This window comes from Chitinophaga sp. GbtcB8 (genome assembly GCF_019091455.1).
Taxonomy (GTDB): Bacteria; Bacteroidota; Bacteroidia; order Chitinophagales; family Chitinophagaceae; genus Chitinophaga.
This window is the reverse complement of the sequence record NZ_JAGXJN010000020.1, coordinates 75,294-129,869: the sequence shown is the minus strand read 5'-3', so window position 1 is coordinate 129,869 and position 54,576 is coordinate 75,294. Positions and strand designations below refer to the sequence as shown.

The following is a 54,576-nucleotide window of genomic DNA, read 5'->3' as shown; positions in this document are numbered from 1 at the left end:
CTGCCCTCGCTGCCAGAGGAATTCGGGGGTTCGGAGGGACAGGAGGGTCCCCATTTCCCCGCGCACTCCGTTGGCCCACTGCGTTATGAGCAGCGGCAGATCGCGGTAAGAGCGGATCCAGTCTTTATAAGTGTTCCAGATGATAGTTTCGGAGGTGGGGCGTATGATGAGCTCTTCTTCCAGCTTTGCTTCGGGATCTACTATTACGCCGCCGCCATTGGGATCATTCTTTAAACGGTAGTGTGTTACTACGGCACATTCCTTGGCAAACCCTTCTACGTGGTCTGCTTCGCGGCTTAAAAAGCTCTTGGGAATGAATAAGGGGAAATAAGCATTCTGGTGGCCGGTATCCTTGAATTTTTTGTCCAGCACATCACGCATGCCTTCCCATAAGGCAAAACCATATGGTTTTATCACCATACAGCCTCTTACGGGTGAATAATCTGCTAAACCGCCTTTTAAAACCAGGTCATTATACCATTGGGAATAATCTGCTGAACGGGACGTAATTTCTTTACTCATAAAACGTTAGATACGCTGATGGGCCGCTGATCACCGGCTATTGCAACCACAGGCCTTTGGCTTAATTTTTGCTATAATATTAAAAGGAAAAATCTTACAAACCTACATGAAAATCAGAAAGCCGCAAACAGTTCGCTAAAATAAATGGATGTATGTAAGCGGGACACAGGATTGTAACATTTAACACCCGATTACCGTTTATACTTTAATATTGTTTTGTTTCCGTTAAAATAGAGTAAATTTACTATATAATTTGTTGATTAAATCACTTTCAAAATGAAATCCACACTATATGCAGCCGGAGCCGCTTTGCTTATATTGAGCAGCTGTTCTACCGCGTATAAGTCCGCCCGTACCCCGGATGATGTTTACTACTCACCCAAGTCCGAAAAGACCTATGCGTCCAACAGCAACAACAGGCAGAACCAGGGACAAACGAATGTAGCGGCAGCCGATGACCAGGACGGTACCTATGTTACCTACGATGACGAAGACCAGGGAGATTATGCACGCAGGTTAAACCGTTTCAACAACCCATCTTACAGTGGTTCCTACTATAATGATGGCACTCCCAATATTTACATGAACAATTACTACGGTGGTGGTATGGGTTATGGTTATGGCTATAGTCCTTACAGCTACTGGGGCGGTGGCTTTGGCTCCCCCTACTATGGCAGCTACTGGGGCCCTTCTCTCAGCATTGGCTTAGGCTTTGGCTGGGGTAGCGGTTTTGGTTACGGCTACAGCCCCTGGGCTTACAACCCATGGTATAGCCCCTGGTACACTCCGTACTACGGTGGTTATTATGGCGGCGGTTATGGCTACGGCCACTACCCGGGCGCTTACGGCTATGCAGCTCCCAGCCGCGGGTACCGTACCCGTAACGGTTTTGGCGGCAGCAGCTATAACAACGGCAACCGTGTAATAGGCAATAATGGCAGCACCAGCGGCGATTACCGTCCGCGCAGGATATTCTCCAACCCGAGCAATAACGGCGGCTTTAACAACGGTGGCAGAACCAGTGGTAATAACGGCAGCGGCTATCAGCCCCGCCGGATCTTCCGCTCCTCCCCCAGCGAAACCCCGACCGTAAACCCGGGCAACAATGGCGGTGGCGGCAGAAGGATCTTCTCTGCTCCTGAAAGAAGCAGCTCTCCTGCTCCGCAACGTACCTTCAGTGCACCCAGCCGTACCTTTAGCGCACCTTCAGCACCATCTGGTGGTGGCGGCGGAGGAGGCGGTGGCCGTACTTTCCGTACCAGAAACTAAATATTACCTTCTTTCCTATAGAGAAAACAAATACCCTGGCATCAAACACCAGGGTATTTTTTAATTCAGCTATACTATCTCAAAACGTTAAAAGAATGATTAAAAAAGTTGCGTTGACCTTTGCAATGACCGGGATCTGTTATGCCGTAAGCGCCCAAACCATTACCGATGCATTGCGTTACAGCACCACCAATCCAACCGGCTCATCCCGCATACTGGCTACCGGCGGCGCGGCCGGCTCACTGGGCGGCGACTATAGCTCCATGTTCATTAACCCCGCAGGTGTGGCTTTCTTTAAGACCAGCGAGGCTGGTTTTTCACTGGGTTTCCAGAACTCATCCAACACCGGCACTTACCTGGGTACCAAGGGAAGCGATAACCGGGGTAACCTGTATGTGAACAGTGCGGCGTTTATATTTGGCGGCAGTAAGAAGAACCCTAACAGCAAATGGGAGAACTTTTCCATTGGCCTGGGCATTACCCGTACCAATAACTATAACGACCAGGTATATTACCGGGGCGTTAACAAAGAATCGTCTTTCTCAGATAACTACCTGATACAGCTGCGTGGCGTTACGGACCCGAACCTGCTAAGCAGCGACGGGCAGTATGCGCATGGCGCCGACCTGGCCTATAAAACCGGCCTGATAGGCCCCCATACTACCAACGGGCAGCCGGATGGCGCCTGGGAAAGCATTGTACCGGTAACCACCGGCATTACCCAGGAAAACACTTTCCTTTCCAAGGGCAGCGCCAATGAGATAAACCTTTCTGTGGGCGGTAATTACAGCGACCAGTTCTATATTGGAGGTAGCTTAAACATTCCGCAGTACCATTACGAAAGCACCCGCACTTTCCGTGAAACGAACACTTCCAGCACACAGAGCCCGCTGAACTACTATGATGTAGTGGAAGACCTGACCACTGACGGGGTAGGCTTTAATACCAAGATCGGGCTTATTTACCGGCCGGTAGCGCCTTTACGGATAGGCCTTACCTATGTATCGCCTACCTGGGCATCTTTTACGGACAATTATATTACCAGCATGGTAACCGATACCAAGGATTTTGGCGTGCAGGTGGCCAACTCAACGGAAACCAATAATGGTTATTCCGATGAGTCCAAGTATAACATTACCACGCCTATGAAGGGTATTGCCAGCTTAAGCTATGTATTTCGCCCGGCAGGCGGGGATATGACCAAACCTTCCGGTTTTATTACGGCGGACTATGAGTATACGAACTTTTCCTCCATGAAAATGAAGATGAAGAATGGCGGCCCTAATGACCAGGCAGATTCTCAAACGCTGAACCAGGCTATTGATAATACTTACCAGGCGGCTTCCAACTTCCGGGTTGGTGGTGAGCTGAAGCTGAATATTTTCGCTATCCGCGCAGGTTTTGCCTATTATGGCAATCCTTATAAGATCAGCGGTATAGACGGCTCCCGTACCTACTATACCGGTGGCGTAGGTTACCGTAACCGTGGCCTGTACCTGGATCTGGCGCTGGTTTATGGCAGCAATACCCGCCAGGATCAGCCTTACACCGTACTGCCTAACCAGGAGAATGTACCTTCTCCGAAACCGGCTGATATTAAGAATAATATTGCGAATGTAACGGCTACTATAGGGTTTAAGTTTTAATTACGAATTGAGTACTTTATATAAGAAAGTCCTGCACTTTCATGCAGGACTTTTTTTATAAAGGTGATTGAGCTATGTGCTGGAGATGTTGCAGTACTGCGTGATGGTCGCGGGCATCGAACCAGGTGATCTCTGCATCTTTGCGGAACCAGGTGAGCTGGCGTCTGGCGTATTGGCGGGTATGCGTTTTAATGAGGTCTATGGTGGTATCCAGGGAAGTGGCGCCATCCAGGTGGTCGAATATTTCCTGGTAACCCACGGTCTGTAATGCGTTGTGAAAGCGGTAGGGCAATACCTGCTGCACTTCTGCTACCAGGCCGGCAGCTATCATATGATCTACCCGGGTATGAATGTTCTGATGCAGGAGCTCTTTGGGTAAGGTGATGCCTATTTTAATAATGCGGAAATCCCTTTGTACGCGGGGCGCTGTTCTGAAGGTGGTAATGGAGCGGCCTGTAGCCGTAAGCACTTCCAGGGCGCGCATTAAACGCATGGGGTTCCGGATCTCTGCACTGGCATAAAAACCGGGATCCTGCTCCTGTACCTGCTGCTGCAGCCAGGGAAGCCCTTCCTGCTCATATTGAGCCGTGATCTGCTGCCGGATGGCGGGGGGTATGGGCGGCATATCATCTATACCTTCGCAAAAGGCTTTTATGTACAGGCCTGTGCCGCCGCACATAACAGCTACCTCATTTTTTGCAAAGATCTGCCGGGTGTATTGCAGGGCCAGTTTTTCAAACAGGCCTGCGCTTACTTCTTCTTTTATGGAATGGGAATCAATGAAATAATGTGGAACGGTTTGTAACTCCTGCGGGGAGGGCTTGGCGGTGCCAATGCTTAACTCCCTGTAACACTGACGGCTATCCGCAGAAATGACAGCCGTTCCAAATGTTTGCGCCATCCGTATAGCCAGTGCCGTTTTGCCGGAAGCGGTAGGACCGCAAAGGATAATGACGGTGCGCATGGGAATTAAAACGCTTCTTCGTCTCCGGCTACTTCTTCTTCATCATCCTCCGCGTTTTCGTCGTCTTCACCTTCTTCGCCGAAACCATCTTCACTCATGCCTTCTTTATTGAGATCGTATTTTTCTTCCATTTCCACCAGCTTATCGCCTATGAGGCCTTTGGTGCCGTACTGGCTGGGGGCCAGGCCTTCTTTGCGTACGCAGAAGGGGTACATCATTTTGGCATTTTCCTCTTTGGAAATGCCGATCAGCTCAACCAGGAACGTCCAGTTCTTGGCAAAGTCATAGAGGTATATGAACTTCTGGTTAGGGGCCTTTACAGCTGCTGCAATAGGGGTATCCGACATCAGCAGGGGCTCTGCCTTGCGGGGAGCATTATCCGCTTCCAGTATGATCTCACGTCCGCGCTGCCAGTTATCGTTGCTACGGTAAAAGGTGGCTTTATGTTTAGTGTCAAACTCAAAAGATTGTAAAATGCTCTGATGAAATTGTAGAAAGGTTTGATTTGGCTTTATGGCTATATCCCTGTAAACGCTTTCATCTTCTTCCCAGTAAACTCTGAATTTCAAAACCGGCATGACAAATATATGTTATAGGTTTTAGTAATGTTTTAGTAACAAATGCTGGCATTTACCGCCGCAAAAATGATGCTTGATTCAAGATCTATCCTTTAACCACGTAAATTTACCATTTTTATTTAACCGGGTGCAAATCCATAGCGCCGGCTTTTTCCAGCATAAATGCATAAGCCGCTTCGTAGGTGTTGGGGATCTCCCCGTCCAGGATGGCTTCGCGGATAGCGTTTTTAAGGTCGCCTACCTGCTTACAGGGCTGCAGCCCGAATGTTTCCATAATTACCTCGCCGGTTACCGGTGGCTGCCAGTTGCGGATACGGTCACTTTCTTCCACTTCCTTTAGCCGTTGCCGTACCAGCTCAAAGTTCTCCAGGTAGCGCTTCACTTTTGCGCGGTTCTTTGAGGTGATGTCTGCTTCGCACAACATCATCAATGCATCAATATCGTCCCCGGCATCAAACAGCAAACGCCGTATAGCCGAATCCGTAATACTTTCCTTTGTGAGGCTGATGGGCCGTAAGTGCAGCTCTACCAGCTTTTTTACCAGGCGCATTTTTTCATGCTGCGGCAGCTTCAGGCGTGCAAAGATACGGGTCACCATCTTACCTCCTACCGCATCGTGCCCGTGAAAGGTCCAGCCATGGGCCGGCTCAAAGCGTTTGGTAGCGGGCTTGCCAATGTCGTGCAGGAGCGCGGCCCAGCGCAGCCACAGGTCTTTGGTATGGCGGGAGATATTATCTACCACCTGCAAAGTATGATAAAAATTATCTTTATGCCCTTTGCCTTCCACCATTTCCACGCCTACCAGGTCTATCATCTGCGGAAAAATGATCTTCATTAAACCGCCGCGGTATAACAGGTCCAGCCCTACGGAGGGTTTGGTGGATAACATGATCTTGTTAAACTCGTCGGTTATACGTTCCTGTGATACGATCCTGATCCGGTGTGCATTTTCCTGGATGGCTGTAAAGGCTTCAGGATGAATAGTGAATTGCAGCTGGGAGGCAAAGCGGATGGCCCGCATCATGCGCAGGGGATCATCGCTAAAGGTTTGCGAAGGTTCCAGCGGGGTGCGGATCAGCTTCTGATCCAGGTCTGCCAGGCCATTGAAGGGATCCAGCAGGCTGCCGTAATCATCTTCTTTGAGGCTTACGGCCATGGCGTTAATGGTGAAATCGCGGCGCAGCTGATCATCCTGCAGGGTACCGGCTTCTACTTCCGGGTTGCGGGAATGATCGCGGTAACTTTCTTTGCGGGCGCCTACAAACTCTATTTCCAGCTCATTCCATTTTATTTGTGCGGTGCCATAGGTTTTGAAGAAATTCACCGGCACATTTTCCCCTATGATGGACGCTACCTTATGGGCCAGGGCAATGCCATCGCCCACACATACCACGTCCATATCTTTGGTATTGCGGTTCAATAATTTATCACGCACAAAGCCGCCGATCAGGTAACAGGGCACACCCAGCTCCCGGGCAGCCACGGCTATCTGCTCTAACACTTTACGTTCCTGCAAGGTACAGGGAATGTCTATAGGCTTCCTGCTGATCATACTAGAAAAAGATATAAAAACCGCAAAAGTATTCCTTTAATTAATAATTCAGAATTAATAATGAACAATAACACGTAACCCTATTCAGAATGAGTTACTTGTAATTATTGCGCCTGCTTATTCGCGGATCACATCTATACTGCCGTTATTATGCAGGCGGATAATGCGGGAGGGCGGTTTTACTTCCATATCATCCTGCCGGTATTGCACCACATAATTTACGCCATCCTTTATAAGCGGGTCAATTGCTGCAAAAGTGGCCGGGGCGGGCTGTCCGCTGAGATTGGCGGAGGTAGATACCAGGGGCTTGCGCAGGCGTTTAATAAGATGATGACAAAATTCATCCTGTACAATACGTATAGCCACGCTGCCATCTTTATGCACCACATTCGGGGCCAGGCCCAGTGCGCCATCGTAGATAACGGTGGTGGGGCGGTCAAAACTTTCCAGGATGTTGGCAAGGTCCGGATGCGGGTGGGCAATGTATAACATGAGGTCGCGTACATCTGCCAGCAGTACGACCATGCTTTTAGCTTCATCCCGTTGTTTGAGGGTGAATATATCCTGCACGGCGGTTTCATTGGTGGCATCGCAGCCAATGCCCCATACGGTATCTGTTGGGTATAGAATAAGGCCGCCTTCGCGGAGTACGCGCAGGGAGGGTGTTATGTCGTTTTCGTAAGGCATGTTTCTATCTTTGAATTAATAATTAAGAATGAATAATTAATAGATGTGGTGCCTGCTTTTCAAGTGAACTATTAATTTTCATGATTATTAATTCTTAATTTTTAATTATTAATTAAACTTTTATAAACGTCCATCATGGCGGCGGCGCATTTATCTGCAGTAAAACGTTGTGCGTGGATCCGGCCTTTTTCACGCATGGCCTGCGCCAGCACGGTATCTTCCAGCACCTGCGTAATAGCATGGGCAATAGTTTGCGGCTGCAGCGGATCTACATACAAAGCTGCATCCCCGGCGGTTTCTGCAAAACAGGAGCCCTGCGATGTTATGACCGGTGTACGGCTCCACAACGCTTCCAGGATAGGAATACCAAACCCTTCAAAGATGGAGGGATACACCAGGGCCTGTGCGCCCTGGTATAACAGGGGCAGATCCGTGTACGCGGGGCGGCGCTGTTCATTCAACCATATAACCTGCTGCTGCAGGCCGTTTGCGGCTATAAAGCTTTTTACTTTCTTTTTATAGGAACCGCCATCGCCTAATACCACTAAAGGTATTTTTAATTGCTGCTGTTGTAATGCCTGTACTATGCCTAACAGGTTCTTACGCTCTATCACGGATCCTACATACAATAAATAAACCGGCGGCAGGCCGTACTGTTGCCGCATTTCCTGCAGCTCCTCCCCTGTGTGCGCTACGGCAAACATGGGATCACAGCTTTGATATACCACGGCTATTTTCCCCGGCGGTGTATGATAGTAAGTAATGAGGTCTGCTTTGGTTTGCTCACTGATGGCCACTACCCTATTGGCCTGCTCACAGGCATATTTTGCCTTACGGCGATAGGTTTGTACATCAATAGGATTATACTGGCCGGGATAACGTTCAAAGATCAGATCGTGCATAGTAACCACACTTTTTATGCCGCTGCGGTGAATGCCAAAAGGTATTTCATGGCTTAGACCATGGTAAAGATCTATATTGTGCGCCAACAGATCACTTACCACATACCTGCTGCGCCAGGCAGCACGGAACCAGCGGTGCAGGGGCTTTTGCGGGAGCACTGCCGGCAGCGTGGTGTTGAACATTCCTGTTTGCTTTGGCGCAAAAAGGTAGTAATGATGTTCCGGGAAATACGTGGCCAGGGCACTGATCAGGGACCGGCTGTAGTTGCCCAGTCCTGTGTTATTCTGAAAAGCCCGTTTGGCATCGAAGGCGATGTTCAACTTTAGTGGTTTTGGTTTGATGGGTACCTTTTTTAAAAAGGACCAGGGGCCAAAATAAGGAAAATTTTGTTAGGGGTGGGTGGGGAAGAGCGTTCAATTATGAACAACGGCTGTACGAAACCGGGCAATTAACCGGTATTTATGAATTCCAGCGCGTTGGTTATCAATGCGCCCGGAAGCTGGCACCTCCTTGGAGCCCTCTATTATATAAGCGGTATAACTATGATCAAAAGCTACTTAAAAATGGCCTGGCGAAACCTTTTCAAGAACAAGGTTTCCTCCTTCATTAATATCTGCGGGCTGTCTGTTGGACTTGCCACAGGCATTATCATCCTGCAGGTGGTAGTGGATGAATGCAGCTATGATAAATTCCATGCCCACCTGAAAGATACTTACCTGCTGATGCGGACCCAGTACCTGGGTGAAGAGATCAAAACAGGCAACGTAACGCCAGGTCCACTGGCAGCGAGCTTGCGCACTGAAATGCCGGAAGTAAAATATGCCGCCCGTATGCTTTATGCAGGCGATCAGCTGGTAAAAAATGGTGACAAAACCACCTATGAAAACAGCATTTACGCCGAACCGGATTTTTTTAACATCATGAGCTTTCCTGCGGTGCAGGGTAATCCCGCGGCGGTATTGAGCGAGCCGGGTACTGTAGTGATCACGGAACGTACGTCTAAAAAACTGTTTAACGGGGAAAATGCCATCGGCAAAATACTGGTGTTTAACAATATCCATACGTTAAAAGTAGCTGCTGTGATACGGGATGTACCACAGAACAGCAGCAACCGGTTTGATGTGGTGCTTCCTTTCCGGCTTTTGGAGCAGGAAAGCCCCTGGCTGCGCAAATGGGACGATAACCGCATCCAGACCTGGATACAGACACAGCCTGGTACCCGTTTGGCGGTGCTGAACACGAAGCTGAAAAACCTGTTCCTGCAAAAGCAGGATGAAAAGAATAACATCCTGTTTGCCTATCCTTTCGCTGATGTGCGCCTGTATGGGCAGTTCAAAAATGGCGTTCCCAGCGGCGGCATTATTGAAATTGTGATGCTGCTGGGCTGTATTGGCGCATTTGTTTTGCTGATAGCCTGCATCAATTTCATGATCCTTTCCACCGCCAGATCACAGCAGCGTGCGCGCGAAGTGGGCGTGCGGAAGGTGATGGGAGCTTCCCGCAAGCGGATCATGCTGCAATTTCTGAGCGAAGCCCTGTTACTTTCATTTCTGGCACTGGCCCTGGGCATTATACTGGCGCAACTGGCGCTGCCGGGTTTTATGCGTATTGCTGACAGGAACTTTACCCCTGATCTGCTGAACTGGCGTATATGGGGGCTATTACTGGGATTGGGGCTGGTTACCGGGCTGCTGGCAGGCAGCTACCCGGCATTTTACCTAAGCCGTTTTGAACCGGTAAAAGTTCTGAAAAAATTGCTGTCCGCAGAAAAAGGCGGCAACCTATTACGGAAAGGGCTGGTAACCTTCCAGTTCATCATCTCCATTTTCCTGGTCATTACTACTATTGTTATTTTCCGGCAGCTGCATTTCCTGGAGCACAGGCCCATAGGCTACAATCCTGAGAATTTGATCGAAATCCCCGCCAGGGGCGGCATAAAGAATAAGTTTGACCTGGTTAAGAATGAGCTGATGCAGATCCCGGGCGTCAGGAGCGTATCTGCCGGCAGCGACAACCTGGTGCGCTTCGGCGCTGGCATGAACGGAGTTGAATGGCCGGGTAAAACGGCGGACCAGGATTTTGCATTCACTATTGCCAATGTGCAATATGACTGGACTAAAACGGTTGGACTAAAAATGGCAGCGGGCCGTGATTTCAGCCCGGCATATGGAGCAGACAGCTTCACCTGCCTGGTCAATGAGGCAGCTGTAAAAAGCATGCATCTCAAAACACCTGTTATAGGGATGCAACTAAATAAAAATACTGTGATCGGCGTAGTACGGGATTTTGTATACAATGATCCTACCGGCTCTCCCAAACCTATGATCATTTATCTGAACACCGGTGGCCTGGACCATTTTTTTGTACGCATCACCAATAATGACAACTGGCAGGAATGCCTTTCAAAAATTGAGCGGGTTGTAAAAAAGCTCAATCCTGATTTCCCGTTTGAGTTTCACTTTACAAAGGAAGAATACCAGAAAAGGTTCAACAATATCCGCTCAATCGGGTACATGGCAAATATATTCGGGGGCATGGCCATTTTCATTTCCTGCATGGGGCTTTTCGGATTATCAGCTTTCCTGGCGGAACAGCGCAGCAAGGAGGTAAGCATCCGCAAAGTGTTAGGCGCTGGTATGGGCAGCCTTTGGTTCTCCCTTTCCAAAGATTTCCTGAAACCGGTGCTGATTGCCTTTATATTCACTGTGCCGCTTGCAGGCTGGGGCATGCAAAAGCTGCTGGACAGCATGGATTACCATATTGAGCTTTCGTGGTGGATGTTTGTGCTGGCAGGTGTGGCTACCATGCTGGTGGCTATTATAACTGTTAGTTTTCATGGCATTAAAACCGCCCTGGCCAATCCCGTTAAATTCCTGCAAACGGAATAAGCTGCATGTTATAAACGTCATGCCTGTTTTTTTGGAACCAACCGCATCCGGAACAAAGCCCTACCCTGTTAACCAAATGGCGTTTATATTTGTGGAAAATTTCAACAATGGAACTAAAAGAACAAATACTGACCGCCTGGAACGACCGTAACCTGCTGGAAGAAATGCAATATAAAGACGCCATCAGGGCGGTTATAGAGGCTGTAGATAAAGGCAAGTTACGTGTAGCAGAACCTACGGCAGACGGATGGCAGGTAAATGAATGGGTGAAACAGGCTATACTCCTGTACTTCTGCATTCAGCCAATGCAAACCATTAACCTGGCTCCTTTTGAGTTCTATGATAAAATGAAGCTGAAAAGTAATTTCAAAGATCTGGGCGTACGCGTGGTACCACATGCTATTGCCCGTTACGGCGCTTTTATAGCTAAAGGCGCTATCCTGATGCCTTCTTACGTGAACATTGGCGCGTATGTAGATGAAGGCACCATGGTGGATACCTGGGCTACTGTAGGCTCCTGCGCACAGATAGGCAAACATGTGCACCTGAGCGGCGGCGTAGGTATTGGTGGCGTACTGGAACCCTTACAGGCCAGCCCTGTGATCATTGAAGACGGCTGCTTTATAGGTTCCCGTTGTATTGTTGTGGAAGGCGTGCGTGTTGAAAAAGAAGCAGTATTAGGCGCTAACGTGGTGCTAACCCAATCTACCAAGATCATTGACGTAACCGGCAGCGAGCCTGTGGAGCTTAAAGGCCGTGTACCGGCACGCAGTGTAGTGATACCCGGTAGTTATACCAAGAAATTCCCTGCTGGTGAATACCAGGTGCCTTGTGCGCTGATCATTGGACAGCGTAAGGAATCAACAGATCTGAAGACAAGTTTGAATGATACGCTAAGGGCGTTTAATGTAGCGGTGTAGGAGAAGCGAATAAAATTTAAGCAGGGTGGGCATTTCAGTTTTTTGCAGATTTTTTGTTTCAAAAAATTTGGAAGTTTTAAAAAAGTGCCTACCTTTGCCATCCCTTAACACGGTTGCCCAGATGGCGAAATTGGTAGACGCACTGTGTTCAGGTCGCAGCGTTCGCAAGGACGTGCTGGTTCGAATCCAGTTCTGGGCACCAAATGGCGAAAAGCCGGAGATTGATCTCCGGCTTTTCTTGTTTTATGGTTGTAGGAATGCTTTGGGGGTAAGCTTATTTTAGATCAAATTGAAATCTTTTAGTCGCTATTTTACAAAACGGATACCAGCGGTTCGGCTTTTGTCTGCTGGTTTGTTTAAATCATTTTTTACAATCCACAGTACATGACCAGTCGTATCCTTGAAGTCTTTAAACCTTACTAAGTCAAATTGCTTGTTGTCCTCGTTGAATTTTGACGGCCGTATGACTGCAAATTTGTAAAAGGTATCTTCGTGCCCGCCAAATTCAACATTTTCAAAATAAATCGTGTCATGCACAATTTTGTAATTGCCCTTAATTTCTGTCACACCAAAGCAAACACGTTTCTCTCTGAATGTATGATTGTCTTTTAGCTTGAAAGTAGTCATACAATTTGCAACTCCTTCTCTTTGAGCAATTAATAAATCTTCACCACTAAGTTTATCAAAATCGATTATGCCAAAAGGGAAAATGAATGTTAAGCATAAAACAGTCGTCATTAAGCCAAGCGTTATTATACCAATCCTGTCAACAGACTTTTCTTTGACGGCGAAGTATAGTTTTCGTACAAAAGCTATTGCAAGTCCAAAGTAAACAAGTACTAAAATCAAGAAAGCCAGTATCGCAAAAAGACCGAGCTTACCTTCCCAAAAATACGCCGTGTTAACAATCAGGAAGAAAGCAATTGTTGTTATGATTAGTCCTTTATTTTTCATTTTTAGGTGTAGGTATAGGTTGACTGCTAACAATTAATATCCGTCTTGGGGGAATACTTTTTTGTTGGCTGCTGTTTACTTTTTGTCTTCTGTCTGCAATAGATCTGATACCCCAAATGCAATCCCATACGCATCTGTATTTCAGAATTAGTTAAAATAATTATTGCCGTTTTATCCTGAACATAACGAAAATAAACAGACTTAAAACCGGGCAATGACCCCCCGTGATGTATGAATTGTTTCCCATTTACTTTATTTGTCATCCAGCCATAACCATAATATATAACTTCATTGTCCATTGTAAGAGGAGTTTTGATTGTATCGCCCCACATCTGATCCCAACCTTTTTGTGTAAGCAATTTGTTATGCTGCATGTCCATTTCCCATTTCAATAAATCATTTATGTTTGAGAGGAAAGCCCCACTAGGCCGTAAAGCAATATAGTTTGGTGCATTTAAAATTGAATCGTTAGCATTCTTTATGTAACCTGCTGCTCTGTCAGGAACGATTGCTTCCAATGATGTTGTTCTGGTACTACTTAAACCGCCTTCATCAAAAACATATTTCTTCATATATTCAGGAAATGACAAGCGGGATGTAATTCTAATTATATCAGCTAATATAAAATAGCCAAAATTGCTGTACTCATATTTTGAACCTGTTGGGAACGCCAAACTATCAGCAAATGCGGTTTCAATATAAACAGAATCTGCCTGTTCTTTCATTCCATCAAATCCCGGAGGGTCTGCCGGCAGTCCTGAAGTATGGTTAAGTAAATGACGAATAGTAATAGCATTCCATTTTACAGGCGCGCCTCTTATAAATTTTGTTACCGGGTCAGACACTTTTAATTTGCCTTCCTGCACCAATTTCATGATACCAACCGCGATAAATTGTTTGCTAATAGAACCTATCTTATAAATAGTTTTTTCGGATGCAGGAACATTCAATTCAATATTAGCCCATCCACAACCCTTAGCCTTAATTACTTTTCCGTTTTTTATAATTCCGATTGATAGTCCAACAATGCCCTGCTGTTTCATTTGATTGGTTATAAAAACATCAATACTGTCTTGCTGTGCGATTAAAGCGGACGGTAAAAGGGAGAGTGTTATGAATAGCGTTAAAATAAACGGTCTCATAATGTGGGATTGCGTGTCCGGAATAGCAGCCATAGAACAAGCTTGGTGTCTAAAGAAAATAGCGATCAACAACTAATATACGCAATTCCTATATCTATGGTATCAACAGCATTCACTCACCGCATTAACTTGTTAACAATGAAATACTTAAAAATAAGCGGGCGGAGTATGCAAAACACATAATCATCGTAGGATTGATGGCCGACAGCTTCTATAATAAGGCCAAGCAAGCATAAGTGAAATCTACAGATTAATTTATCAAAACTAACCGCTCAAAAAAATTTGGTAAAGCAAGTTCTATTCTTATCTTTGCACCCCTGACACATTTTTAATTGCCCAGATGGCGAAATTGGTAGACGCACTGTGTTCAGGTCGCAGCGTTCGCAAGGATGTGCTGGTTCGAATCCAGTTCTGGGCACGAAATGGCGAAAAGCCGGAGATTGATCTCCGGCTTTTCTTGTTTTATGGTTGTACCAATGTTTTGCGGACAAGCTTATTTTGGGCAAAAAACAATGCTTAGTTGCCATGTATCAAACGTATATAATACACTGGCGATGTTGATGCGCCGTTCAAAGCTTTAAATTTTACGCGTACTTGGTTTTTGTCTTTCAACATGGCAGCGGGAATACGGTATTCAATATCAAAAAACTTTGATTGATTCCACCTGTTTGTATTATTCTCTGCAATCAGCTTTTGATCATCAATATAAATCTCAAAGTTCTTGTTACCCCATTCAGCACCCCAATAGCGAACCATTAAATTAAGGCTGGTGTCGTGGCTGGTTGCAAGGCTATAGCTGAAATAACCGCCATCAAACGCTTCCCGGTAAAACTGGTCCTGCGCAGTTCCTTTTCTTGATCTCTCAGCTTGCATCGCATGATCAGCTTCGGGCTGCTGCTCGCCCGCGGCAACAAAACTTACCGTACGATTTTCAAGTTCCAGCCTTTCTTTTTCAACTGCTGTAAGTGAATCCAGGTAAGCATGGTATTGTTTGTTGGATAAGGCCATCCAGTATATCATATAACGTGCATCATGTATCTGGTAAAAGGGCTGGAGTTCCGTTTTGGCTGCATTAATCATTTTTACTCCCGGCATGGTAAAATGCAACGGCGCATCTTTAACCGGAACAAGGCTGGCCGCGATCGCCGGCAGATTATCTTCAATAATAATGGGGGCTTTATCTACGGGCAGCTTTTTGCCGCTGGCTATATGCCCCCAACGGCTGTCATCAGCAATCAATCCTTTCATATCTTGTGTACCTGTTTTTGCGCCGAGCAAAACAGGACCGTGCATAATGGCAATGTAAGCAGGCACATTTGGCAAATGTTCAATCGTATTATGCATTGGCAGCTTTACTTCAACTACATCGCCTTTCTTCCAGCGGCGGTTAATAGCCACATATGAAGATGGCTGCCCTTCAAAGGGGACGGGTTTTCCATTCACTGTAATTTTCAATGCACCAGCGGCTACCCACCATGGATAACGTATCATCATTCGAAATGAAGATGCGCCCCCTGTAATAACCAACCTGGTTTGCTCTTCATACGGGAAGGTTGTTTCCTGCCGTAGTTGTATAGCCTTTTCTTTCCAGTTTAAGGCAGACGCCACAAACAGGTTTACGTATAGCGAATCGTGTGAGTGCGTGTAAATAAACTGGTTATACTTGCCGTGATTCTCCATGCCTGTTCCGACACAGCACCACATGGCTTCATTGGGAGCGGAATATACCCGGTAACTGCGAGGACGAACGGGCGTGAAGTACACATAACCACCTGTTTCGGGATCTTGTGTTGACAGGATGTGATTGAGCATTGTCCGTTCGTAGTAATCAGCGTACCTGGCTGCTGGCGTCATCCGGAATAGATCTTCCGTAAGCTTAAGCATATTGCTGGAGTTACATGATTCAGGACCTTCTACATCATTAATAAAATCAGTACATGCTGATGCGCTTGGGAAAAATTCGCGCCTGCTGTTGCCTCCAAAAGCGAGTGTGCGGTTTGCCGTAACAGTTTGCCAGAAAAATCTGCCTGCTCCTTCGTATACGGAATCACCGCCTAACTCACCGATCCTGGCAAAGCCAATTGCCTTAGGTACCTGCGTATTCGCGTGTTTGTTATCAAGGTTATCGATGCCCTCAGCCATTGAATTGAGCAACATTTTATGCGAAAACCTTTTAGCCGCTGCCAGGTATTTTACATCACCGCTAAGCTGATATGCGTCCGCCAGTATTTCATTCATCCCGCCCTGCTCTGTATCAAGCATCGCTTGCATTTGATCCTCAGTTAACCCGGCGGTTATGCTTACAGCCCAGCCGCAAAACTTAAGAAAGATATTTTTTGCATCCTCATTGCCAACATATACCCAGGCATCCCTTAAGCCGGCATACATTTTATGTACATTGTACCATGGCACCCATGCTGCATGAAAGGCTTTAAAATCGCCATTCTTAACAGACAGCCAAACGGCCTCGCTACCAGGTACGCCACCCACATAACCTGTGCCCCAGCCGGCGTGTTGTTTTGTATTGGCATCCTGGCAAGTCTTTAATTCCGCAATCATATAATCCAGGCGCTGCCGGCAGCCTGCATTGCCTGCAGCAGCATTTATAGCCATTGCAGTCAAATAATGGCCGCCGATATGGCCATCTAATCCATCCCAGTTTGCATAACTTGAGTCTTTCGGCGTTAAACCTGCTTCTTTACGGTAAGGCGCGAGCAAACGGTCAACATTATACTGCATGAGCGTTTTAATGTTCAGGTCTTCTGCCTGTTTAAAAGGCCCTGCCAATAGCTCAACGTCACTCAACGGAAATTCGTTGGCATAAAGCCTGGATTGCGCCGCGGCGCCAAGGCAGCATATATTGCAGAGCATGTAAAAAAATACTATTCGTTTTTTTATCATATACTAATGAGATAGTAAACAAATATTAGTTATAAAAATATCTTGATAGTGCAAGTGCTTAACACAAATTTCGCGGCAGACGGTCTTATGAAATGTGTATTCATTTGTTATTGAGTTGACCGGCAAGCCAACACAAACTCCTCCTTTATTTGTCAGAATGACATTTAATAATATCTCCAAAAATATTGCGGCCTATAAATGCCGCATATACGTGTTTTACAATACTAAAATATGAAAAAAACCTCAAAATGCAACAGGCCGCAATATTTACAGCGGCGCAAATGGCCGATACACGCCAACGCGGCCTGCAGATTATATCTGAAAAGATTATGATATAGATAGCGCACTATTTATCAGTGGAAAAAAACCGGCAATTTTTCGTTTTTAATATTTATGTTTATATTCGAAACGCTTTCTCATTCCACGATGGCCACAAACCAAATAAAAAATTTAGACGAAGATGAACTGTTAGAAAGGTTGCTAAAAGGTGACACTTACGCTTTTGATTATATTTTCAATAAATTTTACGGTGCGTTGTGCTTATTTGCCACGCGGTTAACCTCGGATAAATTTACAGCTGAGGAAATTGTTCAGGACATTTTTTGTAAACTATGGAGTAAACGTAATGACTTTCACAGCCTGAATTCAATTAAAGCCTTTCTCTATATAAGTACCCGCAATGCTTCCATGAACGCCTTAAAAAAACAGAGCCGTAAAATGAAGCATGAGCTGGAATTTGCTTTTTTTACAGATGGGTTTGAGGAGCCGTTCCTCAACGAAATAATTTACATTGAAGCCCTTCGCGAAATTTCAGCTGAGGTCAATGCCTTACCGGAGCAATGTGGGAAAATCATTAAAATGATCTTTGAAGATGGGCTGCAGCCTAAAGAGATAGCAGATAAACTGGATATAACCATCAGCACGGTTTACAATCAAAAAATGCGCGGGCTTTCCATTTTAAGGAAGCGCCTTTCAGATAGAGGATTTGCTATTTTAACATCTGTAATATTATCTATATATTTCAAGTAAAGCGCTTTCATTCCCATACCCTCTCACCTATCGGGTCTATACGTGACCTTTCTGCCGCTTCGGGGATATGCCCAAAATTTTTTTTCAAATCTTTTAGAGGAAACCTTATAGCAGGTTGTTTCTATATTAACACCAATTAATAGCCATGTCCGATAAAAAGTTATATGATCCATTTCATATAAGCAGCCTGTTAGCACGCAAGCTTTATGGTACCCTGACGGCGCCTGAGGAAGCTGAACTGGAAGCATGGTTGAATAAAAGTGCTGACAACAGGGAGATCCTTGACAAGCTTTTGAGCGAAAGCATCCGGAAGCAGGAGATTGAGCATTTGCATGAATTTGATGAGGAAACTGCGTTAAAGAAGGTCTGGGCCAAGATCGGGCAGCCCGAAAGCACCGGCAGAAGTACCCTCATGAGCTATATGATAAGGATTGCCGCTGCAGCAGCTATAGTTATAGCGCTTTCCGTTAGTTTTTGGATATATAAAGTTAAATCACCTGCAGAGCGGTTGTCATATCAGGCAAAAAGAACAGAGATCCTGCCTGGCGCCAATAAAGCAATATTGACCCTGTCTAATGGTACTAAAATAGATCTTCAGGCGGCTCAAAGCGGAAATATCGCTTATCAGGCAGGTGCCGTCGTGAGCAAACGGGCAGATGGTAAAATAGATTATCAGGGCGCTGGTGCTGCCACAGCTCAACCAGGTGCAACAGCTGCGTTAAACACGCTGTCTGTTCCCAAAGGCGGGCAATATGAACTAACGCTTCCGGACGGCACCCGTGTTTGGTTAAACGCAGCCTCGTCATTAACATATCCTGTTGCATTTACCGGAAAAGAACGGCAGGTCACATTAACCGGGGAGGCCTATTTTGAAGTGGCTAAGAATTCCGGTAAACCATTTTTTGTGAATGTAGATGGTAAGCAAACCGTGGAAGTGTTAGGGACACATTTTGATATTAAGGCTTATAATGATGATCCGGAAATCAGGACCACTTTGCTGGAAGGTTCGGTAAAGGTAAGCTGCAAAAACAGCCATGCCATTATAAAACCCGGGCAAATGGCTGTTAATGATCTGAAAGCACCTTTGTCCGTCAGGAATGCAGACCTCGACGAAGTAATGGGCTGGAAGAACGGACTGTTTGTGTTTAACGATGAGCGTATGGAAGACGTGCTAAGAATAGCTGCAAGGTGGTACGATGTGGATGTGGAATACCAAACCGATGTTAGTCAAAAGAAACTAAGGGGCATAGTATCTAAATACAAAAACATCAGAGAACTACTTGACAATATAACAATTACATCCGGGATCCACTACAAGATAGAAGGAAGGCGGGTCATCTTAATGAATTAATCTTACTAAAAAGAAATTACCGCAGAAAAAACCAGGGGCGTTGCAACCGCCCCTGGCGTAACACAGCCCCGGGAGCTGTGTGCAGGTAATCATTATAGTCGCTATTATCAACCAATTATTTAATTAACCTGACATTCAAATGTATAGAATTTATCCTGCATTTGGACGCGGATGTCCATTCCGTGTCCAGTCTAAACTGTGGAGCGTTATGAAACTTTCCTTTTTCATCTGCCTTATCGCCTTTATGCAGGTAAGCGCATCTTCAAAAGCTCAGAAAATTAATTTAAATAAAACAAATGCCCCGCTATGGGAGACGTTAAATGATATCCGCCAGCAGACGGGTTATAGTATTCTTTGCGACCCTGATATTTTGGGCGCCGCAAAACCTGTTACCATTAAAATAAAAGACGGCTCGCTGGAAGATGCATTAAAAATATGTTTTCATAACCAGCCATTTAATTATGTGATCAATCAAAAAACTATATTAATCACACCGGTGAAATCGTCCGCCCCGGTAGCCGATCAAGCTACCAGCGCTATCAGGATAAGCGGAAAGGTGACAGATGAACAGGGTAGCCTGCCGGGGGCAAGCATCAAACTGAAAGATTCCAATACAGGTACGATATCAGACGCCAAAGGCAACTATTCCCTCAGCGTTCCGGATAACAAAGGGACGCTTGTTTTTACCAGTGTTGGTTATTTAACACAGGAAATTCCAATCGAGGGGCGCACTACAATTAATGTTCAGCTAAAGGTGGAATCAAAAGGATTGAACCAGATAGTGGTGATCGGTTACGGTACCGTCCGTAAAAAAGATCTGACCGGCTCAGTTTCCTCTATAGGATCCAATGAAATAAAGTCGCAGCCTATTAACTCTTTTAACCAGGCATTGCAAGGTAAGGTCTCGGGCGTACAAATTACACAGGCATCTAATTCACCGGGTGGAGGCGTAACCATCCGCGTGCGCGGCGGCAACTCTATTTCCGCCAGCAATGATCCTTTATACGTTGTTGACGGGTTCCCGGTTTCCGTACCAACTGCGGCAAATGGGGCAAGCGGAAGCGGCGCCAGCTACGCCAATCCACTGTCTACCATTAATCCAAATGTTATTGAATCATTAGAAGTTTTGAAAGATGCTTCTGCTACGGCAATATATGGTTCAAGAGGAGCTAACGGTGTTGTTCTGGTAACTACCAGGCGTGGAAGATCAGGTCAGCCGAATATTGAGTTTGAAAGCTACGCAGGTGCGCAGGAAGTTGTAAAACAATTGAAGCTGGGGAATGCTATGGATCATCTGAATTTAAAAAATGAGCAGCTTGCCAATCTTGGTTACGCTTTAAGGTTTGGGAACCCTGACGGGCCTTATCCTAAACCCGTTGCCTCCTACGGTGAAGGTACCGACTGGCAAAAAGAGATCTTCAGGAGGGCGCCGATGCAGAGTTACCAGCTGTCTGTTACCGGAGGTTCCGACAAAGTACGCTACCTGGTAAGTGGAAATTATCTCAACCAGGATGGGATCGTTATTGATAACAACTTTAAACGTTATGCCTCCAGGATCAATTTGGATGCTACTTTGAGTGAACGTATTAAAATAGGGACCAACCTTACCGCATCGCGCACCATCAATAACGGCGTTTCTGAAGGTCTTGTTGCCGGCCCCATATATGAGGCGTTGACCATTTCGCCAGCCAGTCCGGTTTATGCAGCCGATGGCAGCTACCAATTACTTAACCTGGGCCCGGGCACTGGCTTTGCGAATACTCCTAATCCCGTTGCCATGCTGCATACTTCAACCAACCTGCTTACAACGGACAGGTTACTGGGTAATGTATTTGGAGATTTCAGCATCATGGAAGGCCTGAGGGCACACATTAGTTTTGGAGCAGATGTTCAAAATTCATTCAGGAATGTATTCTTTACACCGCAAACACTTGCAGGGAACGGCCGGAATGGCTATGGAAGCAACGGCACTTCGGAAAATATCAATACTCTAAATGAAAACACGCTCACCTATACGAAAAAAATAAACCAGGATAACGCCTTTGACGTACTGGCCGGTGTAACTTTTCAAAGCAATAGAATGCAGCGGACCTACCAGGAAGCGGAGAATTTTCCCAACTACACCCTGGGAGCTAACAACCTGTCGGCAGCCAGTACACTGGATATCACCAGCAGCAGCTTAGAGAAATGGGGCTTAAACTCTTACCTGGCCAGGATAAATTACCGCTTCAAGGATCGCTATCTGTTCACAGTCAGCGCCCGTGCAGACGGCTCATCGCGTTTCGGCGCCAATAATAAATATGGATTTTTCCCTTCCGGTGCATTTGCCTGGCGTGTATCCGATGAAAATTTCCTAAAACACAGCCGTATCATAAGCGATCTGAAGTTGCGGGTTAGTTATGGTATTACCGGTAATGATGGCATCGGCCTTTATAACTCCCTCTCGCAATACACCATCGGGAAAACGGTCTTTAACGACGTCGAGGTGCTTACCAACCAGGTTTCGCGTATTGAAAGCCCGGATCTGAAATGGGAGAAAACCGCCCAGCTGGATATTGGTTTTGATGCCGGTTTTATGAATAACAGGATCACCGTTGTTGGCGATTATTATCTGAAAAAAACCAGCGGTCTGCTGCTCTATGTGGATCTGCCGGCCACTACAGGCGCCACCAGTGTACTGCGAAATATTGGGAGTGTACAGAATAAAGGTTTTGAATTGGCGGTTAGCACGGTAAATATTGACCAGGGTGCAAACGGATTTAAATGGACCACCGCCGGCAATGTATCCTATAACCAAAACAAAGTAATATCACTTGCTAATGGCGTGGATCATTATTTTTCCGGGTTAACCATTATAGAGGTTGGAAAGCCCCTGGGTTCGTTCTATGGTAACGTATTTGACGGCATATGGCAAACAAAAGAAGAGATTGAGGCTGCAGGTCCGTTAGCGCAGGCCGGCAGTTTGCCTGGTGCGTACCGCTGGAAGGATATAAACGGCGATGGCATATACAATGAGTCCAGCGACCGCAAAGTGCTGGGCAATGGCCTCCCCAAATTTATCTTCGGCCTAACCAACAATTTCTCTTACAAAGGATTTGACTTTTCCTTTTTCCTGCAGGGGGTACAGGGTAACAAGATCTACAACAATTTCACTACCCTGATCGATGCACAATATAACCACCTGAAATCATATTATGCAAATCACTGGACAGCCACGAATCCCAGCAACTCAGCCGGCGCTATACGCCAATGGGTTTTACCGGCTGTTTCTGATTTTGCAGTAGAAGACGGCTCATTTGTACGGTTAAAAACCGTCACTTTGGGTTACCAGCTGCCCGGTTTTACGAAAGCCATAAAAAGAGCCCGCGTTTACGTCAGTGCGCAAAACCTGCTTACGTTCACGAACTACAAAGGCTATGATCCTGAAGTCAACGGCGATTTCAATAGTAATATTCAATACGGGGTGGATAACTTCAATTACCCGCCGTCAAGGATCTACATTCTTGGTTTGTCCGTTACTTTATAATTAAACTCTGATAAAGATGAAACCACAATATAAATTATCGAACAAAGCGCTGTTGGCAAGCGGTTTTCTGGTTATCGCAATAATGCTTTGTGGAGGCTGTAAAAATAACCTCGTTGAGGTTCCCTATTCGTTCCTGGGAGAAGAAAACTCTTTCAAAACAGCAAGTGATGCCACCGTTGCGCTTGATGCAGTGTATGACAGGCTGCGTAACATTTATAACATGACAATGATCAACCTTGCAGATGTAAATTCTGAAGAGCTGACCGTGCAATCGAACGTAGGTGCAAGCACATTAGAGCTCGATAATAACCTTTATTCAGCATCTAACCCTTCTTTTGATGTGTTTTATACAAACTGCTACCTAATGATCGACAGGGCAAACAGGGTTATTAAGAATGTGCCCGGAATTACGATGGATGCAGCCGCTAAAGCGCAGATCATTGGAGAGGCGAAGTTCCTGCGGGCATTGATCTACTTTGATCTTGTGCAGGCTTTCGGGGATGTTCCATTGGTTACCGCTCCTACTTCCGATGTGGTGAATGTGAGCATAAAACGCACCTCCCTGGATGCCGTGTATACCCAGATCATAGCAGATCTGAAAGATGCTGTAGCCGCAAACCTGCCGGCAAAATATACTACCCCGGGAACGATCGGGCGGGCAACCAGCGGCGCTGCGAAATCACTTTTGGCAAAGGTTTACCTTACCCATAAAGATTATACAAATGCGGCGGCTGTTGCCAGGGAAGTAATAGACTCAAAAGTTTACAGCCTTTTCCCGGATTATAAGAACATCTTTCCTCCTGAAAACAGAAATGGCCAGGAGCATATTTTTTCCGCTCAGTACAGCTGTTTAAAAACAACTTACGGCAGTACAATGGCCGAATCTTTTGCCATTTACTTTTCGTATCCGATCAACCAGGGCGGAGGCGCCTACCAGGCAGATTCCAATTATGTAAGATCTTACCTGCCAGGCGACTACCGGAAACAGGTTACGATCATTACGCAAAAGGTGAATCCTGCAAATAACGCATTAGTACTATCCCGTACCGGCCCTGCAGTTGATAAGTACTGGGACCCCGCGCCCTGTGCCGAATTTGCCGCCCGGAACAACTTCATGATCATTCGTTATGCCGATGTGCTGCTTATCTATGCCGAAGCAGTTAATGAGATCAATGGACCTACTCCTGATGCTTATGATGCAATAAACCAGGTGCGGACCCGTGCGAGAAATGGTGATCCATCCGCCAATCCGCAAGATCTGGCAAATGTATCACAGGCCCGGTTCCGGGATACCGTTCTAGCGGAAAGAGGCTGGGAACTATGTTTTGAAGGACACCGCCGCTGGGATCTGCTGCGGACCGGCAAATATATTAGTACCCTTCAGGCAGCCGGAATACCTGTTTCACAAAAAAACCTGCTTTATCCTATTCCACAGCACCAGATAGATGTAAATGAAGCGCTTACACAAAATCCAGGTTATTAAAATTTGAAAATGAAAAAAACATATATAGTCATGGCTATCCTGATGCTTTACGTATTAGGAAGCCATGCTTCCGGTAACCACACTGTAGTAGTGTATGGAGCTACACCGGGGGGCATATCAGCTGCAGTGGCGGCCGCACGGCAGGGCGCCGAAGTTATTCTGATTGAGCAAACCCGTCATGTGGGTGGTATGAACACCAGCGGAATTGGTACCGCCGAAACAGAACACATGATCGAGGAAACCATTTCGGGAATTCCATTGGAGGTTTATACCCGCATTGGCAAATTTTACGGGAGCAATAAACCCGCTTTTTATTTCGAATCGCACGTGGCCGAAAAAATATTCCTGGATATGCTTGGCGAGCAGCATGTATCCATCATCTACCAGGCCTATGCAGATAAGGTGAATAAAAAAGAGAACGCTATTAAAAGTATTGTATTGTCAAACGGGAAAACAATCACCGGCGATGTATTTATCGATGCAACGTATGAAGGCGATTTAATGGCAAGAGCGGGGGTATCTTATACTTATGGGCGCGAAAGCAGATCTCAATACAATGAACCGCTTGCCGGGATCCGTCTTTTAGATAAGCCTATTGACGTTTCGCCGTATGATGACAACGGACATTTACTCCCCGGGTTTGTGGAAGCAAAAAATTTAACCAACGGCGAAGCCAGTAAAAGGATCATTAATTACAATTTCCGGGTAATGATGTCTACCAACGCAGACAAAGTACCTTTTCCGGCGCCACTGCATTATGATCCAAACCGCTTCATTACGCTTAAACGTTTGTTGACCGTTCAGCCCAACATGAAGCTGACAGATATCATTGATATATACTCCTGGAATTATCCACCAGGAAAGTATGAAACCAACAACAAGCAAAATGCAGTAATTTCATTAGGGCTTTTTGGTGGCAATACCGGGTATCCGGATGCAGATTACCAAAAAAGAAAGCAGATATACCAGGACCACAAGGACTGGACCCTGGGATTACTCTATTTTTTGCAGCATGACCCCTCGGTACCCAAACCATTGCGTGATGAAGCTGATCGCTATGGCCTGGCCCCGGATGAATTTAAAGACAACGGCAATTTTCCCTATTATTTATATGTGCGGGAGGCCCGGCGTATGACCGGCAGCTACGTGCAAACCCAGCGGGATATTTTTGATGAGCCGAAGAAACCTGATGCGATTGCTTTGGGATCGCATTTTGTGGATTGCCATCATGTGCAAAAGGTAGCTATCTCCAAAACACAATACATTAATGAAGGCCGTATCTGGGTCAAAGTTGAACAGCCTTATGAAATTTCCTATCGTATTATCACTCCCAAACAAAAAGAGTGTACAAATTTACTGGTACCCGTTTGCGCTTCAGCTTCTCATGTCGGCTTTTGCTCTCTCCGGGTTGAAGTTACCTGGATGCAGCTTGGCCAGGCAGCAGGTGTTGCCGCAGCGGTAGCCGCCAAAAATAAAAAGCCGGTACAGGAAATAGATGTAAAGCAATTGCAGGAGACTTTAAAAAACGGTGGCGTGCTGCTTAACCGCGATGCGCAGCATTGGATCAATAACGACAAATCCTGATGTTTTATAGTCTTTATTGCCGGCACATAAAACCCGCGATAGTCGCGGGTTTTATTATTTATACAATCTTTCAACTCATTACTTCGGCTTTCCCGGATCATCCGCAGGATTTACATACGTTACTCCTGAAGGACCGTATCCTGTTATCTGAACTATAACGGGTTCGCTCCTGGTCATTGCAAAATGATTCTGATCCGGAATTTCCGAATAAATACTTCCAACAGGCAGCTTTTTCAATTTACCGGCATCAAATACATCACCGTATCCAAAATACCATGTTCCTGCTACCACAGTACACATCCTGTCATCCGGGTGCAGGTGGGCCGGGATTTTTGTGTTGGCCGCCACCTTTAACAAAATGGTGTAAAGACCGGGTTTGGAAGGATTCCCATGAATAACGATCACCTGTACAGCGCTTAAGTTGGAAGAACCCGGAGCTGACACTCCGCTTGCTTTTGTATTGATAATTTCCTGCTGTGTCATTCTAAGCTGCCCGCTTGCGTCAGACTGTGCGTTGGCCGAAGTAACATACAGCAGTAACAGGAATAAAATGTTTAATTTAACTGTGTGCATAAATTTCATTTATTATTGGTTACTGAAAGATGAATCATTCTTTTGCAAGCAGGAATCCAAGCAGATCCTGTTGTACCTGCGGGGTGTTTTCCTGTACTATCCAATGCCCTGCTCCTTTAATGATAGATGGTGTTACATGCTCCGCAACCAGCCTGCAATGTTCTGGCAAAAAGGCGCTTGCATATTCGCCTGCCATTGCCAGCAAAGGCATTTTTAATTTATGCTTCATGAACTCCTTGTTATCCAAAGCATCATCGTTAAAAGCAGCAAACCAATGAAAAGCGCCGTATGTTGATCTTGGGGTGCGGTAAGCACGTATAAACTCATCCGTTTCCTCTTTAGTAAATGCATTTTGTACATGCCCTACCACCGGCCAAAAACCAATAAGGAACTCTTTTTCTTTACCGGCAACAACCTCCGCTGATGCAGGCAGGGCAAAAAAGCCAAACCACCATGCCTTTGCTCTTACTTCACTCCAAACAGGTTCCACGCCGGGCAGCAATGCATCCAGCAGCGCTACTTTTTTCACTTCGTTACTATATTGCGCAGCATAGGCATAGGCTACCATCAAACCTATGTCATGCCCCACTACATCTATGTTGCTGTAACCAAGCTGTTTTACGAGCCCATGCAGATCCTGCGCTAATTGTTTTTTTGTATATCCTGTATCAGGCTTACCGCTTTCACCAAGGCCCGGCAGGTCAGGTGCAATAACAGTAAAGTGTTTGGAAAGCTCCGGCAATAAACGGTTCCACATATACCAGTTTTGCCCAAATCCATGGATCAGCAATAATGGCTCACCTGAACCGCCCATAACATAGTGTATTTCGGTACCATTAATATTAGCTGTTGCGCTTTTAAAGTTCGCCGGGGGCTGCGCGGGTTGCAGCGCGGCTGTAATTGTATCTGTATTAATAGCGGCGGCGGCTTTCAGATCCGGCTGCGGATTATTACATGCCGCAAACAGAAAACCGGCGACGAGAATGATTGTTAATTTCATAGCAGAAAATTTTATGTGGTTATTTAAATTTGGAATCCGTTACGGGGTTTGCTTACCTGTTACTATTTTGCCTGCTTCTCTATCCATTCAAGAATATAATCAGCGTCCTTTTTCCAGGTTGATTGGCCCAGAATGAAGTGATTGCGCCCTTCAAACTCCTTGTAATCCGTGACGGAATTACTGTGCCTGTATTTCCTGTAATTGGCGTAGTTGAGAGAAGCAGGTATGGTATGATCAGCGCTGCCAGAAGTAAGCAGCAAAGGGGCATGCGGGTTTTCAAATTTTATGCTTGCTGCCTTTGTGATCGTGTCTCTCACAATAAGTTTTGATTCAGGTATAGCAAACTTGTAGTAGGCCTCTTTTTGTTCATCAGGGCTCATTCCATTGGTGAATGCATATTGCCATTGCTTAAAAGACATTAAGAATGTTTTCCTGGTTGAAGTAAAAAAACCAAGCGGTCCCCAACCGGCTTTTAGGAATGATAATTTAAAAGTGAAGATGCCCTGTGGCGGAACGGAGTGAATGGCAACCCCCAAGGCGCCCAATCCCTCCTGTAATAAAAGCTGAACGATGAGCCCTCCTATCGAGTGCCCGATCAAAATGGGCTTTTCCGGCAATGCTTTTACAATGGAAGCATAATGGTCAATTAATGCCGGCAACCTGAGGGAAGCTATCTTTGTGTTAGGATGGCTATTACGTAAAACTTCAGCGGATGCATTCTTATGAGGCCATGCCGGGGCAATAGTTTGGTATCCTTTACTCCCGTAATAGCGCTGCCATTCATCCCAGCAATTATTGCCTACAAAAGCGCCTGTAATAAAAACTATTGTTTTTGGAGGAATATTTTGCATGATCCACTTTTTGGTTAATAATTGTTTTCCAGCACCAAACAAAGTGCCACCAACCTAAATAAGTATCAATCAGACACTTGATGAAAACGAAGAGCAAAGCCACCGCGAAATATCGCGGTCCTAAAACAATACCACGAAATAGAACGGCATTAATTGTATCTTTAAAAGGATAGCAAAAGCAACGTATATTTAGCTCCCCAAAAACACCCCGGGCACATGCGAAGGCAAATTAAATATGTGTTTATGCTGGCAGCACTGATCTATTCTGCAGTTGCTGCCCAGCAGCCAGATCACAACGGCGCTGGCCTGCTATTGCAATTAAAAAAAGGTAAAGAAGATACTGTAAGTGTGAACCTGCTTTTGCAATTAAGCGAATACTATTTCAGGAAAGCATCCGGCGGCACAAAATATCTTGACAGCGCGCTGGTATATGAACATGCTGCCGAACAGCTTAGTAAAAAGCTGAATTATCCCAAAGGCATTGGAAATAGTTACGAACAGCTCTCCAAGATCCTTCATGTACAAAACAATACGGCCCAGGCCAGGCGGTTTGCTGATAAGGCTATAGAGATCTTTAAGGCACACGATTTTTTCTTAGAGCTAGGTTATGCCTACTATGACCTATCAGGTTACTATTCAATAAATTTTACTGATGAACTAACGGAAAGAATACGCATAGTAGAGCAGCTTGCGTTACCAGCATTTCAAAGGTCGGGAAGTAAATTAAAAGAGGCTGATATCCTGAAAGAGCTTGGAGACCTGGTACAGCTAACGGGCAATTATTCAAAAGCCTTATCTGTGCTGCATCATTCCCTTCAGTTGTACCAATCAATTAAACATTCCAATCTTGAAGGTATTTATGACCTTTTAGGTGCCATTTACGGAATTACCGGAAATAATGAACAAGCTTTAAAATATGGATTGCTTGCCGTAAATGCCGCAGCATCCGTTAATGATACCACTATTCAGCTGGCTACCATTTTCAACCGCATAGGTTCAACCTATAGCCATATGAAAAAACACAATGCTGCCTATGATTATTTTCAAAAAGCATTATATGTGGCAAAAAAATATAACAACACTGAAACAATTGTTTTATTAAGCTCTAAGATCTCAAGAACGCTTATAGCATTAAACAAAGCACATGAAGCACTGGAAATTTTGCAGGAGGCGCAACAAAAATACCCGTCAAAGGATATTTATTCACAGCTCTATCTCACTGCAAGCTTTTTGATCACTTATAAAGAACTAAGGCAATATCAACAAGCTCAAAAGTATTGCGATCAGCTCTTAGCTATTTCCAAAAGGCTTGATAAGTATGAGCCGGACCAGAGTGAGGCACAATACCCGGTAACAGAATTTTACCTGGCAACGCATCAATATGAGCTTGCCCGTAAACATCTTGCCGGAACAGACACTTTTTACAAAGCCATTCAAAGCCCTTTAGAATTAAATCATAATCATTATTTATGGTTTAAGCTGGATTCCATACAAGGCAATTACCTGGGCGCCATCACCCATTACCAGCTCTATAAAATGTTAAGTGATTCTTTATTAAATGAAACCACCAGCAACCACATTGAACAGCTGCAGGTAGAATTTGAAACTGAAAAGAAAGATCAGGATATTAAGATGCTTGAAAATGCCACCAAGCTGCAACAGAATAAACTTGCACAGGCCAATCAAACCCGTAACTGGGTTATTGGCGTTGTGATATTGTTGCTTATTATTATAGGGCTGCAGGCAAATAATTCATGGATCAAACAGCGGGCTAATAAAAAATTAAAAGTTCAGCAAAAAGAGATCGAAGAGAAGAACCTTGTTCTTCAACACCTGGTTACGGAAAAAGAATGGCTCATAAAGGAGATCCATCACCGGGTAAAGAATAACTTTCATACGGTATCGGGCCTGCTGGCCACTCAATCGGAATATCTTAAAACAGATGAAGCGATTGAAGCGGTGAGTGAAAGCCATCACCGCATCCAGGCCATGTCGCTCATTCATCAAAAACTATATCAGTCTGAGAATTTATCAGCCATCTATATGCCGGACTATGTATATGAGCTGGCAGATTATCTGCGGGACAGCTTTAATATCCGCAAGTCGGTTCAATTCAATTTACAAATTGAACCCATCGCATTAAACCTTTCACATTCCATTCCGCTTGGACTTATTATGAATGAAGCTATTACCAACTCCATTAAATATGCTTTTCCGGGTAATAAGAACGGCACCATCAATATTTCATTAAAGCATAAATCTGAGCGTAATTTATTATTAACGATCAGCGATGATGGAGTTGGCCTGCGGCAAGGTACCGCTAACCCGGTTCCTCAGTCAATGGGCATGAAGCTCATGTATGGATTGAGCGAGGATATAGACGGGAAATTCACCATCAGCGGTTACAATGGAACCGCAATAAGCCTGGAATTTATTTATGATGGCTGATCAGGGCTTTTGCTATCATAAATAAGACTAAAAACATTTATTCCATATGAAAGAGAAAATATTAATTGTTGAAGATCAGTTTGTGGAAGCTGATTATCTAAGGCTGATGCTTACGCAGGCGGGTTATACTATTACCGGCATTGCACGGTCGGTTTCACAGGCAGAGCAGCTCATAAAAAGTGAAAAGCCTGATTTTGTGCTGGTAGATATTTTCTTAAAAGGCAGGCAAACAGGCATTGACCTGGCTAAACAGCTATCTGCTGATAATATTCCGTTTGTTTATTTGTCGGCCAATTCAGATGAGGAGGTACTGAATGCAGCCAAAACCACTGAACCATATGGCTTTTTAGTAAAACCTTTCAGGGAAAAAGACCTGCTTGTTGCGCTTGAAATTGCACACTACCGCCATAAACACAACCAGGAATCAAAATGGCGCAGCGAAAAACAGCTAACAAAAGATCTATATACTATTGAGAAAGAAGAAGGGAACTGGAACACAAAAGTTATTGAAACGGCTAAGGTACTTCAAAAGCACCTGCCATTCGATTGTGTGGACGTAAAATTCAAACCCCTGGAAAGCAGGTATTACAGTGGTTTTGCTTTTATGCGATCCGGGTTTAGTGAATACCAGACCATTGACATTAACAGCCTCTCAAATATGTCCGGGAGGCCCATGGAAGAAATTAAAGGCCTGCTTGAACATAACTCCATTGATAACACGGCAAAGTGGTATAACGGTGATGATTTTAAAAAATTATTTCCCGTTCACCCCATGAAGGCTTTGCTTGCAAAAATGTTTAGTTTTTCCTCCAACATTGTTTTGCCGTTCATAACTTCCGACAGTTATATGTTCTCGCTCAGTTTCTTCCGCCGTTTGGAAGAAGGTTATAACGCGGAACATCTTGACCTGCTTTTCCGCCTGCAACAGCCATTGATCGCTGTCATGAACAGCATCTCTGCTAATGAAAAAAGATCTGTATTATCCATACACCATGAGTTTAGCAGCATTCCCTATCACAAATCACCTGATCCAAATCCGGATTTTGGAACTATTATTGGGAAAAGCCCTGCGTTGCTGAATGTAATGGACCTGATAGAACAGGTAGCGTATTCAGATACTTCTGTCCTATTGCTTGGGGAAAGCGGAACCGGGAAAGAAAAATTTGCGGATGTTATTCATAATTTATCTCCCAGGAAAAACAAACCATTTATAAAAGTGAATTTTCCCCCCCCGCCCCCAACCTTAATTGGATCTGAATTATTTGGGCATGAGAAAGGGGGCTTTTCCGGTGCGCAAGATAAACGTATCGGCAAGTTTGAAAAAGCTGACCATGGAACTATTTTACTGGATGAAATTGGGGAAATGCCCCTTGAACTGCAGGTAAAATTATTGAGGGTATTGCAGGAAAAAGAAATAGAAAGAATAGGTGGCAGGGACACCTTAAAAATCGACGTAAGAATTATTGCAGCAACGAATAAAAACCTGGAAAAAGAAGTTGCAGAAGGGCGTTTCCGGCTTGACCTGTATTATCGTTTAAATGTTTTCCCGGTCCGGCTCCCACCCTTGCGTGAACGTAAGGAAGACATTCCTGCGCTGGCCTACCACTTTATGAATTATTACAATCACAGATCCGGAAAAAAGATCAGTGGTATTTCAGATAACGTTTTAAAAAGCATGATGGCTTATAACTGGCCCGGCAATATCCGTGAGCTTGAGCATTTGATAGAAAGAAGCATTTTGCTTACCAGGGGCAGCCTGATAGAAGACATTCAACTGCCGGTTATTCAAAAAACATCAGCGGCAGGCATTGAAAGCTCGTACATAAAAACCATTCACGAGAATGAGCGGGATTACATTATTTCAATCCTGAAAAAATGTAATGGAAGGATCTGGGGTGCAGGAGCAGCCGCTGAAATTTTAAATATTCCTCCCTCTACATTAAAATCAAAGATGAAAAAACTGGGAATTAAAAAGGAGTTTATTCCATAACAATATGCATGTATTGCTGCGGGCAATTACTTTTTAATCAATATGCTTATATTTGTTTTTAGCAGTTGAAAAAGAGCTAAAAGTTATGAACGGCCGCAAGAGCATGAAACAGCTATCCCTTACATTGATCACCTTATTTTTATTATCCAGCCTGGCTTCGTTTTCCCAATCCAGCCTACAATTGGGCACATCAGGCGTTTTCTCAAAAACCAGGGGTTATGGAGCAGAGATCGTTGGCAATGCCCAAATGGCCAAAAACCTTTCCATCGGCTTAGGCATCAAACCCATGAAATTTGAGGAGCACAGTAAATTATACATACCGTTTTTTGCTACGCTGAAATATTATTACCCGCTCCCAAAATGGAGGTTTTACGCCAGTCTGGACCCTGGTTATGGCATTTACCCTATGGAATACCTTTCGGGCGAATTTTATAATATTCGCAGGAATGGAGCAATATATCTATCCGGCGGCTTTGGTATCATGGGTGCTTCCGCATTAGCGCCTTACGCGTCTATTCATTTTACAAAATTCGGGTTTACGGAGCATATCGGGATTTCTTCGCAATACCGGCCTATCAGTACTTTAAATTTTACTGCCGGGATAGTGCTGAATAAGTTGGCTTCAAAGAATGTGTTTGACCGGAGAAACCCTGCCCCTTTGCAAAGCCAGGACTACTATGAAAAAAGAAGTAAAAATCAAAAAAAGGCTGCCTGGATCCTATTAGGCAGCGGAGTTGCGCTATTTGCGGGGGGCATCATTGTTGCCTCTCAACAAAATGGCGATGGAGCTGAAGCAGCGGTACCACTTGTTTTCATGAGCGGCACCGGTATTGTTACCTCTCTTGTAAGCATCCCCTTTTTCATTTCTGCGGGTAGTAATAAACGGAAAGCGATGCATCTTTCTTCCCGTTTTGAAATGCAGAAAAGCCCAGATAAAATGCAGCCGGGAGTATTGGGCAATTCCAATCCGGCCCTGGCGGTAAAATTAAATTTTTAAATACAGCTTAGATAATTGTAAAAAAGATGTTTAAAAACCCTTTGAAATGGCTTGCAACAGCCACCGTTATTTATACTATATCCATCATCCTGGTTAGTTGTGGCGGAACAACATCCACCGAGGTCCACGCACAGCAGCTGCCCCGTACAGCCCTGCCTTTAATACAGGTAAAGGCGCTTTATCCCGGAGCTGACGTGAGGACTGTATTAGATTCAGTAGCCGCTCCATTAAAAGATTCCATCTTTCATAATGCTGAAAACATGGATCATATGACCTATACGGCCAGTAACGATGGCTCACTGATCATTAACGTTTACTTTAAACCAGGTATTGATCCGGATCTGGCTGCGGTTAACATTTCAAACCTGGTTTCTGTAGTTTCAGGGCAGCTACCTTCACAGGTAGTACAATCCGGCATCACTGTTCTCAGGCAAAATGAGCCTATAGTTATGGCAATTGATCTGTATCCGGAAAATACCGGGCATTACGATCAAGCATTCCTGGCTAATTATGTTGCAACCAATATTGCTAACGAAATACAACGGATCCCCGGGGTCAGTCATTTGATAACTTTTGATAAGAACAGCGATTCACTGATACGTATCTGGTTAAATAAAGGCCACCTGGCTGCTTTAAATTTAACGCTGAAAGACGTATTGGCAACTATTCCGGCAAAGAAACTGGAAGCGGTAACGGAGATCTTATACAAGAATAGTAACCAGCCTTTTGATTATATTATTAAGTGTAAAAGTGAGCATAATCAAGTTATTGAGTACGGAGATCTGATCATTCGTACGAATGCCGGTACCGCCCTGAAATTAAAGGATGTGGCAGCGAAAGTTGAATTTGGTCCTTATACTTATGGAAACTTTTCCCGTATAAATGGTAAGCCCGGTATTAACATGGTGGTAATGCAGCTTGCTGATTCAAATTATAACGGGGTGCAGGTAGCGGTAAAAAAGCTGATGGAAACAGCATCAAGAAATTTTCCAGCCGGTGTAAAATATTCGATCTTATATAACCCTAAAGATTCCTTATATATTTCAGCTGAGTAATTCATGCTGATTTTGTCGTTTTTTTCCAAACAGGTAACAATAGCCATTTCATACCTTTGCAAAAAGCATACAATCTATGGCAGACACTTCCAAAAGCAAGTTAAAACATGAGCAGGTACAGTATATTGAATTCCTGTCAAAGGACCTTAGCCGCGCCAAGGAATTTTATACAAAGAGCTTTGGCTGGAAGTTTACCGATTACGGACCCGACTATACGGCATTTGAAGGCACATATGTAGATGGCGGATTCACTTCCGGGAAACCGGTAAAAGGTACTGTTTTAGTTATCCTCTACTCAAACAATATTGAAGCTACCCAACAGAAGATCGTTGCGGCAGGTGGTATCATAGTGAAGGACATCTTTGATTTCCCCGGCGGCAGGCGTTTTCACTTCACAGATCCGGATGGTTACGAGCTGGCAGTTTGGTCTTTGGAATAAGTCCGGCAGCGTACACCGCATGTCCGTAATCGGACAGCCTGGGCCGGGGTGCGTTTCACAAGGCATTAAAAAACAACAAATTATCCTTTGGCATAGGCATTGACGCGAAAAGGCATTTTCAATGCCTATGTTTAAGAACTACTTTAAGATTGCCCTTCGCAATCTTGCCCGCAATAAGGTATATGCTTTCATTAATATCGCGGGGCTGGCCATTGGCCTTGCCTCCGCCATGCTGATCCTGCTCTATGTAAAAGATGAGGTTAGCTTTGACCGCTTTCATCATAACGGCCCCAATATTTACAGGATTGCGCTCAAATCAGTTCATCACGGCTCTGAATACCAGGATGGCAATACCGGCCTTTTACAAGGGCCCCGGTTTACACAAAATGTTACAGGCATTAAATCATTCGTACGCATTCAAAGCGGCAGCAGGGATTTTAAGAAGGGCACGGAAGTGGAAAGCAGGGACCTGCTTTATGTAGATCCAAACTTCCTGTCGGTATTTACATTTCGTTTAGCCGATGGTGATGTGAAAGACTGTTTAAAGCAACCCCATTCAGTGGTGCTCACCAGGGATGAGGCGAAAAAACAGTTTGGCACTACAGCAGCTGTTGGTAAATTTCTCCTGCTCAGGGAAGACAGCCTGTTTGTGCCTTATAAGGTGACTGCCGTAACCGATAACTGCCCGCAAAACTCATCCATCCAATACAAGATACTGCTGCCCTTTAAAGAGAACGAAGCGGATGCAAAGAACAATGATAACTGGTTTAGCTTTTTCCTTAACACATTTGTAGTGCTGGATGACCATGCCAATCCGCAAACCGTATCAGCCCAGATGCAACGGTTCTATGAAAAAGATGCAGCAGAGACTTTCAAAGCCATCAACATCAAATACGGCTCCAGTGAAGACGCCCAGATGGGAACCTATTTCCTGCAACCCTTCCGCGAAATGCATATGAGCACAACGCTGCCGGCACAGAACGGGCTGCAGAATGCCAGCAACCCTATGTATGCTTACATTCTTTCCGGGATAGCCTTGTTTGTGCTGCTCATTGCATGTATTAATTTTGTGAACCTCACGGTAGCCCGTTCTGTAAGGCGCGCCAAAGAAATAGGCATCCGTAAAGTGGTGGGGAGCGAGCGGCGGCAGCTTGTGATCCAGTTCCTGGGAGAGTCTTTTTTGTTATGTGCAATTGCCTTTATCCTGGCCATACTGCTGGCACAGCTAATACTGCCGTTCTTCAATGACCTGTCGAATAAAAAGCTTGCGATCATTTATTTACTTGATGCCAAACTTATTGCTGGTTATATTGCGTTGTTCCTGCTAACCGGCCTGCTGGCTGGTTTTTATCCGGCCCTGGTATTATCCGGTTACAAACCGGTTGAAACACTCTATAGCCGGTTTAACCTGAAAGGTAAAAGCTACCTGCAAAAATCGCTGGTGGTTTTACAGTTCACCCTTGCTTCTTTTTTAATCATTGCCACTTTTACGATCTATTCCCAGTTCAATTACCTGACAAAAACAGACCTGGGTTATGACGACAGCAATATTGTGATGGTTAATAAAGATAACCTGGCGCACGAACGGGCAGCCATCTTTAAGGCGGAGCTGCTGAAGTATCCGGATATTGAATATGTAGCCCCTAAAAATAGCGGTTCGTGGATGACGGGCGCAAAGCTGGATAATGATTCTTCCATCAGCTTTGCATGGGAGACCGTGGATGAATCCTATCTTCAAACCTTAAAGATCCCCTTACTGCAGGGCAGGAATTTTTCTACTGATTTCCCGTCTGATTCCATTAATTCAGTGCTGGTCAATGAAACATTTGTAAAGAAAGCGGGATGGAAAAACCCGGTTGGCAGATCCATCATTTTTAACTACCAAAATAATAAGGTTTACCAGGTTATTGGCGTGGTAAAAGATCATCATTTTGCTGCGCTCAATCAGAAGATAGCTCCGCAGCTGTTCACCATGAAAAATGCCAACCCATACGGGACTTTCTATATCAAGATCAGGCCCAACACGGCTGCAAGAAGCCTGGAATACATCCAGAAAGTATTCAAGCAGTTCTTTCCTTTAAACCCCTACAGTTATGTATTTAAAAATGAGCAGAACCTGAGAAGCTACGAATCGGAAGCCAGGTGGAAACAAATAATTTTGTTTGGGGCCGTGCTTACGATCTTTATTTCCTGTATTGGTTTGTTCGGCCTCTCTGTTCTATCTGCACAAAAGCGCACCAAAGAGATCGGCATAAGAAAAGTATTGGGAGCCTCTGTTCAAAGCATAGCTGCTGCCCTGTCTAAAGACTTTATAAAGCTGGTCATGATCGCGCTGATCATTGCTATGCCCCTGGCCTGGCTGGCAGCAGGTAAATGGCTGGAAAACTATCCCTACCGGATCACATTGAACTGGCCTATTTTTGTTTCAGCGGCGGGCCTGGTAGTGATGATAGCGCTTTGCACGGTGAGCTTCCAGGCAATAAAGGCTGCTTTTGCCAACCCGGTAAAAAGCTTAAGAACGGAATAAATAAATCCCTTCTCTTGATGAGCCTGGGCATTGCCCCATAAATCTACCTATTTATGGGTATTGATTGTCAGCAGCTATTGTTCTAACTTTAGTTACATGCTGAACAACCCCTCCATGGCATTGCACCCTCAAGCTAAAGACAGGAGAGGATGATTTAAATACTATCCACGTATGAAAAAGATCACGAACCCCAAAAAGCTCCAGCTGATGAAGATCAAGATTTCAAATCTCAGTAAATCAAAACAGGCGGCCCTGAAAGGAGGCGGTATTTGTGTGACCTCTTTTGAGGAAACCTCCTGCACTACCTGCTCCCGTAAGGAAACTCTTTGCGATTGCATTTGACAGGTAAATGAACAGTGTCAAAGGTTCACAGTGATAACCTTTGACACTGCTTAGGAATTTTATGCGGAGAAAGCAGTACACTTTTCCACGTTAACAGTTAATCCAATTCCTCCATGAAAAAAAATGCTATCCATTTGATTGCCTGGTTATGCCTTGCACTTTTTTCCGCCTGTAAAAAAACAACCCTTGACAAGCTAATTGCTAATGATGCCAATATGCTTCATGGGGCTACTGCACTGAATGAGGCAAATTTCACCATTGAAAACACATTCACAAATCCGCTGATACCGCGCGGTGCTGATCCCTGGGTGGCCCAAAAGAACGGCATGTATTATTTCACGTACACACAGGGAAGTAAGCTGGTGCTTTACAAAACCAGCGCTATGACCGAACTGGCATTGGCCACATCATACGATGCCTGGATCCCTCCGCAGGGAATGCCGTACTCAAAAAATATCTGGGCGCCGGAACTTCATGAGATCGACAATAAGTGGTACTTCTATTTTGCCGCCGATGATGGCTCTAACGCCAATCACCGTATGTATGTGGTTGAGAACAGCTCCTCCGACCCCACACAGGGGACCTGGGTATTCAAGGGAAAGGTTGCCGATTCTACAGATAAATGGGCGATAGACGGAACTGTTTTTAAATATAACGGGCAAATGTATATGTTATGGTCTGGCGGCAATGCAGGCGCTGCACCGCAACGTATCTACATTGCCCAAATGAGCAATCCCTGGACAATTACGGGCGCAGGAGTGGCCATCTCCAGTCCTGTATATTCCTGGGAAATGAATGGAAACGCAATTAACGAAGGCCCCCAGGCGATCATTAACCCGGACGGACGCCTGCTCATAGTGTATTCGGCCAGCGGTTACTGGGTGGATACCTATTGCCTGGGATTACTAAGCCTTAACCTGAACGGTGATCCTATGAATCCTGCGGATTGGGTGAAAACATCCAATCCTGTTTTTTCAATGAACGCAGATAGCGGAGCTTATGGCCCGGGCCACAATGGTTTCTTTAAATCACCTGACGGTACGGAAGATTGGATCATTTACCATGCACGCAGTGCAGCTGGCGGAGGCGCCCGGAATGCACGTATACAAAAATTTACATGGAATGCAGATGGCACGCCTGATTTCGGTGTGCCGGTCAAAATCGGTTCTCCTGTGCAGAAGCCGTCCGGTGAACCAATCCGGAAGATGTACACAAAAGAGAACTGGTCAATTGCCGGATTCAGCTCAGAAGAGCTTAACAATAGCAGATTAGCGATACGGCTGATAGACGACGATCCCACTACGCCCTGGATAGCACGTTATTCCGCTCCCGCTACCAATTACCCGGATCATTGGGTCACGGTAGACATGGGGCATATTTCTCCTGTAGATGGTTTTGTTTTCATTCAGAAAACCGGCGACCGGAAAATAAAGGAGCTGCAGGTACTTGTGAGCAATGATAACCAGACATGGGAAGATCTTGGTATCATTGAGCTGCTTAATCTCTATCCTAACAGGCAATATTTTAATCTTCCCTCAAGGAAGCAATTCAGATATTTCAAACTGGTGCCCATATCGGGGCTTGACACTCAACCTCAACCCGGCCTGGCGGAAGCCGGTACCTTTATCCTGGATAATTAAGCTTTGTTTGGGGCTGGCCTGAAAGTAAAGGAGCTTTCAGGCCAGCCCCATCATTTTCGCTACTTAATAATCCGTGATCTGGTGCAGGCCTTTATTCTTCAGCTGCTGTAAAATATGAGCCGGCAATTCAGGGCTGCTTAAAGGCAGATCCACTGACAGCTTCTCAAAATCCTTTGCAGGCACCCGGTCGAATATTTCGTTCAACGCTACCGGATCTTCATTAAAACTAACACAGGTGCTTACAAAATTCATTTGGTTCACACTGTAACCTTTTTGCTTCAGCCTGCCTGTTGCATCTTTCAGCCGGCCAATAAAATGTCTTTGGCGGATAAAAGTAGTACTGTTCATGATGATGAAAATGTAATCGGCATAAGCGGTGATCTTGCCGTAATACATATGATTGTCCTTGCCGCTGCGCTCCACCAGGTATTCATCACCGGATTGATATATTTCCATAGCTGAGCGCCTTACCCTTTCCTCTTTAGTACCAGGGCCTGTTAAGGGCAGGTTACTGTTGTAGCAATACCAGCATCCGGTAAGGTGGTCCAGTAACGCAGTGTTGACCACTCCCAGCGGAATATTGATCTTAAGTTCATGGAAACTGAAAAGAGCAGCAGCATTCGTGAGAAAATCCATATAGCTGTCATAACCCAGTATTCCGGCTATAATATTCATTTTCCCAAAATTGGGGCTGCTGATGTCTGACAATGTTTTCCCCGTCTTTGCCGCCTTCAGTCTTTTGATGATGAGATGTTCGTAGAAGTAGTTATCACCCAGGAAGGCGGTTTCCTGCTGCAGGTGTTTCCCTTTCTGCATTAACTTATTGAACTCCCCTGAAATATACAGCCACTCTGCCTTTGACACATCCTCCCACCTGTTCTTCCTGATAAAATGATGAGCAATGTAATTCATTAACCGTTCAAGTTGTGCCAGCTCGTCCTTACTCATAATACGATTTTAATACGAAAATAAGTCTTCAAAGGATAATTCCAATACGTCCATCTTCCGGGAGAGTGGGAGCTTTATACCAGCATGATAAAACAAACAGTTATGAACCAAAAAACAGCATCACTCACCATCAGGAAAGAACAGGACCAGCTCTGGCAAAAGATCGCGGCCTTTCCCTTTGATGCCCCTGGCGCCCCCTTCCCCTTTTCCCGCCGACTTGCCAGGGAAAACAAATGGGACTACGATTTCGGGCAGCAAGCCATAGAAGAATACCGGAAATTCATTTTCCTCTGCTGTATCTCGCCACAAGGCGCTTCTCCTTCCAAAGTGATCGACGAAGTATGGCATTTACACCTGATCTACACGCAGAATTACTGGGAGGAATTTTGCAGCAAAACGTTGAACCGCAATATTCATCACTATCCTTCAACAGGCGGATCACCCGAAAAAGAAAAACACAAAAACTGGCGGGCAGATACGCTTGCGCTTTACCGTGACACGTTTCATACAGCGCCACCACCTGCCTTCTGGGACGATAACTGCTTTCCCTCCCCGGGCCGCTTCAACCTTCTTCCCCGGTTCTTAAAAAGAAGATCTCCCCTTCTCCTCCTGCTGTTATTACTGTTCCTTGCTGCCTGCAACGGGCCTTCCAGCGGGTATGCTCCCTTTTTCATCATCATCGCAATAATAGTCTTTGGATCGATCGTGACCAGTGCACAGGGAACATCTACAAATAAAGAAAGAAAACGGGACGAAAGCAGCGGCAATAGCTGTAGCAGCGGATGCAGCAGCGGGTGCGGAAGTGGTTGTGGAGGCGGGTGCGGAGGTTGCGGTGGTTGTGGAAGTTAATTAAATCAAAAACAAACTTATGAGATTAAAACATGTAATGCTTCTGCCGGCAATGGCTGGCTACCTCTTACTACCCTGTTTATATGGCGGGTTGTTCCTGTCCAGCTATATCCCCTATCATTTAGCAGGCAAACAATTCCTGGTTTGGTACTTTGTTCATATGGCAGGCGGGCATTTACTCCTGTACCTCGCTGACAGGTATACTTCCCTCAAAGCAAATAAATTGTCTGTCATCTTCATCTGGATGACCCTTATTATATCCGTGAGCCGGATGTGCCAGGGCCTGTATCATCATAAACCCATCCTGTTTTTGTGTTTGCTTACAGGGGTTAATACCCTGCTGCTGTTTTTGTGGAAGAGGGGTAGAATGGCTGCTTAATAATTTTGCTGCAAGCTGCTGCAAAATTACCATGGCTTAAGGTTTCTCTGCGATCAGCTTCAGCACATATTCCATCTGTGTATCGCGGTTTTGCATAAAATCGCTGAAAGCAGGCCACACCGTATAATCGGGAATAATGCCCCGGCCTTCCGGCTGATCCGGCTTTACAGGCGCATCCTGTATTACATAAACAATAGAAAGTTTCGTTTTTATTTTTGAATGCGGCAGCTCGTATATCACTGACATATGCCCATTATGGCCATAATATCCCCCAACGGTTTCTACTCCTACAATAGTGACATTACGTGCATAAGCTTTTACAAGGGAAGCCAGGTGTGATGCTGCTGATGCCACATCTTCATCAATGAGCAAATACAATTTTCCTTTGAATCCGGGGCGTTTAGGATGATACGCCGGGTTGTATTTAGGATTCTGCATATTGCGGCCATTGTGTAAAGCCGGGAAATAATCTTTCAGCATCTGTTTTCCTGCAGCTTTCTCCGCAGAATCCATCCTTACTGCGGTAGAGATACCCCAAAAATATTCCTCATATGGAATGCCATTATCAAAGATGGTATAGGCCAGTGTATTTTCTTTGAAGCTCGAATCCGTCAGGTACATCATGGGTTGTTCAAAAGTGGGATCACTGCCACCGGGGTTGCTTCGGATGTCCAGGATGAGGTTAGGTATTTTATTATTGTCAAGCACCTGGAAAATGCTATCCATAAACGCTACATATACCGGAAAAGCCGGATCATCGGCATCGTTAGCCATGGTAAAGATGCGCAGGTTCAATAAGCCCGTGCCGGGGTTCAGCATCTTAAAACTATATTTGGGCTGCACTTTGTAATCGATCACACTATCTACCGGCGCACTATGACGCTTTAATAAGTTAGCCTCCCGCTCAGCCAGTGATACCGCGGGCACTGTTACTATTTGTTGCCGGGTACTGCCCGGCGCTGTAAAACGGATCGCAAAACTATCCCTGATCCCGTACTCATACAGGTAACGCAATCCGTAGCTCCTGTTTACGCTGCCGGATAGCTTTTGCGTTTGGGTAAAACCATCTGCCGTATTGTATTTGTAAAAGGATTGCATCAGATCCTTGTCTGAAACCCCATTGATGCTCAGCACCCGCGATCCTACAGGGATCTGGTCTGTTTTGCTGTTGAAGATCATCTGACCTTCAATATATTTAAGCGCAAAAGGAAAGAAGCCGCGTTGCTGATTGAGATACCTGACAAGGCCGGCATTGGGCTCTGTATAGTTATGGCAGCTTCCTTCAAAATCAGTCAGCTGTAAAATGATCTTAAAAAAGTCGATCGTAGACATGGGCTGGCGTACCTGTGCAAAGGCCCATTTATAAATGCTGTCGATCTGCTTTTTGGTACGATAGCGATACAGGCCGGAGTTGGCTTTTTTACGGATGTCGAGGAATACCTGCAGGTCCTGCTTCATTTCGCCGGGAGCAAGCTGCCGGTTGTATATGGACAAACTATCAACAGGTTTCTTAGCCTGCAGGGATGGCTGCGCCCATCCCTGATGCGCCAGTAACAGAAAAAACAATACTTTTCTCATGTAATTCCAGGGTATGAGGCCCTAATCTACGAAATCCTGTCAGAATATTTAATCCACACACTTTGCCCAATATATCTTTCCTTTGTTGCACAGTAATAAAACTATGGAACAGATCCAGGAACTTATACAAGCCGGAAAAATAGCAGAAGCCATCCGGGAAACAGAGGCAAAGCTTAGCCAGCTGCCGGTATCAGACTTTCAACAGGTAACAGGAAAAGACCTGCTGCACCTGCAGCCGGCGCTGACGCAGTTTCTTGACTATTTTTATGAGGCAATGACCGTTGAAGAGGAGCTTGAAATTAAGGCCATGTATATTGAAATGAATAGCTTTACCACTCAATACCAGCGCTGGTTCCTCCATGCATTGGCCTATGAATCGATACCTAGCCTGGGTGACCTTAGCTGGCTGACAGATTTCAGCGGAGAATCCGAAAAAACCTTCACCATCACAGGTTATGAAGCGTTGCAGAAAGCTAACGAGAAATATATGCAATCAGAAGGTTACCGCAATGACCCGCTGAGGGAGGCCTGTGAGCTGCATGAATACCTGGTGATCCTGCGGGTGCAGGAACTGGTTAAGCACACCCTCACTGCAAACAAAGGGAAAGCTGCCTGGGCTGATGTTCCCGTGTTTGTATCAGCACACGATTATGAAGACCTGATGCTGATCCTGAAATAAGCAGGTAAAGCTCATTTTATAAACTTTTTCACAAACCTGTTTTTGCCGATGGCAAATGCTATATCAAAAAAGAAGGGCATCCTGGCCAGCATTTTCAGCGCCCCTGCCTTTCTTTTCATATCTGCCCCCACTGCTTTATAAAGCTGCTGCTCATAATTTTTCATAAATGCAGCGCTGAAGTTGCCGGCTGCAAAACATTGTATTGCCTGTTCTGCCGCCAGCTTGCCGCTTAGTACCGCGTTACCGATCCCATCTCCGCTCAATGGATCTATCAGGGAAGCGGCATCACCTGCCAGCAAAAAGTGGTCGCCGCTCATAACCACCCATCTTGATCCTATGGGAAGGCCGCAGCCCTGTATTGTACCTAATGGCTGCGCATTCCGGAACTTTTCTTTCAATATTGCCGACCGTTCAATAAAATTGTGAAAAGCATCTTTAACATTGATCTTTTTCTTAGCTACTGCATCAGACAAAATGCCCATTCCTGCATTAACAGTACCTCCCTTAATGGGGAAGATCCAAAAGTATCCCGGCAGGTATTTCCTGTCAAAATAGATTTCCGTACAGGTATCATCCGTGCCGCTAACACCACTATAATAAGCTCTAACCCCTGCTACATGGTGCTTTCTGTCCATTTCGCGCAGCGCCAGTTTTCTGGCGCTAACGCCATTAATGCCATCAGCACCAATCAACAGGGTGCATTGATACTGCTGGTCATCTTTCGTTATCACCGTATAACCGTCAGGGTTGCTGATAATATCATTTACTGCAATGCCTTCCAGTGTGTGAATACCCGGCTGGTTCCTGATCCCGGAGAAAAGGAAGTTGTCAAAACATTCCCTGGTAGCGGTATAGGCCTCCAGGCTCCATGAAAAGTTGATCATTTTATTGTTGTAATAACAGACCGTTCGTTTAGTGGGCAGCTTTTCACTGAAAGCGGCTAACTTCTCTGCAAACTGTGGGTCTATCTGATGCAGCACTTTAATGGCCGGGCCGGGAATTGCGTCGCCGCAAACCTTATCGCGTGGAAAGTGGTGTTTGTCTATGATGGCTATGCGCAGGCCGGAATCCCTGAGGGCCATAGCGCAGGTACAGCCGGCAGGACCCGCGCCGATTATGATTACGTGGTAATGCTGAATACCTGGGGTGGTAGGCATGGGGTTGCATTTATAATGTTAAGGTAAGAAAATTAGGCATCCACCCTCCCATTGCCCCGCATTATGCTTTGCATTTTTGCATTCCCTGAACATTTTTCTAAATAGATTATTAAATGATCTTCAGTGGTTTGTCCGCTTGGAAAAACTTGCACAAACTTGAACAAAGCCTGAAAGCCGTCCATTGGCTGCAGCTGCTACATTTGCCTGTATCAACAACAGTAAAACAGTTCATATGCGCAAGAATCCTTTCCGGGTAATGGTATTATTGCTTGGGGCAGTAATATCTTTAAAAGCTAATGGCCAGGGCATTAACCTGGCTGACTGGACGGCATTATCAGAAGAAAACAGTAAAGCTGCCTTAACAGACACAATCTTCCAGGGTAAGCCCTGTATAAAGCTGGATGGCAAAACGATTGCAGCAATCTGGAACAAGCAGGCCAACCTTAAAAATTTCAGGCTGGAACTGGATATTGCGGGAACGGTGATGCCGGGCATCGGTTTTCACGTAAGCAATGAACAAAACTACCAGTTCCTTTATTTCCGCCCCGGATATGGAGGTACCATTGAAGCTATTCAATATATACCGGTTTATAATGGCGCGTTGAGCTGGGTATTTTATGGGGCCTACCAGGCCACTGCAGACATTCATAAACAGGAGTGGTTTCATGCGGCCATAGAAGTGCAGGGAACTCGTCTTAAGGTATTTACCAACAACAATACGAAGCCTGATATGGATATTACCATGCAGCAGACTGAGGCTGACAGGGGTTCTCTTTTATTGAGGACAATGTTTGGGCCGGCCTGGTTTGCTAACATTAGTTACCGGAAATTGCCGGAGGGGATCACTGACTGGGAAATTTCTGATCAGCTGCCAGCGGGGATACCTTACGGTTACGAGCATGTGAAAAAGATACAGCACTGGAAAAAGATCAATGAAACCGGGGACAACTATGTAAACCTCTGCCGTTATTTTACCTTACCAGAAGGAACAGTTGTTGCCAGGCATACCATAAACGCGGACAACACAGCAAATAAAATGCTCGATTTTGACTTTACCGGCACCCTTCATGTGTTTCTGAACGGGAAAGAAATATTTGCCTATGACAAATATAAACTGGAACGGGTGGAAGCAGGTACCTACCGCATAAAGCTGCCATTACAGAAAGGAAATAACGAATTAATTTTTATTACGCAGGGCGATGGATTCTTTTTCGGTAAAGGTTATAATTCACTCGGCCGCCTGCAGCATCAGAACTGGGGGTTTATTGCAGGAATAGGAGACTGATATTTATTGCCCTACTCATTCTCCCCCGTAACAAACCGGTACAGGAAAGGCGCTTTATGCGCTTTACCCGTGTATTGTTTTTCCAGGCGCTCCAGCACATTCAGGCTTAGCAGCTTTCGCTGAAAATTGGTACGTACAAATTTCTTTTGATGCACCGCCTCATACAATTTCTGTAATTGCCCCATGGTGAAGGTTTCACTCATCAGGTTAAAGCCTACCAGCTTTTCATCCAGGTCTGATTGCAGCCTGCTCAGCGCCTTTTTGATAATAAGATCATGGTCATACATCAGCTTCGGGAGCTTATTCACATCAAACCATTTAAACTCCGTAAAGAAGATCTCTGTTTCCGGTTTTACTTTTGTATCATCTATCAGGGCATAATAACATACAGAAACAAAACGCTGATCAAACCAGTTGCTCCACTGCGCTTTGCCGATGATCTTCTGCAGCTCTTCTTTTGCAACCGTTTCTTTTGAGCGGCTGGTATTGCCCGAAGTATAAAACTGTTCCAGGTAAATATCCTGCAGGCCTGTTCTTTCCTGCAATATGCGTAAGGCTGCATCGTCCAGGTTCTCTTCTTTCTTAATAAATCCCCCTGGCAATATAAAGTAGGGTGTATTGGCAAAACGCAGCAAAAAAACTTTCAGCTTGTCATTGTGAAAGCCAAAGATCACCGTGTCCACGGAAAGACCGGGCATATAAATAGCTGGAGCGGTTTCCATAAACTCCCTGATCCCTTCTTTTAACCCTTTAGCGCCCCCTTCATTCTGGTTCCCCATATTCAACCGTCGTTTACATGAAACATTACTTAACTGCCACTAAATTAAGGTAAGTGAAAATATTTTTTTGAAAAAAACATAAAATCCTTATTATTGTATCAAAGTGATACAATATAGGTTGTATTTGTTGTTTTGCACCCATAGACTGCCACCGGAGTTCCACGTACAATAATGTACCTGGCCTATATTCACTGATTACCCTGCCAGGCCTTCCTGTTAACAATTAACTAAACCCTTCTAATAAACCATAAATTAACCAAATGAAAAAGACAGCTATTATTCTAACAGGGATCCTTCTCCTGGGTGTTTTAAATGCAGGCGCTCAATCTAAAGCCGGGGCTGATTATTTTGCCGGTAAATGGAGTGTGCTTTTCAAAGGCACGCCCAATGGTGATGCCCGGATGCTGTTCCTGCTGGAACAAAAGAATGATTCCATTGCCGGCGTGGCACAAGATACTACCGGTGCAGAAATATCAAAGCTTACTGATGTTACACTGAAGGATAATGAGATTGCCTTTAGCTTTACTGCACAGGGTTATAATGTAAACCTTCTTTTAACGCGTAAAGATGAAGACCATGTAACCGGAAGCCTTATGAATATGTTTGATGCGGAAGGCGAACGCCGGAAATAACATCCCCCTAAAATAAGCCCACTAGCCACAACAGCCAAATTACCACGTTCAAAATAACAGTTATGAAACTACCTGGTGCAGTAAAAAAGCCCCTGCATGCTTTTGCCTTTGTTCTGTCATTAATACTCTTTTCAGTGAACGCTATCCATGCACAAACACAGCGTGTGCTGGTATTCTCCAAAACAGAAGCGTTCCGCCATCCATCCATTGATGCAGGAAAAGCAGCTTTTTCAAAAATGGCAGCTGAAAAAGGTTTCACAGTAGATTTTACTGAAGATGCAGCACAATTCACTACAGCCACCCTGAAAAAGTATAATGCCGTAGTATTCCTAAGCACTACCGGTGATGTATTGAATGATGCCCAGCAGCTGGAATTTGAACGGTACATACAGGCTGGTGGCGGTTACCTTGGCATCCATGCCGCAGCAGATTGCGAATATGAATGGCCCTGGTACGGAAGGCTGGTGGGCGCTTATTTCCTGGATCATCCCATGCCGGATAATGTGCAGAAAGGAAAATATTATGTAACGGATCAGAACAGCTTTGCTACCAAAGGAATGCCGGAGCAGTTTGAACGCAGCGATGAGTTTTACAGCTTCAAACAAATTGACACTACCATACATGTGCTGGTTAAGATCGATGAAACCTCCTACCGTGGCGGCAAGAACGGGGCTAACCATCCTATGAGCTGGTACCATGATTTTGACGGTGGCCGTTCTTTTTACACCAACATGGGGCATACCAATGAAACCTATGCTGAACCGCTGTTCTTAGATCATGTATGGGAAGGATTACATTATGTAATGGGTGGCGACAAACCTGCTGCATTGGATTATTCAAAAGCAAAACCGGAAGAAAACCGTTTTTCAAAAGTGGTGCTTGCCGAAAAGCTGAACGAACCCATGGAGCTGAGCGTGTTAAATGACGGGCGCATTTTATTCATTGAAAGGCATGGCGCTGTAAAGCTTTATAACATAAAGACCAAACAGCTTAAAGCCATTGCAACCATTGCCGTAAGCACAAAATATAAAGACAAAGAGGGCAAGGTATCAGAGGCGGAAGATGGCTTGCTGGGATTAAACAAAGACCCCAATTTTGCCAGGAATCACTGGATCTACCTGTATTACTCCGACCCTGTAAAATCTGCCAACGTTTTAACACGTTACACGCTGAAGGGTGATGTGCTGGATATGCAGTCGAAAAAAGTAATGCTGGAAGTACCCACCCAGCGGGAACAATGCTGCCATACCGGCGGTTCTATTGCCTGGGACAAACAAGGGAACCTTTACTTATCAACAGGTGATAATACCAGCCCAAGGGCCACGGCCTATGCCCCCATTGATGAACGGCCAGGAGCATTTCCCTGGGATGCACAAAAATCCTCCGCCAATACCAACGACCTGCGTGGAAAGATCTTACGCATTACACCACAGCCTGAAGGTACTTACACGATCCCTGAGGGCAATCTTTTCCCAAAAGGAACCAGTAAAACAAGGCCGGAAATATTTGTGATGGGAAACAGGAACCCCTTCAGGATCTCTGTTGATCAAACATCAGGCACACTCTACTGGGGAGAAGTAGGCCCGGACGCAAATGATCCTGACCCGCTGAAAGGCCCTGCAGGACAGGATGAAATAGGGCAGGCAAAAAAACCGGGTAATTACGGCTGGCCCTATTTTGTAGGAGACAACAAACCCTACAACCATTTTGATTTTGCTGCTAATAAACCCGGCGAAATATTTAACCCGCTAAAGCCGGTCAATAATTCACCCAACAACACCGGTTTAAAAGAGCTGCCGCCGGCACAAAATGCTTTTATCTGGTATCCCTATGGCGTATCCAAAGATTTTCCGCTGGTAGGCACAGGAGGCAGAAGCGCCATGGCCGGCCCGGTGTTTTACAGCAATGCATTTAAAAATGCAGCGCATGCTTTTCCCTCTTATTATAATGGAAAATTACTGATCTATGAATGGATGCGTGGCTGGATCATGGCCGTAACCATGGATAAAGACGGGCATTATGTTTCTATGGAAAGGGTGATGCCCAGCTATAAATTCAGCAACCCGGTGGATATGGAGTTTGCGGACAATGGCGACCTGTACATGCTTGAATATGGCACCGGCTGGTTTACTGCCAATGATGATGCAAGACTGATACGCATTGAATACAATGCAGGCAACAGGAAACCGCAAACAATCATCAATGCCGACAAAATGGGCGGTGCGCTTCCCTTTACGCTAAGCCTTTCCTCCAAAGGAACAACAGATGCGGATGGGGATCCCTTACAATACTCCTGGAAGATCACTTCTAAGAACGGTTATACGAAAACCATCAGCGACCCGGATGTAACGCTTACCCTTACAAAGCCCGGGGTATATAAAGCCACGCTGAACGTGTCTGACAATAAGGGCGGCATGTCCTCACAATCTATGGAGCTAACCGCAGGTAATGAGCCGCCGGTGGTATCCTTTGACATTGGTAAGAGCAACAAAACCTTTTACGTTCCCAACAAAACTTATCACTACCAGGTAGAAGTAAAAGATAAGGAAGATGGTTCCCTGGCCAATGCGAAAATAAAACCATCGCAGGTAGTGGTGAATATAGATTACCTGGCAGAAGGTTTTGATAAAGCAGAAATTGTACAGGGCCACCGTACTGCAGATGAAACCGTGAATGTAAGAAAAGGCCTGAAGCTTATCCAGGCCAGCGATTGCCGGACCTGCCATGGAGATTATAAAAAATCCATTGGGCCCTCCTATTTCGCAGTTTCTGCAAAATATAAGAGTAATACAAATGCAGTAGAAAAATTAACCAGGAAGGTGATCTCCGGCGGAAAAGGCGTTTGGGGCGATGTGCCGATGGCGGCGCATCCACAGCTTGCTGCAGAAGATGCTGCAGAAATGGTGAAGTATATCCTGAGCCTTTCACAGCCCAAACCCAAAGTAAGATCGCTGCCGGTGGAAGGTACTTATACCACCAAACAGCAACCCAATGATAAAGGCCAGGGTATGTATCTTTTCCGTGCAGCCTATACAGATAAAGGCTCCAATGGCCTGCCTGGTATCCCGGCTGAAGGAGCGTTTACCTTGCGCAGCCCGGATATTAATCCTACAAAGTATGATGTAGTAACAGACGCCACCAAGATGAGCTATGAAGGCAATAACTTTGTTATCCCTTCAAAATCCGGCAGCTATATCGGCTTAAAACAAATTGACCTCACTGCTGTTAAACGCATTGATATAACCGCCATGGCCCCCAAAGCGCAGCTGAATGCAGCAGGAGGTATTATTGAATTACATGCAGATGCGCCCGACGGGAAGCTGCTTGGCCAAACGGCGTTTATAGGCGATGCAGGCGGCGGCGCGCTAAGCTTTGCAGGGAAAGCGGTACCGCTGGAAGTTACGCCCACGGAAGGCGTACATGATATATACCTTGTATTCAGCAACCCGAAAGCCCGGCAAGGCGCATCGTTAATGATTGTATTGAATACCGCGTTTAAAACGGAGGCTTCGGAATGAGGCGCCAGAAACTGTTTTGAACCAGGCGTATCAGCAAAAGTTTTAGGTAGCTGTTACGGATACGGGTAACCGGCGGCCGGTCACGGACAGTTTGAATTACGGATTGGCAATCCGTATCTTTAAAGTCCATGCATTATTTCAGCCTTACTTTTCTTTTCACCGTTCTGGGTATTACTATGGCAATGGGACAGCAGCAGCTGCCCGTTGCCGTCAATTTTAAAAAGGCTTACCTGGAACACACCCGGGATGCCAGTGGATCCCCCGGCAAAGCCTACTGGCAAAACAAAGGAAGCTACATGATCAGGGTAACATTTGATCCAATTACAAATGTACTGTCAGGGAATGTAGCTGTTGATTACACGAATAATAGCCCCGATACGCTTAAGCAGGTAGTTTTCAAGCTCTATCCAAATCTCTACCAGGGGCAAGCCATGCGTAATGTTGCAGTATTGCCTGAAGATCTGAGCAAAGGTGTTGAAATCAAAACAATGCTTGTTAATAATAATCCTGTTGATATCAAAAAACTGGTGGTCAGGGGTACTAATATGTAATAATACCTGGAATAGCGCTCAAAAATGAACACTGAAAAGCCCGGATCATTCAATATGGTTAACCATAACTGCTATGGTCTGATGTTTGTGATCAAAGTTTATTATTCAAAATTAAACCTCTGATCATGGCAACAGCAAACGAAGCACATTACCTGCGTTATATCAGTTTTCTGAATGAGCGCCGCCTGGATGATCTTAGTGAATTTGTTCAGGAAAAGCTGACCTATAACGGCGAAGCAATGACACGCACTGACTATCAAAACCTCATTGCCGGGGATATTGCTGCGATACCGGATCTGTACTTTGATGTACACCTGCTTGTTGTTAAAGATGATACTATTGCATGCCGGATAAAATTTGACTGCACACCTCAAGACGAATTTCTTGGCTTCCGCCCTAACGGCAAAAAGATCTCTTTTTCAGAACATGTTTTTTACCAGCTGAAAGGCGGAAAGATCGCTGAAGTGTGGTCCCTGATCGATACCAGGAGCATTCAATCCCAACTGGAATATTAGCGCCGCCGCTGCTATGGTTTCCCCCAAGCTGGCATAAAAAAGATAAAAACGCCTGCATAAACAACAACGCCCGGTAAGACTACCGGGCAAATTTGTTAAAACCTACAACTGTTACACTACTGTAAAAACCTTAATAAGCTCAAAGGTAAACGTGTATGGTTATACGGTTAAATGGTTTATCCCTGAAGCGGACAAAAACATGGTTGAAACGGACTTAAGCCGGTTTATTTGCCTGTTAATAAAATTTCTGCCCCCTGCAATCCAACAGACTTCGCTTTTATCTTTATAGCTCCCGGCATGCCGCGTTTTGCACGAACGATCAGCAGGCATAAGCCATTAAAGGCCTCCCGCTCCGTTGAAGCAAATGATACAAGGCTGGATGCATCGCCATTATCTGTTGCTACAATCTCCCCAGGCCCTTCAATGGAAAAGCTAAGCAGGTTTTTAGCCTGCGGTACCATTAGCCCGTTCTTATCGGTTACCCGTACGGTGATGAATGCAAGGTCACTGCCATTGGTTTGAAGCGAGGTATGGTCTGCAGACAGTTTAAGCTGAAAGGCCGTTCCTGTTGTTTTAACTATATCTTCCGCCCATTGCTTACCATTTTTATATGCCACTACCTTCAGCTCACCCGGGGTATACTTTACATCATCCCAGCGGATACGGTATTCATGCAATCCCTTTTTCTTTTTGCCAAGGGATTTCCCGTTGAGAAATAATTCAGCCTCATCACCGGAAGTAAATACGTGCACCGGCGTAACCTGGCCTATGCGGCCGGGCCAGTTCCAATGCGGCAAAAGATGCGCCATTGGCAGGTCCGGGCGCCAATAAGATTGATAAAGATAGAAACGGTCTTTTTTAAACCCGGCCAGGTCTATGATGCCGCTGTAAGAGCTGCGGGCCGAATAATAAGGTGTAGGCTCACCCAGGTAATCCCAACCGGTCCATACAAAACCTCCTGCTACAAAAGGATGCTGGTCCATGGTAGCAAAAACTTTGTCTGCAGAGGAACCAAAATCCACGGAGTATAATTCATAGGCGCTCACCTGCTGTATTTTTGAGCTGCCGCCCATTGTATCCCTTACCGGCGCACTGTTGCCACTAAAAACAGGGAACAGGTATTCACCGCGGCTGCTTAAAGCAGATGCATTCTCCGTACTCAGGATCATCTTACCCGGGAACTTGTTGTGAAAGGCAGGAAAAAGCGGCGGTGTGCTGATACCTTTTAAACCTGCATACGCGCCGCCATTGCGGATCCCCTCACCCTGGTAGTTCAGGCTTATAATGTCCGGCACTGCTGTTATGGGCATATCAGGTTTGGCGTAATTCATGGCAATGGTGGCGGGGCGGCCGGGATCTTCCTCTTTGGTAATGGTATATAATTCCTTTGCTGTTGCCGCGCCTTTTTCACCGGTGTATTGCTCCCCTACCTCATTACCAAAGCTCCATATGATCACGGAGGGATGGTTGCGATCGCGGCGGATCATGGCGCGCAGATCCTGCTCATGCCATTCAGGAAAGATCAGGTGAAAATCATGCGGTGTTTTCTTTAATTCCCAGGAATCAAACACTTCATCTATCACCAGGAAGCCCAATTTGTCTGTTAAGTTCAAGAGCTCCGGGGCCGGCGGGTTGTGCGACATACGAATAGCGTTACAGCCCATTTCACGCAGCAGCATCAGCTGCCGCGCTGCGGCCCGTTCATTAAATGCTGCGCCCAGCGCGCCAAGATCATGATGCTGGTTAACTCCCTGAATGTTGATGCGCTCACCATTAATGAAAACGCCCTTTTCAGGATCAAAGCGTACATCACGGATGCCAAAAACAGTTTCATACTTATCCAGAACCTTACCCTTAGCGGAAACGGTGGTGATGGCAACATAACGATGCGGGACTTGTTGTGGCAGGGGGCCCCATAATTCGGGATGCGGGATCGTAAGCATTC

41 protein-coding genes, 2 tRNA genes and 1 pseudogene (1 of these 44 cut by a window edge) are annotated in these 54,576 nt (G+C 45.3%); 27 read left to right on the top strand and 17 right to left on the bottom strand.

The genetic code is table 11. The features are described from left to right. A pseudogene (locus KVT36_RS18220) lies at positions 1 to 522 on the bottom strand (proline--tRNA ligase); the annotation flags it as partial. A 276-nt stretch (positions 523 to 798) separates the two neighbouring features. On the opposite strand from KVT36_RS18220, the gene KVT36_RS18215 reads away from it, so the two are divergent. Next, positions 799 to 1,791, top strand: a complete 993-nt coding sequence (locus tag KVT36_RS18215) for a hypothetical protein (RefSeq protein ID WP_217604888.1) — start codon at positions 799 to 801, stop codon at positions 1,789 to 1,791. Positions 1,792 to 1,886: 95 nt separating this feature from the next. Continuing rightward, entirely contained in the window at positions 1,887 to 3,437 is a 1,551-nt protein-coding gene (locus KVT36_RS18210) for an OmpP1/FadL family transporter (RefSeq protein WP_217604887.1), read from the top strand. Between the two features lie 55 nt (positions 3,438 to 3,492). Here the strand turns inward: KVT36_RS18210 and miaA are convergent, their stop codons facing one another. From miaA to KVT36_RS18185, 5 genes are all read right to left on the bottom strand, one after another. Further along, positions 3,493 to 4,401, bottom strand: a complete 909-nt coding sequence (gene miaA, locus KVT36_RS18205; RefSeq protein ID WP_217604886.1) for a tRNA (adenosine(37)-N6)-dimethylallyltransferase MiaA — start codon at positions 4,399 to 4,401, stop codon at positions 3,493 to 3,495. 5 nt (positions 4,402 to 4,406) lie between these two features. Then, the gene (locus KVT36_RS18200) at positions 4,407 to 4,979 is read right to left on the bottom strand and encodes a plasmid pRiA4b ORF-3 family protein (protein WP_217604885.1); all 573 of its coding nucleotides are present in this window, start codon (positions 4,977 to 4,979) and stop codon (positions 4,407 to 4,409) included. Between the two features lie 115 nt (positions 4,980 to 5,094). After that, positions 5,095 to 6,531: a CCA tRNA nucleotidyltransferase gene (locus KVT36_RS18195; RefSeq protein WP_254640074.1), complete on the bottom strand. Its 1,437-nt coding sequence runs from the start codon at positions 6,529 to 6,531 to the stop codon at positions 5,095 to 5,097. Between the two features lie 117 nt (positions 6,532 to 6,648). Further along, a complete protein-coding gene (locus KVT36_RS18190; RefSeq protein WP_217604884.1) occupies positions 6,649 to 7,218 on the bottom strand; it encodes an L-threonylcarbamoyladenylate synthase in 570 nt (189 codons plus the stop codon). A gap of 101 nt (positions 7,219 to 7,319) precedes the next feature. Then, positions 7,320 to 8,441 carry a glycosyltransferase family 1 protein gene (locus tag KVT36_RS18185; protein WP_217604883.1) on the bottom strand — a complete coding sequence of 374 codons (1,122 nt, stop codon included), beginning with the start codon at positions 8,439 to 8,441 and terminating at the stop codon, positions 7,320 to 7,322. Positions 8,442 to 8,663: 222 nt separating this feature from the next. Here KVT36_RS18185 and KVT36_RS18180 point away from each other — a divergent pair, with 222 nt between their 5' ends. The 3 genes from KVT36_RS18180 to KVT36_RS18170 all read left to right on the top strand — a co-directional run bounded on the left by KVT36_RS18180 (position 8,664) and on the right by KVT36_RS18170 (position 12,131). After that, positions 8,664 to 11,009 (top strand): ABC transporter permease, encoded by a 2,346-nt coding sequence (locus tag KVT36_RS18180; protein ID WP_217604882.1) that lies wholly within the window; start codon positions 8,664 to 8,666, stop codon positions 11,007 to 11,009. A 107-nt stretch (positions 11,010 to 11,116) separates the two neighbouring features. Then, on the top strand, positions 11,117 to 11,929 hold the full coding sequence (locus KVT36_RS18175) for a 2,3,4,5-tetrahydropyridine-2,6-dicarboxylate N-succinyltransferase (protein WP_217604881.1): 813 nt from the start codon (positions 11,117 to 11,119) through the stop codon (positions 11,927 to 11,929). Positions 11,930 to 12,044: 115 nt separating this feature from the next. Further along, a tRNA-Leu gene (locus KVT36_RS18170) sits at positions 12,045 to 12,131 on the top strand. Positions 12,132 to 12,235: 104 nt separating this feature from the next. On the opposite strand, the gene KVT36_RS18165 is transcribed toward KVT36_RS18170, so the two are convergent. Both KVT36_RS18165 and KVT36_RS18160 read right to left on the bottom strand, forming a co-directional pair. Continuing rightward, positions 12,236 to 12,883, bottom strand: coding sequence for a hypothetical protein (locus KVT36_RS18165; RefSeq protein ID WP_217604880.1), 648 nt, complete (start codon positions 12,881 to 12,883; stop codon positions 12,236 to 12,238). A gap of 26 nt (positions 12,884 to 12,909) precedes the next feature. Further along, positions 12,910 to 14,025 carry a serine hydrolase gene (locus KVT36_RS18160; RefSeq protein ID WP_217604879.1) on the bottom strand — a complete coding sequence of 372 codons (1,116 nt, stop codon included), beginning with the start codon at positions 14,023 to 14,025 and terminating at the stop codon, positions 12,910 to 12,912. 334 nt (positions 14,026 to 14,359) lie between these two features. Here KVT36_RS18160 and KVT36_RS18155 point away from each other — a divergent pair. Continuing rightward, positions 14,360 to 14,443: transfer RNA gene (locus KVT36_RS18155), tRNA-Leu, on the top strand. A 98-nt stretch (positions 14,444 to 14,541) separates the two neighbouring features. Here KVT36_RS18155 and KVT36_RS18150 read toward each other — a convergent pair. After that, a complete protein-coding gene (locus KVT36_RS18150; RefSeq protein ID WP_217604878.1) occupies positions 14,542 to 16,926 on the bottom strand; it encodes a beta-L-arabinofuranosidase domain-containing protein in 2,385 nt (794 codons plus the stop codon). A 393-nt stretch (positions 16,927 to 17,319) separates the two neighbouring features. Here KVT36_RS18150 and KVT36_RS18145 point away from each other — a divergent pair, with 393 nt between their 5' ends. The 5 genes from KVT36_RS18145 to KVT36_RS18125 all read left to right on the top strand — a co-directional run bounded on the left by KVT36_RS18145 (position 17,320) and on the right by KVT36_RS18125 (position 25,899). Then, positions 17,320 to 17,955: an RNA polymerase sigma factor gene (locus tag KVT36_RS18145; protein WP_217604877.1), complete on the top strand. Its 636-nt coding sequence runs from the start codon at positions 17,320 to 17,322 to the stop codon at positions 17,953 to 17,955. A 145-nt stretch (positions 17,956 to 18,100) separates the two neighbouring features. Next, positions 18,101 to 19,306, top strand: a complete 1,206-nt coding sequence (locus KVT36_RS18140) for a FecR family protein (RefSeq protein WP_217604876.1) — start codon at positions 18,101 to 18,103, stop codon at positions 19,304 to 19,306. A 208-nt stretch (positions 19,307 to 19,514) separates the two neighbouring features. Beyond that, positions 19,515 to 22,832, top strand: a complete 3,318-nt coding sequence (locus tag KVT36_RS18135; protein ID WP_217604875.1) for a TonB-dependent receptor — start codon at positions 19,515 to 19,517, stop codon at positions 22,830 to 22,832. A gap of 16 nt (positions 22,833 to 22,848) precedes the next feature. Continuing rightward, positions 22,849 to 24,315 (top strand): RagB/SusD family nutrient uptake outer membrane protein, encoded by a 1,467-nt coding sequence (locus KVT36_RS18130; protein ID WP_217604874.1) that lies wholly within the window; start codon positions 22,849 to 22,851, stop codon positions 24,313 to 24,315. A 9-nt stretch (positions 24,316 to 24,324) separates the two neighbouring features. Beyond that, positions 24,325 to 25,899, top strand: coding sequence for an FAD-dependent oxidoreductase (locus KVT36_RS18125; RefSeq protein WP_217604873.1), 1,575 nt, complete (start codon positions 24,325 to 24,327; stop codon positions 25,897 to 25,899). A 78-nt stretch (positions 25,900 to 25,977) separates the two neighbouring features. On the opposite strand, the gene KVT36_RS18120 is transcribed toward KVT36_RS18125, so the two are convergent. From KVT36_RS18120 to KVT36_RS18110, 3 genes are all read right to left on the bottom strand, one after another. Next, complete coding sequence (locus KVT36_RS18120) at positions 25,978 to 26,472, bottom strand: cupin domain-containing protein (protein WP_217604872.1); 495 nt, start codon at positions 26,470 to 26,472, stop codon at positions 25,978 to 25,980. Positions 26,473 to 26,506: 34 nt separating this feature from the next. Then, positions 26,507 to 27,472, bottom strand: coding sequence for an alpha/beta fold hydrolase (locus KVT36_RS18115; protein ID WP_217604871.1), 966 nt, complete (start codon positions 27,470 to 27,472; stop codon positions 26,507 to 26,509). 62 nt (positions 27,473 to 27,534) lie between these two features. Then, positions 27,535 to 28,323 carry an alpha/beta hydrolase gene (locus KVT36_RS18110; RefSeq protein WP_217604870.1) on the bottom strand — a complete coding sequence of 263 codons (789 nt, stop codon included), beginning with the start codon at positions 28,321 to 28,323 and terminating at the stop codon, positions 27,535 to 27,537. 216 nt (positions 28,324 to 28,539) lie between these two features. Here KVT36_RS18110 and KVT36_RS18105 point away from each other — a divergent pair, with 216 nt between their 5' ends. The 8 genes from KVT36_RS18105 to KVT36_RS18070 all read left to right on the top strand — a co-directional run bounded on the left by KVT36_RS18105 (position 28,540) and on the right by KVT36_RS18070 (position 39,761). After that, entirely contained in the window at positions 28,540 to 30,771 is a 2,232-nt protein-coding gene (locus KVT36_RS18105) for a histidine kinase dimerization/phosphoacceptor domain -containing protein (protein ID WP_217604869.1), read from the top strand. Between the two features lie 46 nt (positions 30,772 to 30,817). Then, positions 30,818 to 32,761, top strand: a complete 1,944-nt coding sequence (locus KVT36_RS18100) for a sigma 54-interacting response regulator (protein WP_217604868.1) — start codon at positions 30,818 to 30,820, stop codon at positions 32,759 to 32,761. 658 nt (positions 32,762 to 33,419) lie between these two features. Continuing rightward, the gene (locus tag KVT36_RS18095; protein WP_217604867.1) at positions 33,420 to 33,758 is read left to right on the top strand and encodes a hypothetical protein; all 339 of its coding nucleotides are present in this window, start codon (positions 33,420 to 33,422) and stop codon (positions 33,756 to 33,758) included. Between the two features lie 26 nt (positions 33,759 to 33,784). Further along, positions 33,785 to 34,813, top strand: a complete 1,029-nt coding sequence (locus tag KVT36_RS18090; protein WP_217604866.1) for an efflux RND transporter permease subunit — start codon at positions 33,785 to 33,787, stop codon at positions 34,811 to 34,813. Between the two features lie 76 nt (positions 34,814 to 34,889). Then, the gene (locus tag KVT36_RS18085) at positions 34,890 to 35,252 is read left to right on the top strand and encodes a VOC family protein (RefSeq protein ID WP_217604865.1); all 363 of its coding nucleotides are present in this window, start codon (positions 34,890 to 34,892) and stop codon (positions 35,250 to 35,252) included. Between the two features lie 127 nt (positions 35,253 to 35,379). Then, entirely contained in the window at positions 35,380 to 37,779 is a 2,400-nt protein-coding gene (locus KVT36_RS18080) for an ABC transporter permease (RefSeq protein WP_217604864.1), read from the top strand. 171 nt (positions 37,780 to 37,950) lie between these two features. Then, positions 37,951 to 38,121, top strand: a complete 171-nt coding sequence (locus tag KVT36_RS18075) for a hypothetical protein (RefSeq protein WP_217604863.1) — start codon at positions 37,951 to 37,953, stop codon at positions 38,119 to 38,121. Positions 38,122 to 38,234: 113 nt separating this feature from the next. Further along, positions 38,235 to 39,761 (top strand): family 43 glycosylhydrolase, encoded by a 1,527-nt coding sequence (locus tag KVT36_RS18070; protein ID WP_254640073.1) that lies wholly within the window; start codon positions 38,235 to 38,237, stop codon positions 39,759 to 39,761. Between the two features lie 63 nt (positions 39,762 to 39,824). On the opposite strand, the gene KVT36_RS18065 is transcribed toward KVT36_RS18070, so the two are convergent. Next, a complete protein-coding gene (locus KVT36_RS18065; RefSeq protein ID WP_217604862.1) occupies positions 39,825 to 40,709 on the bottom strand; it encodes a hypothetical protein in 885 nt (294 codons plus the stop codon). Between the two features lie 102 nt (positions 40,710 to 40,811). On the opposite strand from KVT36_RS18065, the gene KVT36_RS18060 reads away from it, so the two are divergent. Then, positions 40,812 to 41,558 (top strand): hypothetical protein, encoded by a 747-nt coding sequence (locus tag KVT36_RS18060; protein WP_217604861.1) that lies wholly within the window; start codon positions 40,812 to 40,814, stop codon positions 41,556 to 41,558. Positions 41,559 to 41,577: 19 nt separating this feature from the next. Continuing rightward, positions 41,578 to 41,937 carry a hypothetical protein gene (locus KVT36_RS18055; RefSeq protein ID WP_217604860.1) on the top strand — a complete coding sequence of 120 codons (360 nt, stop codon included), beginning with the start codon at positions 41,578 to 41,580 and terminating at the stop codon, positions 41,935 to 41,937. Positions 41,938 to 41,973: 36 nt separating this feature from the next. Here KVT36_RS18055 and KVT36_RS18050 read toward each other — a convergent pair whose 3' ends face one another. Further along, a complete protein-coding gene (locus KVT36_RS18050) occupies positions 41,974 to 43,515 on the bottom strand; it encodes a S41 family peptidase (RefSeq protein ID WP_217604859.1) in 1,542 nt (513 codons plus the stop codon). Between the two features lie 103 nt (positions 43,516 to 43,618). On the opposite strand from KVT36_RS18050, the gene KVT36_RS18045 reads away from it, so the two are divergent. Next, a complete protein-coding gene (locus tag KVT36_RS18045; protein WP_217604858.1) occupies positions 43,619 to 44,194 on the top strand; it encodes a hypothetical protein in 576 nt (191 codons plus the stop codon). 11 nt (positions 44,195 to 44,205) lie between these two features. Here KVT36_RS18045 and KVT36_RS18040 read toward each other — a convergent pair whose 3' ends face one another. After that, complete coding sequence (locus KVT36_RS18040; protein ID WP_217604857.1) at positions 44,206 to 45,351, bottom strand: NAD(P)/FAD-dependent oxidoreductase; 1,146 nt, start codon at positions 45,349 to 45,351, stop codon at positions 44,206 to 44,208. A 232-nt stretch (positions 45,352 to 45,583) separates the two neighbouring features. Between KVT36_RS18040 and KVT36_RS18035 the strand changes: the two genes are divergently transcribed. Next, positions 45,584 to 46,636, top strand: coding sequence for a family 16 glycoside hydrolase (locus tag KVT36_RS18035; RefSeq protein WP_217604856.1), 1,053 nt, complete (start codon positions 45,584 to 45,586; stop codon positions 46,634 to 46,636). Positions 46,637 to 46,647: 11 nt separating this feature from the next. On the opposite strand, the gene KVT36_RS18030 is transcribed toward KVT36_RS18035, so the two are convergent. After that, positions 46,648 to 47,415 (bottom strand): NUDIX domain-containing protein, encoded by a 768-nt coding sequence (locus KVT36_RS18030; RefSeq protein ID WP_254640072.1) that lies wholly within the window; start codon positions 47,413 to 47,415, stop codon positions 46,648 to 46,650. Between the two features lie 260 nt (positions 47,416 to 47,675). Here KVT36_RS18030 and KVT36_RS18025 point away from each other — a divergent pair, with 260 nt between their 5' ends. The 4 genes from KVT36_RS18025 (at position 47,676) to KVT36_RS18010 (ending at position 52,631) form a co-directional block, all read left to right on the top strand. After that, the gene (locus KVT36_RS18025) at positions 47,676 to 48,047 is read left to right on the top strand and encodes a hypothetical protein (RefSeq protein ID WP_217604855.1); all 372 of its coding nucleotides are present in this window, start codon (positions 47,676 to 47,678) and stop codon (positions 48,045 to 48,047) included. Between the two features lie 62 nt (positions 48,048 to 48,109). Next, positions 48,110 to 51,565 (top strand): ThuA domain-containing protein, encoded by a 3,456-nt coding sequence (locus KVT36_RS18020; protein WP_217604854.1) that lies wholly within the window; start codon positions 48,110 to 48,112, stop codon positions 51,563 to 51,565. 128 nt (positions 51,566 to 51,693) lie between these two features. After that, the gene (locus tag KVT36_RS18015; RefSeq protein ID WP_217604853.1) at positions 51,694 to 52,116 is read left to right on the top strand and encodes a hypothetical protein; all 423 of its coding nucleotides are present in this window, start codon (positions 51,694 to 51,696) and stop codon (positions 52,114 to 52,116) included. A gap of 125 nt (positions 52,117 to 52,241) precedes the next feature. Next, the gene (locus KVT36_RS18010) at positions 52,242 to 52,631 is read left to right on the top strand and encodes an ester cyclase (RefSeq protein WP_217604852.1); all 390 of its coding nucleotides are present in this window, start codon (positions 52,242 to 52,244) and stop codon (positions 52,629 to 52,631) included. A gap of 224 nt (positions 52,632 to 52,855) precedes the next feature. On the opposite strand, the gene galB is transcribed toward KVT36_RS18010, so the two are convergent. Continuing rightward, a protein-coding gene (gene galB / locus KVT36_RS18005; protein WP_217604851.1) for a beta-galactosidase GalB crosses the window boundary here: on the bottom strand, positions 52,856 to 54,576 show its 3' portion. It continues 1,039 nt past the right edge of the window; only the last 1,721 of its 2,760 coding nucleotides appear in the window; the start codon falls outside the window, past its right edge; its stop codon occupies positions 52,856 to 52,858.

Coding starts and splice junctions, on each gene's coding strand:
- KVT36_RS18050 (WP_217604859.1), bottom strand. CDS start 43,515: ATGAGAAAAGTATTGTTTTTTCTGTTACTGGCGCATCAGGGATGGGCG.
- KVT36_RS18165 (WP_217604880.1), bottom strand. CDS start 12,883: ATGAAAAATAAAGGACTAATCATAACAACAATTGCTTTCTTCCTGATT.
- KVT36_RS18080 (WP_217604864.1), top strand. CDS start 35,380: ATGTTTAAGAACTACTTTAAGATTGCCCTTCGCAATCTTGCCCGCAAT.
- KVT36_RS18090 (WP_217604866.1), top strand. CDS start 33,785: ATGTTTAAAAACCCTTTGAAATGGCTTGCAACAGCCACCGTTATTTAT.
- KVT36_RS18160 (WP_217604879.1), bottom strand. CDS start 14,025: ATGAGACCGTTTATTTTAACGCTATTCATAACACTCTCCCTTTTACCG.
- KVT36_RS18070 (WP_254640073.1), top strand. CDS start 38,235: ATGAAAAAAAATGCTATCCATTTGATTGCCTGGTTATGCCTTGCACTT.
- KVT36_RS18015 (WP_217604853.1), top strand. CDS start 51,694: ATGCATTATTTCAGCCTTACTTTTCTTTTCACCGTTCTGGGTATTACT.
- KVT36_RS18195 (WP_254640074.1), bottom strand. CDS start 6,531: ATGATCAGCAGGAAGCCTATAGACATTCCCTGTACCTTGCAGGAACGT.
- KVT36_RS18105 (WP_217604869.1), top strand. CDS start 28,540: ATGCGAAGGCAAATTAAATATGTGTTTATGCTGGCAGCACTGATCTAT.
- KVT36_RS18120 (WP_217604872.1), bottom strand. CDS start 26,472: ATGCACACAGTTAAATTAAACATTTTATTCCTGTTACTGCTGTATGTT.
- KVT36_RS18075 (WP_217604863.1), top strand. CDS start 37,951: ATGAAAAAGATCACGAACCCCAAAAAGCTCCAGCTGATGAAGATCAAG.
- KVT36_RS18010 (WP_217604852.1), top strand. CDS start 52,242: ATGGCAACAGCAAACGAAGCACATTACCTGCGTTATATCAGTTTTCTG.
- KVT36_RS18035 (WP_217604856.1), top strand. CDS start 45,584: ATGCGCAAGAATCCTTTCCGGGTAATGGTATTATTGCTTGGGGCAGTA.
- KVT36_RS18100 (WP_217604868.1), top strand. CDS start 30,818: ATGAAAGAGAAAATATTAATTGTTGAAGATCAGTTTGTGGAAGCTGAT.
- KVT36_RS18085 (WP_217604865.1), top strand. CDS start 34,890: ATGGCAGACACTTCCAAAAGCAAGTTAAAACATGAGCAGGTACAGTAT.
- KVT36_RS18215 (WP_217604888.1), top strand. CDS start 799: ATGAAATCCACACTATATGCAGCCGGAGCCGCTTTGCTTATATTGAGC.
- KVT36_RS18135 (WP_217604875.1), top strand. CDS start 19,515: ATGAAACTTTCCTTTTTCATCTGCCTTATCGCCTTTATGCAGGTAAGC.
- KVT36_RS18025 (WP_217604855.1), top strand. CDS start 47,676: ATGAAAAAGACAGCTATTATTCTAACAGGGATCCTTCTCCTGGGTGTT.
- KVT36_RS18060 (WP_217604861.1), top strand. CDS start 40,812: ATGAACCAAAAAACAGCATCACTCACCATCAGGAAAGAACAGGACCAG.
- KVT36_RS18045 (WP_217604858.1), top strand. CDS start 43,619: ATGGAACAGATCCAGGAACTTATACAAGCCGGAAAAATAGCAGAAGCC.
- KVT36_RS18180 (WP_217604882.1), top strand. CDS start 8,664: ATGATCAAAAGCTACTTAAAAATGGCCTGGCGAAACCTTTTCAAGAAC.
- KVT36_RS18190 (WP_217604884.1), bottom strand. CDS start 7,218: ATGCCTTACGAAAACGACATAACACCCTCCCTGCGCGTACTCCGCGAA.
- KVT36_RS18110 (WP_217604870.1), bottom strand. CDS start 28,323: ATGCAAAATATTCCTCCAAAAACAATAGTTTTTATTACAGGCGCTTTT.
- KVT36_RS18150 (WP_217604878.1), bottom strand. CDS start 16,926: ATGATAAAAAAACGAATAGTATTTTTTTACATGCTCTGCAATATATGC.
- KVT36_RS18020 (WP_217604854.1), top strand. CDS start 48,110: ATGAAACTACCTGGTGCAGTAAAAAAGCCCCTGCATGCTTTTGCCTTT.
- miaA (WP_217604886.1), bottom strand. CDS start 4,401: ATGCGCACCGTCATTATCCTTTGCGGTCCTACCGCTTCCGGCAAAACG.
- KVT36_RS18040 (WP_217604857.1), bottom strand. CDS start 45,351: ATGCCTACCACCCCAGGTATTCAGCATTACCACGTAATCATAATCGGC.
- KVT36_RS18130 (WP_217604874.1), top strand. CDS start 22,849: ATGAAACCACAATATAAATTATCGAACAAAGCGCTGTTGGCAAGCGGT.
- KVT36_RS18065 (WP_217604862.1), bottom strand. CDS start 40,709: ATGAGTAAGGACGAGCTGGCACAACTTGAACGGTTAATGAATTACATT.
- KVT36_RS18210 (WP_217604887.1), top strand. CDS start 1,887: ATGATTAAAAAAGTTGCGTTGACCTTTGCAATGACCGGGATCTGTTAT.
- KVT36_RS18030 (WP_254640072.1), bottom strand. CDS start 47,415: ATGGGGAACCAGAATGAAGGGGGCGCTAAAGGGTTAAAAGAAGGGATC.
- KVT36_RS18200 (WP_217604885.1), bottom strand. CDS start 4,979: ATGCCGGTTTTGAAATTCAGAGTTTACTGGGAAGAAGATGAAAGCGTT.
- KVT36_RS18125 (WP_217604873.1), top strand. CDS start 24,325: ATGAAAAAAACATATATAGTCATGGCTATCCTGATGCTTTACGTATTA.
- KVT36_RS18115 (WP_217604871.1), bottom strand. CDS start 27,472: ATGAAATTAACAATCATTCTCGTCGCCGGTTTTCTGTTTGCGGCATGT.
- KVT36_RS18140 (WP_217604876.1), top strand. CDS start 18,101: ATGTCCGATAAAAAGTTATATGATCCATTTCATATAAGCAGCCTGTTA.
- KVT36_RS18055 (WP_217604860.1), top strand. CDS start 41,578: ATGAGATTAAAACATGTAATGCTTCTGCCGGCAATGGCTGGCTACCTC.
- KVT36_RS18175 (WP_217604881.1), top strand. CDS start 11,117: ATGGAACTAAAAGAACAAATACTGACCGCCTGGAACGACCGTAACCTG.
- KVT36_RS18145 (WP_217604877.1), top strand. CDS start 17,320: ATGTTTATATTCGAAACGCTTTCTCATTCCACGATGGCCACAAACCAA.